A 53,570-nucleotide genomic window follows, 5' to 3' on the forward strand; every position below is an offset into this window, starting at 1 on the left:
GGATGAACGCCATGATGGAGTTCAGCGTCGTCGTCTTCCCCGACGCCGTCTCCCCGACCACGAACACCGTCTGCTCGTTCTCCAGGCAGAGCCAGAGGTACGCCGACAGGCGCGGGGACAGCGTCCCCCACTTGGTAATCTGGAAGATCGACAGGGGCACCTCGTCGCCCTGCCGGATGGTGAGGCTCGGCCCCTTCAGCGAGACGTCGTCCGAATAAATCAGGTTGAGACGCGACCCGTCCGGCAGCGTGGAGTCCACGATGGGGTCGGAGTCTGACACGGGGTCGCCGATGCGTTCGCCCATGTTTCGCAACCACTGGTCGAACTCTTCGGGCGTCCCGAAGTCGACGGTGGTGCCGATCATGCCGTAGACCCCGTGGTCGACGTACGTCTCGTGAGGCCCGATGACGTGAATGTCCTCGTTCGCCGGGTCGCGCATGATCGGTTCGAGCGGGCCGAGTCCGACGATGTCTCGGTTGAGGACGTACCGGATGTTCTCGTAGGTCTCCTGTGAGACCTCGACCTGCCCCATGTCGAACACGGACGGAATACGGTCGAAGAAACTGTCGTTCTCGCTGTCTTTGATCCGGGTCGTCTCCTGGAGGAGTTCTTCGATCCGGTCGTCGTATTCGGCTTCGTTCTGTGGCGCCGGTTTCGTGACGGACTTCTGGAGGAGTCGGTCCCGGACTTTCTCGTAGACGACCTGTTCGGTCTCGTCGAGTTCCGGTTCGACGGTGTAGTACTTCGTCGCCTGCCCGACGTCGCCGTAGATGTGACAGAAGATCGGGCCACCGACCGGATACAGGACGTTCGGCCGATCGGTTTCGTACTCGTCGTCGGCCTCTTCGATGAACATCGGGAACTCGCCAGTGATCTGTTTGATCTTCCGCAGGTGCTCCTGCAGGTGCGGACGCCTCGCTGCGTACTGCCTGAGTTCGTCCGACGGTTTGGCGGTTCCTTGTTCGGTCATGGCTCTCCTGTTATGCGACGCTACGGCTCTCGATGACGATGCCCGTATCAGAGCGGACGGAGTACCCGATCGTGTCACCGACCTGTTCGCCCATCCCCGCGAATCGTTTGACGGAGATCTGACGGCGAACGTCGTTCCCGACCTCGACCATCTCGAGTTCGAGGAACACGTCCGCGATCGAGCGGAACGGACCGATCGCCGACTCGTCCAGCGTCGAGGGGTCGACGGTGAGGACGATGACTTTCCCCTGGGAGATCAGGTCACGGAAGAACCCGATGATCTCCAGGGCGGCTTGGCGCTCCTCGTTCTGGCGAACCAGCGCCTCGAACTTCGGATCGTTGCGCAGGATCGAATCGAACGTGTCGACGATGATGACGTCCGTCGACCACATCACTTCGGCCTCCATCAGCCGCTTGAGCAGGTCCTTCCGTTCGCTCTCGTCGTCGCCACCGGTGAGCGTGTTCGTGTCACCGATGTCGGCGTGGAGGAACAGACAGCGTTCCTGCAGGATGTGGTCGACCATGTCGTACGACAGCGAGTTCATCTGATCGAGGAAGCTGCCGATCGTCAGCTCCGTCGACAGCATCGTGACGGTGTGGCCTTCCTCGCAGAAGCCGTAGGTGAACCGTTGGCTGATCGCGCTCTTGCCGGCCCCGTAGTCGCCCTCGATGAGGACGATACTCCCCGGTGGAATACCGCCACCGAGTTCCTTGTTGAGGCGGTCGTGATCCTCCATGCCCAGCGAATACAGGTCTTTTGTCCCGACGCTCATGTATTGAACCTAAACATTTCTTCGTCTTGATTGATTATAACCTTCACACGAGTATCGCCACTGAGACCGGACTCTTCAATCTCCAGTTTTGCAACTTCGCCAGACCGCCAGGTCGACGCATCACCTTCCAGACTCACGGACATGGCGTCTGCCGATTTGTACCTTCCATTGACAAATACGTCTATCTGGTCAGGCCTGGCGGTCAACGTCTCCGAACCGGTGTTCTTGACGTGAATCGTGATCGTGTCGTCCTCATAGACGGCCGCAGAGCCGCTGTCGCTGATGATCTCGATGTCGGTCCGTATGTCCTCGCTCACTGACACCCCGCGCTGGTCGATCGCTTCGCTCACCTGCGAGATGCTGTCGGTGAACACGCCGACGACGCTCGCCGCCACCAGGATCGAGGCGATGAACAGGATCATGTGTGAAACAGACACACTCGCCATTACAGCATCACCGCCTGGCGGTGGGGCGAACGGGGTCGGTCAGTGAGCGAATCGCCTAACACGAGTCATCACCGTTTGGAAACGCAAACGCCGCGACACCCGAACCAGCCACGACCGCGACGCGTGGTGGTCCAGCCTTGGAACCGTTCCGCAGTTCTACGAACGCGGATTTACACGCGGGCCAAATATCAGTATCGCCGCCAGTATCGTATATAGTAACGAGCGGGTCAGCAGTCGGCCCGTCGGGCCGAGAGCAACTGCTGAACCCGGCTTCCGTTTCGGAAACCGGCGGTTTCGTTACGCTATCTGTGGCGACAGTGATAATGGACCCGAAATCATCTGATCTGAGTCGTTCTGTAGGTGTAACGTTGTTAGCTGTATCTACTAATAATCCCAGCTTTTTGTCAGACGGATGGCAGACGGGCTGTGAACGTTCACGGCTGTTCGGCGTCGCGGATCCACGCCGGGAGCGCCCGTCCGGTGACGGACAGGCGTCACGGTCCGCAGCGACGCTATCGTGGACACGATGCGAAACAGCGGCTGCCACAGCTACAGCACCACCTGGGTCTCTCCGCTCACGATCACTGTGTCAGCGATCCCGTGTTCTGTGACGATCTTGACGCGGTCACTCTCGTACAGGCTGTCGCCTCGAACCGTGATATTGAGCTGCTCGCCCGGTGCCCACAGGTTCGTGTCCGGTTGCGATCCATCAGTTTGGATAACTGTTGTATCATCAGGGACGAGATACTCGTTGTCGACGATAAGGTCGGTTTCCTCGACGTTCACCACCTTCGAGCCCGTGTTGTTGACGAGAATCGTGAGCCGATTCGGCGTCGTATCGCTCCGCTCGTAGTAGACGATCTCGATGTCGACGTTGCGCTGATCGACGACTCGATCAGAGTTGTCGTGTTGCGCCTCGGCGACGCGCTCGAAGCTGTTCGAGGCTGCTCCGTAAAAGATGCTAAACGCGATGAACATCCCGGCGAAGACGATTGCTGCCGATCCGCTAACGCTGAAGCCCATCACCACCACCACGTTGCAGGAGTTGCATCGCCGTCGTGCCTGCGGCGTCGCCGCTGAGCTGGCTGATGTAGCGGAGACTCTTGGTGTGGTGATCGATGGTTAGGGTAGCGTCGGTGTTGCCGGCAGAGTCCTCGAACGCGACCAGGAACGACCGCAGGTCCTCGGCAACGTCCTCGTCGATCCAGTCGATGCGCTCGTAGTAGTTGATCGCCTGCGACGCCTCGTGGACGTTCGACTCCTGGATGAGGAAGTCGAGCCACTCGACGACGGTCAGGTCGGTCGAGTAGCCGCTCGGGAGCGTTTTGAGGTACGGCTTGCCCGGGGAATCGTCGGTCGTCTCCGAGGTGGTGGCCGACTCGTCGAGTTCCTCGGCGGCCTCGAAGTCGTCGTCTGCGTCCGCGGCAGCGTCCGCGGGCACGACGTCGTCCGTGTCCGCCTCGTCGTCGCCGGGGAGCACGTCGTCGACGTCACCGGTGACGACGTCGTCCTCGTCGTCTTCGTCAGCCGAGGGGAGCACGTCGTCGGCGTCGCCGGATTCGAACATCTCGTCGCCCTCGTCGTCCAGGTCGTCGAAGTCGTCGTCCATCTCCATGCCGTCGGCATCGAGATCCTCGGCTTCACCGTCTTCCGCCCAGTCGGCGTCGCCCTCTTCGTACTCTTCTTTGAGGTCCTGGAACGACTTTGCGCCCTCGCCGTCACTGCCGTCGCCGTCGTCGAGCATGTCGTCGCCCGCGTCGTCGAAGTCCTCGTCGAACGCACCGCCGTCGTCCTCGAGGCCACCGTCGTCGTCTATTGCGTCGTCGAATCCAGCGTCCAGATCGTCGACGTCGTCGTCGCCGTCGTCTTCCGTCAGGTCGTCGTCGAAGAACCCTTCGGCGTCCGCGTTGGCGATGTCGTCGTCGATCTGTTCTTCCTCTTCGCCCTCTTCGTCGTCGTCGAAGAGGCCGAACCCGCCCGCGTCCATGCCGCCGCCAGCGCCACCGCCGGCCGCGCCCGGCTGGATGTCGTCGGCGAACGGGTTGACGCCGCGAGTGACCATCTCATAGATGTCGAGCAGCTTCCGAATATTCTCCTCGATGTCGGTCACCTGCTCGCCGATCTGTTCGTTTTCGTTTCGGACGGTGTTGACGGTCGATTGGAGGCTACCGACCTCGTTTTCGAGTTCGTCAAGACGGTTTTCGAGTTCGTCGGTGGCTGCGCCGCCGCCTCCGCCACCCTCGTCGAACATGTCGTCACCGTCGTCATCGAACCCACCGAAGTCGTCGCCACCGAGCCCGCCGAGGTCGTCCAGGTCGTCGTCTCCTTCCTCAGACATGAGGCCACCTCCGTCGCCGCCGCCACCGCCGAGGTCGTCTCCACCAAGATCGTCGCCTCCGTCGCCGTCCTCGTCGGACATGATCGAATCGAAGACGTTCTTGATACTCATTCCCACTGCGCCACTGGCGAACGTCACCAGGACTGGTACCAGACTGTCCGGCACCGGGGAGCTCGTTGCGGTTACGATTTCTAGGACGAGCACGACGACGTGGCTCGCGGCGAGACTGCTCATCACTGTCGGTATACAGACCTCATTAACTTCAACTTAACGCCGATATCATCACAAATGATACTGGCTTAGCGTTTCATGTGGAGATTTTCGCCAGAATTGGCCATAGACGGCCCAGCAATTATCAGGATTAGAAATACTATCTGCAGGTGTAATCCTATTGAGTGTATCACTTGGTTACTGAGATCGTAGGCGTCTATTGTCACCGTCAGACGGGCGGCTGTCGGGCGTTCGTCAGGCGTCAGATGACCTGGCTTCCTTTGTTCGCGCTCTTGACGGTCAGGTCCCCCGAGTTCCCGTCGAGCCTGAGCGACCGGCCGTGATCCCCACCGACGTCTCGACTGACGATCGGGATTCCGAGTTCGGCCAGCGTCGCTTCGACCTGCTCGGTGTTGCGGACGCCGATGCCGGAGCCGTTCTCCGAGAAGTCGAGCATGTCGCTCCCGCCGGCGATCTTCGCCTCGATCCGGCGTTTGGCTGCCCCTTCGCGCTCCATCTCTTCGACCAACAGCTCGATGCCGGTGTCTGCGAATTTCGCTTTGTTGGCGTCGTCGACTTCGGCTGCCGAGGGGAGCATGACGTGGACGAGACCGGCGACGCCGGCGACGTCGTCGTACATCGCGACGCCGAGACACGATCCGAGTCCGCTGGTCGTCAGGTCGGCGCCGGACGTCGTCACTTCGTACTCGGCGATCCCGACCTTGAGACGCTCCTGTTTCGGTTCGGAGCCCGTCTCGGTTGAGCCATCGTAGACCTTCATTGTTCCCTCGTGTCAGAAGATGCGCTCGACGTCCGCCTCGGTCTCGTCCTTGCGGTCGACGTCCAGGTTCTCCAGCGCCGCGCGCAGTTCCTCGTCGTTCGGCAGCGCGTGGATCTCACAGCTGAAATCGAGATCGTCCGTCTGCATTCGCGACTCGATGATGAACGCGTGACTCTGGTGTTGGCCGACCTGCGCTGCCAGGGGGTCCATGATCGCCTGTCCCATGTCGTGGACGACTTTCGGTGGCGTGTGTTCGACGGACGTCTGGAGCACGTTCGCCCAGCCGTCGACGAACCCGCTGGTCATGATGTTCCCCATCTCCTCGATGGCGCTCTCGTGCATCGACGTGAACCCGTCGCCGTCGGGCTCCATCGGCATCAGCGCCTCGGCGACGTTCATCGCCGACTCTTCGTCGAACAGGATCATCAGATACCCCGAGGGCATCCCGTCGAACTCCACGACGGTGCCGACGTAGGCGCTGCTGTCGACCTGCTTCGGCACGTCCTCGATGGGCGCGAAACTGATCTGGGTGACTTCCGCGTCCGTCTCGATGCCGGTCATCGCAGTGACGTTCTCGGCCGCCTTCTGGGTGCCCTCCTTGGTCATCTGGTTGAACACGGAGAGCTTGTCGACGGGGATCGCGTTCGCGCCCGTCTCCGTGCTGGCAGCCATGACGTCGGTCATCTCCGTGTACTCGGGCAGCATGTAGATGTAGAAGTTCAAGTCCTCGCCCGGCCAGTCGATCTGGCTCTTGAACACGAACACCTGTTCGGAGTCGTCGCTGTCAGTCGCGGGCAACACGTCGGCACCCGTCGCTTCGAGGTACTCGGGCGGCGAGTGTTCGATCGTCGTGCCGAGGTAGTCGGCCCAGCCGTCGATGAAGCCGCTCATCATGATGTTGCCGATCTCTTTGACGCTGCTTTCGGCCATCGACTCGTCCCCCGACCCGCCGGGCAGGGCGTCGACGATCGGGTCCCGACACTGTTCTTCGAACACGAGCGTCGTGTCACCGGTCAGCGCGCCCTCCATGGCGAACTGGATCCCGACGAACGCCCGGCCGGCGAGTTCCTCACCGATGTCGGCCCGGTCCATCAGCGTGATCTTGGTCACGTCGACGACGGCCTCGATGCCCGTCATCTGGGCCATCATCGCCGTGGCTTGCTCGGCACCCTCGTAGGCCAGTTGGTTGAACGTCTCCAGCGACTGGATGTCGACTCTCATCGGCTCCCTTACGCTCCGACTGCGTCCTCGATAGCCTCGATAACACTCGGTTTCTGGAACGGTTTCGTGATGTACCCGTCCGCGCCGGCCTTGACGGCCTCTTTCATCTTCTCTTCCTGTCCGACGCTGGTACACATGATGACCGTCGCGTCCGGGTCGGAGCTTTTGATCTCGTCCGTCGCTTCGATGCCGTCCCGGATGGGCATCACGATGTCCATCATCACCAGGTCCGGCGACTCCTCTTTGTACACTTCCACTGCCTCGACTCCGTTCTCGACCTCGCCGACGATCTGGTGGTCCTCCTCCAGGATCTCTCGCAGGAGGTTCCGCATGAACTCCGAATCGTCCGCAATCAGTACCTCTGGCATATTCGCTCGTCACTCTCTTTTCCGAATATCCCAATAAACGCTTCCCACAGATTATCGAGATTGATAGAGATATCCCCGAGATTCCGCCGGCAAGCGTCACGTCTGACGTATCTCAGCACGGTTGCACGTCGAGAGTTTCGTCCGGTAAAATCGAGAGCGTCCCCAATCCGTCAGTCGTCGACCGTCACCGTGACGTTCCGGTGATAGACGACCGTATCCATCTCGAAACTCTGGACGCGCACGACCACCTCGGCCCGATAGGAGTCGTTTTTGATCGATTTCGGGGCGAAGGCCCGATCATCGAGGTGAACTGTGGTTCGGCCGGTCGAATCGACCATTTCGGACGTCGAGTCCGTGTAATCCAGCCCCGGGACCGACACCTTGTACGTGAGTTGCGGTCGGCCCTCGATCGACGACACGTCGACGACTGCCGGCGGCATTCGGAGGTAGTACACGCCGGTTCCGAACCGACCCTCGTCGATTCGGAGGTCCTTCGCCGGGTCCGACGCCATGGTCACGTCGGCCGTTCCGTCGCCGAGGCTGTCCGGACTCGACTGTTCGGGCGTCAGATCGACGACTCCGACTGCCGGGCCAGAGATCAGCAGCACGAACAGTATCACGCCGATCGTCAGAGCGCGGACGCGCCACACGAAGTCCATCTCGTTCGATGTTGACAGGGGAGCTACCTAAAACGCTCGGACGACCACACTGCCCGTCACAGCTGCAGGCCCTGATTCTCCTTGACTTCCCGCATCAGATCGGCGATCGTGTCGTCGGCCGAGAGGCTCGTCGACTTGAGCGCGCGCCGGATTGCTTTCGGTGGATAGCGAACGGGCACGTTCGCTTCCATAAGCAGGATACCGAGCACCTGTTCAACGGGCGTGTTGCGATCGACTTGCTGGGCGTACCACATCACGAGCGTCTCGAAGGTGGTGACGACGTCGTTCGAGACCATCCGTTGCTGGGAGACGTCACCGCCGAAGTTCGCCGTGATGTCGAACGCGTACTCCGAGTTCGCGGCCTGGAGATCGTCCGACAGCCAGTTGTGGACCGATCGGGCGTCGAGAGAATCTGACGGTGCCGGCGGCTCGGGTTCGTCGTTTGGTGGGGCTTCCAGCGGCGTCGGATCGTCGTTCTGTTCGATCGCTGGATTCGGTCCGGTCTTGTACTCGTCTCGCGCCGGCGAGTCGGACGGACCCGACTCTAACTCACCGGCTGGTTCGGACTGTTGATTCGAGACGGGACCACCCGACGAGACGACGTAGCGCCCGTCGTCGATCTCCTTGACGCGCTCGTCGTTCGAGATGTCGAGTTCCTCCGGAGATAGGACAGGCCCCTCTTCGACGTCTGCGTCCTCGTCCAGGCCCGAGGGCATAGTATGGTACTCCGTGACGAATGAATATAATTCCGTTGGTTGTTACTCAGTACCGTACAGGTTGCTGCTAAAAAAGAAAACGTTGCTGCGAGCTTACAGGCGAACTGCCGTCTTGCCGCTCAGCGATTCGGGCACGACCAGCTGGACGGTCGACGCGGTTCCGGAGGCAGTCGTGATTCGGATCGACGCGGTGTCGCCCTCGTCGAGACCGCTGTCACGAACAGTAGCAGGTGCGTCATCACCTTCGTATGCGTCCAAGTTGTCATCTGTACCTATGTCGATGACGAGGTTGATACGGTCGTCCGGACTGTTGATCACCGGCGAGTCGGAGTCCCGAACCGAGTCGTCCTCGTCCTTGACGGCGTCCTGTGCGAACGTACCATCTTGGTCGTTGTATTCATTCTCGTGAACGATGTCGTAGGTGCCCTCGTCGTCGACCCACTGCATCGTGATGCCGCGCATCGCGATGTCTTCTGCACCCGGAGCCTTCGTCACGACCATCGTGACCGCACCGATCGCATTGTCACCAGAGGTCCCTGTTTTCTGTCCACTAGTTTGGAGGATCTGCAGGCGGTTAGTGACTTGCTCACCGGCCTGCTGTCCAGTCGATTCGGACTTGCTCTGCAGGAAGCCTGCCGTGTTGATCAGCACACCAGCCGCGATCGCCGCGACCAGCACCATCGCGATGAACACGATCAGTGTCCCGATCCCGACCTGTGCGCGAAGCCGCTCTTTGAGTTCTTCTTTTTCGTCTTCGTTGATATCGAACATGGGTATCACATGCCCAAGCGACGAATCGACACTCACTCGGGCCGTACCAGTGTCAAAACAGGGGCACTATATAAACCCACCTCGCAAAATATCACGAAAAAAAATAGCCGTAACCGGTGATCAGAAGACTATCGTATGGTAATAATCACGAGATCGAAAGTGGGATTTTTAACCAAATTGATAGGTTTTGTTCGCGTTCACTCCATAAGAGCTTCACGGGGAATCACCGCGTTACTGTAAGCGGAGTAAGCGCCCTCTATTCGACGTAGAAAGAGCTGTAGCTCAGCAGGTGAAAAATACGGAAAGAAGGGTTCGGGTTTAGAGGCGGACTGCCGTCTTGCCGCTCAGCGATTCGGGCACGACCAGCTGGACCGTCGATGCAGTCCCAGACGCGGTCGTGATCCGAATCGAGGCTGTTTCACCTTCTTCGAGACCAGTATGCCCATCCCTAATTATATCTTCTTGGTCAGGATAGGGCGATGAGTAACCATCGAGGTCATCAGTGTCGCCGATATCGATAACGAGATTGATTCGGTCATCAGGACTGTTGATAACAGGGGAATCTGAATCCCGAACCGAGTTGTCCTCGTCTTTGATCGCCTGCTGTGCGAACTGACCGTCTTGGTCAGTGTATTCCTCCTCATGCACGAGATCGTAAGTACCCTCATTGTCGACCCATTGCATTGTGATCCCGCGCATTGCGATGTCCTCTGCCCCGGGCGCTTTCGTCACGACCATCGTCACCGCACCGATCTCATCGTCAGCAGAGCTCTCAGTTTTTTCACCACTGACCTGCAGGACCTGCAGCCGGTTGGTCACCTGCTCGCCAGCCTGCTGTCCAGTCTGTTCGGACTTGCTCTGTAAGAAGCCCGCCGTGTTGATCAGGACACCGGCCGCGATTGCCGCAACCAGCACCATCGCGATGAACACGATCAGTGTACCGATCCCAACCTGTGCACGGAGCCGCTCTTTCAGTTCCTCTCGTTCGTCCTCGTTCATATCGAACATGGGTATCACAAACCCAAGTGATGAACCACCGTTCACTCGGGCCGTGTCACTGTCTAATCATGAATCGTATATAAGCCCACCTCGAAAAATATCACATGTGAAAATGGCAGAGAGTTTCATTTATGATTATGGATTTTACACCGGCACCGCCACATTCAAAGAACAGGTAGTTTGCTAGGCAAAAGCTAATCCATAATCAATGTACCTAGCGGTAGCACGACCAAGAAAATCAGAGAAGAGTACAGGTTTAGAGTCGGACAGCCGTCTTGCCGCTCAGCGACTCGGGCACAACCAGCTGGACCGTCGAGGCAGTCCCGGATGCGGTCGTGATCCGAATCGATGCCGTTTCGCCCTCCTCGAGACCGCTGTCCCGAATCAGGTCCTCGCTATCCGGGTCGTCATTGTACGCACCGAGGTCGTCAGATTCCCCGATGTCGATGACGAGGTTGATGCGGTCGTCCGGACTGTTGATCACCGGCGAATCGGAGTTCCGAACCGAGTTGTCCTCGTCCTTAATGGCCTCCTGTGCGAACTTCCCGTCCTGGTCGTTGTACTCTTCCTCGTGGACGATGTCGTAGGTGCCGTCGTTGTCGACCCACTGCATCGTGATGCCGCGCATCGCGATGTCTTCCGCACCAGGGGCCTTCGTCACGACCATCGTGACGGAACCGATCCTTTCAGGCTCGTCAGGGGGTGTGATTGAAGTGCTTGTCTTCTCCCCACTGACCTGCAGGACCTGCAGTCGGTTGGTGACTTGCTCACCGGCCTGTTGTCCAGTCTGCTCGGACTTGCTCTGCAGGAAGCCTGCAGTGTTGATCAGCACACCAGCCGCGATCGCCGCGACCAGCACCATCGCGATGAACACGATCAGTGTACCGATCCCGACCTGTGCGCGAAGCCGTTCTTTCAGTTCGTCTTTTTGTTCTTCGTTCATGTCGAACATGGGTATCACCTGTGCCCGAGCGATGGTTCCGCTACCGGCCCGGACTATAGGCGATATATCTGGGACTTGGGTGATAAATTTGACCTGCCAATTATCAAAGGTGAAAAACAGATGTTGAAAATCGGGACAGATGTCGATAATCGCCGATGCAGTCCTGCTCGATCGATTTTCTCGAGACGCTCGCAGGCTAATTCCGGGGCAATTTCCTGGGACGGCCACAGATGAGAACCGATTCTCACAGAAAAAGAGCGGGTATCAGGGATGTAAACAGCAGAAACCCAGCTCGCTCGGCCTACTCGTAGGTGACGAGACTGTACATCACGAACAGATAACCGAACGTCGTCAGGCCGCTGTTCACGAGCAGGAGGGATTTGGCCCCGTCGAAGTTCGTCAGAAATGCACTGATCATCGTCGCCGCTGCACCAGCAACTGCGAGCGAGAACCCGATCGACAGGTGAAGCATCGCATCTCTAGATGTTTGTACGTACGCGCGAATAGCCATCCCGACCATGGTCAGCCCAGCGACGACGAAGACCAGGGTGGAGACGGCGTAGAGGAGTTCGACAATCTCAACCATCGTTCAATACGCCATTATACAGACGGGGCCATCTTAAATCCATGCTTGAAAATATCTCTGGTGATAATACGAGGTTACAGAGAGGGCGAAAACCGCATCAGGACGGTCGGGTCCGCTTGAATCGCGCGTGCACCAGAGAAGTTAGCTTTCCGAGAGGGTTCGCCAGGCTTCGTCGAGTTTGTTGGTCACTTCAGAACGCTCTTCGACCGACACCGAGAGGTCGTTCGCGAAGTCGACGGTGATCTCCTCGACGTTCCGCCGGTACACCTTGATCCGGCGGCGGTCGTCAGAGAGAATGTTGTCGTGGAGTTCGAGGAGATCGTGCTCGGTGAGTTCGTCGATGCGCCGATAACAGGTGGCGATCGGAATATCGAGTTCTTCACTCAGCCCCTGCGCCGATTGGGGTTCGTCCGTCGCCTCCAGTATCTCCGCGCTGTACTTGTTCCCGAGCGTCCTGAGTATCTCTGCTGGTGGCATCTATTATCAGATAATGAATTTTCTAAAGTATAAAATTGACGGGTCAGAGAAGCAGAATAACAACTCCATAACAACGAACTGCCGACCGAATTCTCAGACGACGACGTCAGCATATGGGCCCGTTACGCCCGTTATCGAAGGCAATAACGGACGTAGAAAGCTCTTAAATCGGCGATTCCTCTTCGCTCATCATCGAGAACGCGCTGGCGTTCTCGTGGACCGTGATCCCACCGTGTTCGAGTTCCATCGGGAAGATGTCGGTCTCGATGTCCTGTTTGCGCATCTTCGCGACCCAGACGTAACGGTTGACGCCGGACTCGGTCGGTGCCTGAATGAGGTAGATGTTCCCGTCGGTGAGGTAGTTCTCCAGGCCGACGTCGGTGTCGGGGGACATCGAGCCCTGTTCGTTTGTCATCAGCGTCGTCAGTTCGTTCTTCCGGAGGATGTCGGTGAACTTCAGCAGGTACGTTCGCTTCTCCTGTTCGTTCTCGAAGAACAGCTGGAACATCGTCAGCGAGTCGAGGACGAGCCGCTGGTAGTCTTCGTCCTGGATGTCGTCCAGCAGGATGTCCAGCGAGGAGGAGAAGTCGTTCTCGCGCAGCAGGACCTGCTTGTCGTAGACTTTGATGTCACCGCGCTCGACGTAGTCGGCCCAGTCCTCGAACCCGATGGATTCGGCGGCCTCGCGGATGTCCTCCGCGTTTTCCTCGAAGGAGAGATAGATACCCTTCTCGTCGAACATCTTGACGCCGTTGTAGATGTACTGCAGTCCCAGGATACTCTTGCCAGCCCCGGGGTTGCCGCTGACGAGCGTCGTCGAGTTCCGCACGATGCCGCCGTTGAGTATCGAGTCCAGTCCGTCGATACCCGTCTTGGTTAGCTCTACCATTGGTTGGTTGGAAGGTTCTATGGGTCGCGAATTAAAAAAGCATCCGTCATCGGTGTGAAAAAATTCTCCGTCCCGCGCGGCCGGGGTGCGACCTCAGCGGTGGACCGCTTGCGGATCGACCCAGATGACGAAACTGTCGTCGGCCTCGTCGTCGTCGTGTTTGATGACGCCTCGGACCGCTTCCTGGCCGCTTTCCGGAGCGTCTTCGACGGTCTCCTCGTCGAGTTTCACCACCTGGTACACTTCGTCGACGAGCCAGCCGGCGGCCTTCCGGTTGGCGATGATGTCGGGATCGAAGACGATGATCCGTTTGCTGTCGGCGTCCGCCTCGTCGATGTCGAAGATGGTCTTCGGGTCGACGATCGCCGTCGTGCGACCGCGAAGGTCCATCACGCCGTTGACGTACGCCGGCGCGTTCGGGAGATCCGTCAGGTCACCGACGTCGACGATTTCGGTGACGTAGTCGATGTCGACACAGTACGTCTCCGAGCCCAGTTTGAACTCGAGTACCTGCCCTGTCGCGTCGGCGTCGTTCGTGGGTGTAGCCTGTGACATGTCCGTTCACCTCGACCGCGCCCGCGCGCAGCCACGCTTGGTACCAGATTGATGCCACGAACCGGACTTAAGCGTGACTCCTGGGCTATCACATTTGATTACGGAGGCGGTGTCTTTATTGGTAGCTCACGGGTACGCTGACAACAGAACATAAGGATGGCGACAGCCCGGGTACGTGAGAGTTGTAGTCGCCGCTTCGAGCGCCAGTCGGTCGTCCAGCCGGCTTCTGAGTCGCGACGTGAGGGTCGTTCGCCACGTCGCGCCCGCGAGAACGCGGTGGTAGTATGGTAGGAGCGACGGCCGGGACGACGCGAGCCGTCGTCACAGACGATTCGCACTTCATGCGGAGCGTCATCTCGGACATCCTGGAGACGGGTGGCGTCGAAGTCGTTGCGCAGGCGAAAAACGGACTGGAAGCCGTCGAGGCCGTCGACGAACACGACCCCGACGTCGTGACGATGGACGTCGAGATGCCCGAGATGAACGGCATCGAAGCCGTCGAGCAGATCATGTCGGCGCACCCGACGCCAGTGCTCATGCTGTCGGCCCACACCGACGAGAACGCCGACGTGACCTTCCAGGCGCTGGAGAAGGGTGCAGTCGACTTCTTCACCAAACCCGGCGGCGAGGTGTCGATGGAGATGTCCCGACTCGAAGACCAGCTCGTCGACATGGTGACCTCGGTCGCCAGCGTCGACGTCTCCGTCGGGACGAAATCCAGCACGACGACGCCGGACGAAGCCTACGCCCAGGCCGTCGAAACCGTCGAGAAGGAAAGCACCGCGCAGAGCCAAAGGAGCAGTGCAACCGCCGACGCCTCGGCAGGAACGACGGCCGACCCGACCGACGCGACGTACGTCGAGAACGCGACGTTGCTCATCGGGTCGTCGACCGGCGGTCCGACCGTCGTCGAGCAGATCCTCTCGGAGCTGCCGGCGGCGGCGAACCTCCGGATCCTCATCGTCCAGCACATGCCCGACGGGTTCACGGGTCGGTTCGCACAGCGACTTGACAACCGGAGTGCCTACGACGTCACGGAGGCCGCTGACGGCGACCGGATCGGTGGCGGCGAAGCGCTCGTCGCCTGCGGCGGGAAACACATGGTGGTGTCCAACTACGCGAGCGGGCGGCTCCGCGTGAAGCTCACCGAGACCGAGCCGGTCAACAGCGTTCGGCCGGCCGTCGACGTGACGATGGAGTCGGCCGCCGAGACGATCGACGGCCCCATGACGGCGGTCATCCTCACCGGGATGGGCAACGACGGGGCCGACGGCATCCGGGCGCTCAAGCAGGCCGGTGCGAAGACGCTCGCACAGGACGAAGCGACGTCGGCCGTCTACGGGATGCCCAAGCGCGCGGTCGAGACGGGGATGGTCGATACGGTGCTCCCCTTAGACGAGATCGCCGACGGCATTGTCGACACGATTACCAAGGAGAACTAATCATGGTTGACGAACAATATCTCGACGCATTCATCCGCGAAAGCGAGGAAGCGATCACGGAACTGAACAACTCGCTACTCGACCTGGAGTCGGACCCCGACAACCAGGAGGCGATGGACTCGATCTTCCGGACGGCCCACACGCTGAAAGGGAACTTCGGCGCGATGGGGTTCGACGACGCCAGCGACCTCGCCCACGCCGTCGAGGACCTCTTAGACGAGATGCGCGAGGGGAACATGGAGGTCACCCCGGAGATCATGGACATGATCTTCGACGGCGTCGACCAGATCGAAGTCATCGTCGGCGAGATCGAACAGAACGGCGAGTCCTCGACCGATACCAGCGAGATGGTCGACGAGATTCGCGGCGTGCTCGAAGACGGGCCGCCGGCGGGCGACGCCACCACAGACGACACGAGTGACGACACGAGCGACGACGTCGAGACGGCGGCAACGAGTGGCGACGACGATGTCTCCGTCGACGAATCGACGTTCGCTGACGCGGGCGTCGACGCCGACTCGGCCTATCAGGTCCGCATCGAGATGGGCGACAGCGACATGAAGGGCGTCGACGGCATGCTGGTCGTCGAGTCCGTCGCCGGCGCCTTCGAGCTGCTCGCGGCGTCGCCCGACCGCGCGGACATCGAGAACGGCGAGTACGACGACGGGTTCGACCTGCTCGTCGACGCGGACGACGCCGACGCGATCGAGTCCGAACTCGACACCACGAGCAAACTCGACGAGTACGGCGTTGCCGAGATCGACGACATCGGCGAGAGCGAGGAGAGCGACGACAGCGACAGTAGCGGCGGGAGCAGTCGGTCGGCCTCGTCGGCCGACTCCTCCGTCGACGAGATCAAGTCCGTCCGGGTCGACGTCGACCAGCTCGACGAACTCCACGGCCAGGTCGAACAGCTGGTCACGAGCCGAATCAAGCTCCGCCGAGCAGTCGACGAGCGGGACATGGACAGCGCCAGCGAGAACTTGAACGAGCTGGACAAGATCTCGGCGAACCTCCAGAACACGGTGATGGACATGCGGCTCATCCCGCTGAAGAAGGTCGTCGGGAAGTTCCCGCGACTCGTGCGGGACCTCGCCCGGGAACTCGACAAGGAGGTCAACTTCGAGATCGAGGGCGAGGACATCGAACTCGACCGCACCATCCTGACGGAAATCTCCGACCCCCTGATGCACATCCTGCGAAACGCAGTCGACCACGGCATCGAGCCGCCCGCAGAGCGCGAAGAACTCGGCAAACCCCGCGAAGGGAACGTCGAACTGCGCGCGACCCGGGAACGCGACCACGTCATCATCGAAGTCGAAGACGACGGGGCCGGCCTCGCGGTCGAGGACATTCGCGAGCAGGCGATCGAGCACGACTTCAAAACCGAAGAGGAGCTCGACAAGATGGACGAGTCGGACATCTACGACCTCGCGTTCCATCCGGGGCTCTCGACGAAAGAGGAAGTGACCGACACGAGCGGGCGCGGCGTCGGGATGGATGTCGTCCACGACACCGTCACGCAGCTCGACGGGTCGGTCAGCGTCGACAGCGAACCCGGCGAGGGGACGACCGTCTCGCTGCGGTTGCCGGTGACGATGGCCATCGTCAAGGTCCTCTTTGTCCAGGTCGGCGACGAGCAGTACGGCGTCCCGATCAAGAACATCGACGAGATCAGCCAGAAAAACGACGTCAAGATCGTCAACGGCGAGGAAGTCATCGAACACAACGACGAGATCTATCCGATCGTGAAACTCGCCGACGCGTTCGACGTCCCGAACGCCAAGACCAACGGCGACGGGATGCTCGTCCGCATCCGCGAGTCCGAGCGACAGGTCGCACTCCAGTGTGACGCCGTCACCCAGCAGGAGGAAGTCGTCGTCAAGCCCCTCGAAGGGATCCTCAGTGGCACGCCGGGCCTCTCGGGGACCGCCGTGCTCGGCGACGGGAACATCGTCCACATCCTCGACGTGGTGACGCTGTGAAGCGAGCACGCGACCGGTCGCTCCCGGCCGTCACCCACACCCAACACCCTGACACTCCACACAAATGACAGACAGTAGGCAGGAGTCGCCAGAAGCGTTCGACCGATTGCTCGACTACATCGAGGCGGACGTCGGGTTCGAGACCGGGTTCTACAACGACGCCTATCTCGACCGGCGGATCACCGCACGGATGCGCCGCACGGGAGCCGACACCTACGAGGAGTACCTCTCGCAGTTGCAGGGCAACGACGAGGAAGCCGACTCGCTGCTCGACTCGCTGTCGATCAACGTGACGGGCTTTTTCCGGAACCCCGAGGCGTGGGAGGGGATCCGGTCGGTGTTGCAGACCCTGACCGACGAGCGTCGCAAGGTGCGCATCTGGAGCGCGCCCTGTGCCGACGGCCGAGAGCCGTACTCGCTCGCCATGCTGGCGCTCGACGACCCCGACATTCAGGATCGGCGCGTCTCGATCCTGGGAACGGACATCAGCGAGGACTCCCTGGAGATCGGACGCGCGGGCGTCTACGAGACGTCCCAGACGACAGACATCGCCGAGGAGCTCGCGCCGCTGGACGACTACGAGCCGTACGTCGACCAGGACGGCAACCGCTTCGAGATGCGCGAGCAGGTCAAAGACCTCATCACCTTCGAGAAACACGACCTCATCCGCGGTGACCCGAAACGGAACTTCGATCTCGTGTTGTGTCGCAACCTGCTGATCTACATCGACACGGAGTACAAGGTGCCGATCTTCGAGACGATCGAGGGGTCGCTCCGTGACAGCGGGTACCTGGTCATCGGCATGACCGAGACGCTCCCCCACGAGTGTCGCGACACGTTCGAGGCGGAGGACAAACGACATCGGATCTACCGGAAAGCATAATGTCACTGTTCCAGTTCGAGCGAGAGGGCAACGTCGAGAAGCTGTTGAGCGTCACGCGAACCAGTGACAACCCGGAGGTGAAGGCACGGGCCGCGAAGATCCTTGGCGAGTTCGACGAGGAGACACGGGAGGGCCACGACGTGACCGGGCGACTAGTCAAGATGGTCGAGGAAAGCGACAGCCGGAAGGTCACGTCGGCCTCGATCGACGCCCTCAACGAGATCGGCCAGCCCGCGATCGAGGAACTGATCTCCGATCTCGCGGGCATCGAGCTCGGCGACGACCAGCAGGCCGACTGGGCGAAGGCGAAGGCGTTCGCGAAAGCCCTGAACGCCGACATCCCCGAGTTGCGGATGGCCGCCGCGAACGCGATCGGCGAACTCGGGAAGGCCGACGTGCTCCCGCAGTTGCTGGAGACGCTCGACGACCCCGACCCGCGGGTGCGAGCACGCGCCGCCCGCGCCGCCGGCCGGATCGAAGACGCCAGGGCCTGCGACGCGCTCATCGAGCGGCTGAAAGACCCGAAAGCCCAGGTCCGTCAGGAGGCCGCCGAGGCGCTGGGGACCATCAGCAACCGCCAGGCGCTGAACGCCCTGCTCAACATGTTCGACGACGAGCGGGCAGTGATCCGGCGAATCGCCGTCGGGGCGATGGGGAACTTCGGCAACGCCAAACCGGTCGACGGCCTGATCGAGGCGCTCTCCGACGACAACCCCTCGGTGCGCCGGACGGCCGTCTACTCGATCATCGAGTTGCTCTCGAACGTGCCGACCCAGCAGAGCCACCAGATCCGGGAGACCGTCGTCGAGAAGTTGAACGAAACCGACGACAAGAGCGTCATCGTCCCGCTGGTGGACATCCTAGAGGAGAGCACCCAGAACCGCCAGCGGCGAAACACGGCCTGGTTGCTCGGGCGGGTCACCGGCACGGACAGCGAGGGGTACAGCCGCGTCGTCGAAGCGCTCGTCGACACGCTCGACGACGACGACCAGATGACGGCTCAGTTCGCGGCGACGAGCCTCGCGGAGATCGGCGGTACCCAGGTCGAAACGCGACTGCTCGACGTCGTCGACGACAAGAGCTACGACGACGACGTCCGGGCCCAGGCGGTGTTCACCCTGGGGAAAGTCGGCGGCGAGCGCAGTCGCAAACGACTGGACGACCTCATCGACAAGACCGACAACGAGCAGATGCGCAAGAAGGCGTTCGCGGCCATCTCGAAGCTCGGTGGCCGAGGAGTGCAGTAATGTGTCAGCGACCCCGTGTTTCGAACGGGCGAGTGAGACGAAAGTTAATACCATCCGGGAACAAACGATCCGATAATATCGGCTACGACGCATGAGCGAGGGTGAGCACAAGCTCGATGATTCGCAGGGAAAATTCGCCCAGGTAGTCAAGAACGGGCGACGACTCAACGACATCGATTGGCAAAACGGCCGGATTATCCTCACGAACAAGCGGATCGTGCTCGTGAGCAACGAGGGCAAGCGGACGATCGCGCTCTCGGAACTCGACGGCCTGAAAGGCCGCGTCGACGTCAACCAGACCATCGCCCAGGTGTCCGGCTACCTCTCGCTCCAGATGGGCAAGGACGTCATGCTCGTCGCCCCGGACAACACCGAGGAGTTCAAGACGAAGCTGTTCAAGGCCCTGCTCGACCAGAGCATTATCCTGGCGAAACACCCCGCCGTCAAGGGCGGCGTGATCCAGGACTCCGAGTGGCAGAAAGGCCGACTCAAGGTCGACGAGGGCGAGGTCGACCTCGCGCTGTCGAACGGGAAGTTCATCGAGATCGATCTCGACGACATCGGCGGCGTCGAGCAAGGCGAACGGACGGTGATGGACCAGGAGCGGCTCGTCCTCGAAGTCGAACACACCGAAGGCGCGAGCACGAGCGTCCAGACGCATCTGTCGGGCAAACGCCGCGACATGTCCTTTCTCCACAGTCTCCTCCGCGAGGGCGAACAGCGCGCGGAGGTGAACGCCGACCTCAGCGAACGCGAACACGAGGTGCTGATGGCGCTGTATTCCGGCGTGTCGCCGTTCGAGATTCCGAACTTCGTCGACATGGACGTCGACCGCGTCGAGGAAGTGTACGACCGCCTCATCGAACTCGACATTCTGGAGGAAGTCCGCACCCGCAAGGAAGTCACGCTCAAAGCGCGTGGCCGGAACATCGCGAGCGACGCGATCAACGAGCGGTAGCGGACGTGGCGTCGGTGCGCCTCAAACGTTGACGTCTTCGAGCTTGTTGCTGACGATGATCCGACCCTTCGCCGTGAGTTGCGTACTGTCGGTGCCGTCCCGGATCAGATCCTGCTCCGTGAGGTCGTTGAGCATCATCGTCACCTGGCTGGGCTCCTTGTCGAGGATGCCAGCCAGGGAGACGCCGGGGTCGGCAGAGTAAACCGCGACGAGGAGTTCGGTTTCCTCCTCGGACAGCTCGACGTCCTCCAGTTCCTCCGTGATCTCGCTGTACTCCAGGCGGAGATACCGCCCGAGGAGGCTCATCTTGCGCGCGGAGTCGATCGCCGCAAGCGAGGTGACCGCCTGGCCGTTCTGCATGTGCCGGACGGACAGCACTTCCCGCGACGCGCCGGCGATTTCGCGTTTCTTCTGGTCGAAGTTCGTCACCGTCGAGAGGTCGACGGTGAACGACGTGTCGGAACCCTTGAACACGACTTTCCGCCGTTTGAGCAGCAGCTTCGCGGTGTAGAACTCCTCGCCGGTGACCCGGCCACCGATCTGGGCGGGGTGTTTGACCATCATGGTCGTCCCGTTCAACAGGACCTTGAACAGCACCGTCGAGAACTTCTCGATTTTCTCGTCGCTGGCTTCGACGGCCGCGATGTGACGCTGGCTGTTCGTGTTGAACGCGATAGTCACCGTCGAGTCGAAGAAGGCACCGAAATCCGGCGGCACTTTCCCGACGGCTACGTCGAAGATCCTCGAGAGCGGAATCGTCAGTTTGTCCGAATCAGTCGCCAACACCAGTCGCTTCTTGCTGAGAAGGATGCGCCCCCTGATGGGTTCGGCCCCACCGGCAGCGGCGCTCGTGTTGAATTTACCGACGAAATCCGCAATCACTGATTCCGACATGTGTACGATGCTGTCTGATACTCGCTGTTTGGACGGACGAGTATTGAGCGTTACGTGCTCACAGCCGTAGTTGGTGACAGCACTTCGACACCTAAAAGCGTTCGCCGAATATCGAGTCGGGAGCAGTCACCCGTCGAGGTCGCGCGCGATGGAAGCGAGGCTGTCGTTCGGTGGTTCCGTCGCCTCGTAGACCGCCCGCTCGCCGGGTGCGCGCAGTCCGAACTTGAATCCGTCCGTGACGACGTCCAGCAGCACCGAATCGCCGACGGCCACGCTGGTTCCCGCAACCCACTCAGCGAGTCTGTTCTCTCCGTCGCCCGGCGAGCGTGCCAGCGTCGGCGTGTCGTATGCGCCTTTGAACACGGGCACGCCGTCGAGGTCCTGCTCGACGCGAGCGTGATACGTCTGTTCGTCGAACACGACCTGGACGACCTCGTCGGACGGCACGGCGTCGGCCGCAGCGTCGGGGACGACGACCTTGTGGCGGTCGGTCCGCCCCACGCGCTCGACGGTCGCCCGGTGGGTATCGACGGCGTCGTGGTCGCTGGGAACGCGCTCTGGCACTACTCTTCGTCGCCGCCGAGCAGCTCTTCGACGGACTGGGAGCCGCGGTCGACGATCTTGGCGTTGATCTGGCGAGTCTCTTCGCTGATCTCGCCGCCGCGGACGGTCACGCGCTTGCGCTCGCCGTCACGGCTCGGCTCGTAGCCGGTGCCGCCGTCCAGCAGCACTGCCTTCGTGCCGGCGCCGCGCACGTCGCTTCGCATCGGTCGGCCCGCGGTGTCGGAGCCACCGGTCAGTTCCAGCGTGTAGCCGTCGAGACCGACGGCGCTACCCTCGACCTCCTCGCCGAGCGAGCGGCCGATGAATCGGTTCGCGTCCTGTCCCTCTGCGTCCAGCTGGTGACTGTCGCCGTTCTCCGGGTCCGCGACGACGACGGTGAAATCTGCCATTGGTGGCCGAAAACAGTCCGTCCCGAATAAAAACCCTGTCGAACTGCAGTTGCCCGGCGCGACCAGTCATCGACGTGCCAGTCGCCCCACAGGGCTGCCGTGGACGATCGACCGCCTTCGAGAGGGTAAAGTACGTTCGGCCCTCCAGTTAGTACGTGGACAGTAAAGAGCTAGATCGCGCACTGGCCGACGCGTTCGAGGGGAGCGAGGAGGCCCGGCGCGTCGTCGGGAGGCAGGCCCGTGACCTGGCCGACTCCGGGAAGATCGCGGACGAACTCGGGTTCGAGTTGACGCCCGAGGACGTCGTCTCGAACCTCCAGGACGCCCCGGACGACCACGACCTCGTCGAGCGCTGGAACTGGTGGCTCGGCTCCCTAGAACTCTCTCACGGCGGCTACAACCGGTTCCGGGTCCGCCCCGACGCGATCCAGGACGGAGACGGATTGTCGTAACTGTTTCCCGCGACGACCGACCGGTATCGGGCGGTCGATGCGGACATGACTTGCAACAGTCCGTATGACGGCGGAACCACCACGGCCTTCCGTCAGCCCGTCGTAGACCGCCAAACGACGATGTCGGAGCCGTCAGCGGCCACGCCAGGGGGTGACGAAACCACCGACAGCGACGCGGCCGACGCGCGGTCCGACCCCAGCGCTCACACCGACGTGCGCTGGCTCCGACTGCGCGTGGCATGGCGACTGCTCGTCGTCACCTGGCGGTTCCTCCCGCTCGTTCTCACGTACGCGCGCGACAAACGCCGCTTCCTCCTGTTCGGCAGCGGCCGATCGGTCACCCCCGACCAGCAGGTCGCCCGTGCCCAGCGGTTGCTCGACACCCTCGTCGCGCTGGGACCGACGTTCATCAAAGTCGGCCAGATCCTCTCGACGCGTCCCGACGTGCTCCCCGGCCCGTACATCGCGGTGCTCACTCGGCTCCAGGACCGCGTCCCGCCGGCCGACTGGGCGGCGGTGCAGCCGATCCTCGAGGCGGAACTCGGCCCCGTCGACGAGGCGTTCGACGAGTTCGACACGGAGCCGATCAGCGGCGCGAGTCTCGGCCAGGTGTACACCGCGCGCGTCGAGGGCGAGCGCGTGGCCGTGAAGGTGCTGCGGCCGAACATCCGTCGGCGCGTCGAGGCGGACCTCCGGGTGATCGACGCGCTGACGCCACTCCTCGTCCGCGGTGCCGAACCCGGCCAGGCCTTTACCCTGGAGAACCTGGCCGACGAGTTCGCCGCGACCATCCGCGAGGAGATGGACTACCGCCACGAGGCCCGGATGTTACAGACCGTTCGCGAGAACTTCGCGGACGAGCCGAAGATCAGGGTGCCCCGAGCGATCGACTCGCACTCGAGCGACCGCGTCATCACGATGGAGTACGTCGACGGCACGAAGATCACCGACACCGAGACGCTGGACGCGAAAGGCATCGACCGCGAGCAACTGGTCGTTCGCCTGGAAGAAGCCTACATCGAGATGGTGCTCGAACACGGCCTGTTCCACGCCGATCCACACCCCGGCAATCTCGCCGTCCAGGACGACGGCACCATCGTCTTCTACGACTTCGGCATCACCGGCCAGATCAGTCCGGGCCTGCAAGAGGAGATCTTCGAGTTCTACGTCGCCATCGCTCGCAACGACATCGACGGCCTCATCGACGCGTTCGTCGGCATGGGCGCGCTCGACCCGACGGCCGACCGACGGCTCATGCGCGAGATGTTCGAGCTCGTCCTCGAGAGTTTCCGCGGCCGGGACGTCGACCAGTACCGCGTCCAGCAACTCGTCGCCGACTTCCAGAAAGAGCTGTACGAGTTCCCCCTGCGCCTGCCCCAGGAACTGGCGCTCATCGTCCGCGTGACCACGGTGCTAGAGGGCGTCTGCCGGACGCTCGATCCCGAGTTCGACCTCATCGCGCTCATCACCGACTACGTCCGGGAGGAAGGATACGCCCAGCAGGGCGTCGAACAGGCGTTCGGGCAGGCCCGCGAGGAACTCGAAGCGCTCACGCGAGCGCTGGTGACGACCGGCCCGACCCTCGAACGCGTCCTCGAGTCGGCCGACCGCGACGACCTCCGCGTGCAAACCGCCATCCGTGACGAGAGCGACGTGTTCGACCAGTTGGCCAAGCAGGTCGTCCTCGGCTTCACGTTCGTCGGGTCAGTGCTCGCCGCGCTCGTCCTCTTTCTCGGCGGGGACCGGCCGGAAGCGGGCGTCGCCGTCGGCGGTGCGGCCCTCTCGCTCGGTCTCGTCTACTGGTCGCTCCGCGAGCAGTCGGGGATCAGAGCCAAGCCGCAGTTCACGCGCCAGAGCCTCCGCCAGCGCGAGCAACAGCGCACAGAGGAGGACGCGAGCGGCTACGCACAGGCCTACGGAGAGGTCGGCGACGAGGACGGTAGGTAGGTCACTCCACCCACACCTCGCCGAAGGAGTCGAAAAAGTCCGCGCCGGTGTCGACGGCCACGTAGCGAGCGGCCAGCCGATCGGCGATCGCTTCGATCTCGTCGCGGTGCTCCTGGAAGCGGTCGCGATACGTGCGCTCGACGTGCGAGCCGAAGTAGGTCCGCAGCTTCGTGTCACGCTCCGGATCGCGGAAGATCGTATCGCCCCGGGCCGGCGGGTCCAGCTCGTCGGGCGCGATGACGTGGGCCAGAACGAGATCGTTGCGCTGGAGCGCGCTCAGGCCGGCTTCGACCGTCTCGGGGTCTTCGAGGAAGTCGCTGACCACGAGGACGAGCGACTTCGAGTCGATGGTGGCGGCGTAGTCCTCGCAGGCCCGCTGGAAGTACGTCTCCGCCGCGGGTTCGGTCTCGTTGAACACGTCCACGAGTCGCAGGACCTCGCCCTGAGAGGTGCGGCTTCGGTCCAGGCGGTCGAACGTCTCCGAGAGGAGCGACACCCGGAAGTCGTTGTGCTCGGCGGCGGCCAGCGAAGCGAAGCCCAGGCCGAGTTTCGCCGCGTACTCGAACTTGTGGGGCGTGCCGACCTCGGCGCGGTCGCCGCCGAAGTCCATGGACGCGCTGGCGTCGACGAGGACGTGGACGGTCAGGTTGCGCTCGGCCTCGAACTGCTTGATGTACAGCTCTTCGGTGCGGGCGTAGACGCGCCAGTCGATGAGGCGCGTGTCGTCGCCGGGCGCGTAGTTGCGGTGGTCGCTGAACGTCAGCCCTTCGCCCACGTCGGTCGAGCGCTGGTGGCCCTGCTGGACGGTCTCGACGCGCCGCTGGAGCGAGGCGTCGTACCGCGCCAGTTCGTCCAGGAAGGCCGGTTCGATCATAGCAGTTGCTCGATGGCGTCGTCGGGAGTCACGCCGTCGCGTTCGGCCCGGAAGTCCACGACGACGCGGTGGCGCAGGACCGGTTTCGCCATCGCCTCGATGTCCTCGCTGGCGACGTGCGTGCGCCCGATCATGAACGCGCGGGCCTTCGCCAGCACGACCAGGCCCATGCTCGCGCGGGGACTGGCACCGTAGTCGAGCAGATCGGAGTCGCGGGTCGCCCGCACCAGATCGACCACCCGGTCCCGGAGGTCCTCGGCGATGGGGATCTGCCTGACGAGTTCCTGGGCCACGAGCAGATCCTCGGTGGACAGCGCCTGCTCGACGGGGATGTCGTCGTCGACCTGGCCGGTGTAGCGGTCGACGATCTCCCGCTCGGCCTCGGCGTCGGGGTAGTCGACGAGCACTTTCGCCAGGAAGCGGTCCTTCTGGGCTTCCGGCAGGGGGTAGACGCCCTCCTGTTCGACCGGGTTCTGGGTCGCCAGCACGAAGAAGGGGTCCGGGAGCTTGCGGGTCTCCCCGCCGGCGGTGACCTGGCGTTCCTGCATCGCCTCCAGCAGTGCGGCCTGGGTTTTGGGCGTCGCGCGGTTGATCTCGTCGGCGAGCACGACGTTCGCGAAGATGGGGCCGGGCTGGAACGTGAACTCCCGTCCCTCGCGCGTGTCGCGGATGATCTCCGTGCCGGTGATGTCCGAGGGCATCAGGTCCGGCGTGTTCTGGATGCGGGAAAACGAGCAGTCCGTGACTTCCGCGATGGTCCGGACGAGCATCGTCTTCCCCAGCCCGGGCGTGCTTTCGAGCAGGGCGTTCCCGTCGGCCAGCAAGCAGGCGAGCACCTGATCGAGGACGTGCTCCTGGCCGACGAGGCGCCGACGCACCTGGGTGCGAGCGTTCTGAAGTCTGTCCTGCAGTCGGTCGACCTTCTCCTGATCTATCTTCTCAGTCATCTGAATCACGCGCGTTGAGCCGCAGGTTGTACTCGCGGACGAGGTCCGCGTCGCCGAGGTTCTGTTCGGCGTCGTATCCAGCCCGTTGTGCCGCGACGGGGTCGGTGTCGGCCACGAAGCCGGAGTCGTCGTAGGCGTGTTCCTCGTCGCCCTCCTGGCCGCCGCGGCCGGCCGAGATGTTGGTCGACAGGTCGTCGTCTCCGCGGTCGACGTCCTTGGGCTCCCCGAGGACGTCGTCGCCGTCCTGGAGCCGGGAGTCCCCGTTGTCCGTGCTGCTGACGGGACCGCCGGGAGTCCGCTCGTCCGTCTCGTTGGCGGGCGGGCCGGCCGCAGGTCCGAGGGAGATGCCGGCGACTGCGGCCTGGATGGTGAGGACGCTGACCAGCAGGACCACGACGACGCTCCCCCCGAGCCAGCGGGTGTCGACGAAGCCGGCGGCGCTGGTCCCCTTGAGTTTCGCGATGACGTCGTCGTACAGCCGCGCGGCCATCGGCGAGCCGTCCGCGGCCTCGGCGGCGTCGCGGGCCGTCCGCAACGCCTCGGCGACCTCGGGATTGGTCGCCTCGAACCGCTCGACGGTGTAGTAGTGGACGCGAAGCCCGAACTCGACGCCGAACGCGAGGAGGCCCACGACGGCGGCCAGCACCGTCGACCCGTCGATGGGACCGACCGGCGGCAGGGAAACGCCGGCAACGAGCACGCCGAGGTTGACGAGCAGGAACACGGCCACGGCGTCCACGACGGCGTGCATGCCGGCGGCCTTGTACCCCTCGCGGCGGATCTCCCGGATCGCCTCCTGGATCGTCTCACGCTGGTCAGTCATAGCCGTACTCCCTGCAGACGTCACTGTCTGTCACGTTCTCGTTCCTGCACAGCGTCCGGATGTCCATCCGCTGGTCGTCGTTCTCGTTTTCCAGTCCGGAGATCGTCTCGTTTTTCTCGTTGAGCAGCCGCTCCTGCCTGTTCACGGCCGTTTCCAGAGCCGAGTTCTCGTCGAGCAGTTCCTCGTTCCGTTCGTCGAGGTTCTCGTTGCGGGATTCGAGGCGCTCGACGTCGTCCTGCAGGTCCTGGTTCTCGTCACGTAACGACGACACCTGCTCGGAGAGGGTGTTCCTCTCGGTACGGAGATCCGAAATCCGGGTTCGCGCCTGTGAGAGGGCGTCTTTCGTCCGTTTCAGTTCGGTCTCGGTCTCGTTGAGTCGGGTCGTGAGGTTGCGAATGTCGGTCTGTCGGGTCGTCAGGCTGTCGTTGATGCGCTGGAGTTTCGCCTCCGTCCGGTTGAGTTGCGCGCGAGTCGTCGCGAGTCGCTGTTCGAGCCGTTCGTTCTCCGTGCGCAACGTCTGTTCTCGCCCGCTGACGTCCTCGACCGACGACTCGTAGTAGACGGTCGCACCGGCGGTGCCGACGACCGACAGGCCGACGAGGACGACGAGCACGGTGTTGAGTCTGGTTCCGATGAGCGTCATGATTTGATGCGGTGGAGTCTGCGAGCGCTGACTTCGAGGAGGTACAGGAGGAGCGCGCCCAGGAGGACGAGCCACGTCCACTCGCGGGTGACCGTCCGAACCCCGGTCGCGTCCCGGCGAACCTGCTCGGCGATGGCGGCCGCCTCGGTCGGTTCGAAGACCCGGCCCCCGGTCGTCCCGACGGCGTCCCGGAGCGACGCCGACTGCCCGTAGGCAGCGTACTCCCTGGGGTAGTTCACGGCGTACTCCGCGCCGAGGATCGACCCGTACCCCGGTTGCCCGGGTACGAACGTCGCCTCGTACTGCCCGTCGCCGGTCTGGGCGAACTGGACGCCCTTGGCCGCCGGTCGGGTAGCCCCCTCGTAGGTCACCGTGACGGGCGTGCCGACGCGAGCGTCGGTGACGTCGGTGACGCCCGTTTCGAGCCGCTCGGGGTCGCCGATGGCCCAGTTCACCGACTTCGTCACGCCGACGGAGTCCGGGGCCGAGAGCAGCCCCCCGAGCGTGCCGTCGCCGTCGTAGGCGGTGATCGCGACCGTGCGGCCGAGCCCGTACCGCCAGGCCGAGATGACGGGGTTGCCCGTCGGACCGGCGACGAGGAAGTCAGCGCGGTCGGCGGCGGCGACGGCGTGGGTTCGGTCGGGCGTCGCCTCGAACTGGACGCCGCTCGTGATGAAGTGGGAGCCGTCGACGACGGTGAGCCCGCCGCCCCGGTACTCCCGGGTCTCGCCGCCGAAGAGGATGCGCAGCCGGTTGGTCTCGTCGGCCCGGAGGTACGTGCCGTCACCGGCGTCGGCGACCGACGTCAGGTGGTCGTCGGCGACGTTCGTCCCGACGCCGATCGGGATGACCTGCACGCCGTCCTGGGCGGCCTCCGCGGCGGCACCCCTGGCGTCCCCGACCTGTGCGCGACCGTCGGTGAGGAGGATGACCGTCCCGCCGCCACCGCCGAGCATCTCGGTCGCGCCCTCGATCCCGGCGCTGACGTCCGTGCCACCGCTGCTCTGCAGGCGGCGGACCTGCCGGGACAGCGACTCGCGGGAGCTCCCCAGCACCGACAGGTCGGCGATGCGGTAGACGTTCCGATTGAACGCGACGAGGCCCACCTGGTTGCGGTCGCCCAGTTGGTCCAGCACGTCCAGCGCCAGCGACTGCTGGACGGACAGCGACCCCTTCGTACTCCCAGAGATGTCGACGGCGATGACGACGCGCGAGGTGCGACCGCCTTCGCCGATGGTGACCGGCAGCATCTCCGTCAGCAACGACTGGCGGTAGTTACCGTACTCGAAGGCGTTCTCGCCGCCGACCGTGACGAGGCCGGTCCCGTCGATGACCGCGCGCTGGAGCGCGCTCACGTTCCCGAGGTCCCTGGCGGCCACGTCCTGGACGACCACGGCGTAGTACCCCGAGAGATCGTTCGGGATCTGCCGCGCGCGGTCGACCTCGTAGACGTTCTCCAGGAACCCGCCGAGGGGGTACTCGCCGCGGGCGACGTAGAGGATCTTCGGCGGGTCGACGACCCGGACCGTCTTCCGGAACACGTCGTTGCGGTCGTGGACGTCCTCGCCCGTGATCCGCGCCGTGATGCGATGGCTCCCGGTCGACGTGAAGTTGTGCCTGAACTCGACGCCGCCACCGCCGTCGACCCGCTCGCTGATGACCTCCTGGCCGTCCACGGTGACCGTCAGCTGGACGGAGTCGTGCAGTTCGACGCCGCGGACGACGGCGCTGAACGTGTTCGCGACGCCCGTGCTGGTCTTGGCCGGCCCGTGGACGGAGACGGCTCGCTCGGTGGTCGTCGTCGAGAGGTTGACGGTGTGAATCGACGCGTTGACCTGCTCGGCGATGCCGGCCGCCGCTTCCAGCGAGCGCCCGTCGGTGACGCGGCCGTCCGAGACGACCAGAACGCTCCCGTTGGTCGAGAGCGCCCCCGAGACCGCGTCGCCGACCGGCGAGCGCCGCTCCGAGCCGACTCGTCGGGTGCGGACCTCGACGCCGCGGTCCTCGATCGCAGCGGCGAGTTCCCCGGGAGCGGCGTCCGTCGTCGCCATGCTGGCCGAGCGGTCGACGAGCATCGTCACCTGCGGGTCGCCAGACACCGACGCCGTCGCAAGCGTGTACGGCCCGGCCGCGGCCACCACCAGCAGGACGACGACGAGCGCCCGGGAAGCGAACACCAGCAGCCGGGTGCGCCCCGCGAACGTCGTCCCCTCACCGCGGCGGCGAAACAGCCAGCCCACCAGCAGGGCAACGACCGGGAGCGCGACGAGCGCGAGCGGATGCTGGAGTCCCGCGCGAACGCCGGCGACGGTGGTCTCGACGGCCATCAGAGATCACCTCGATAGCGGAGGAAGCCGAGTTCGCCCAGCACCAGCAGGACGGCGACGAGCAAAACCAGCGGCGTCAGGTCCTGTCGAACGGGCTCGGACGCGGCGCCGCTGGTAGTGACGTTGCCGCCGGCCACGTCGGGCGCGGGCGCAGTCAGGTTCGACTCGCTCGCCGACAGCAGGCTGGCGCTCGCCCGCCGGTCGGGCGTCCGGTACGTGCCGACGGCGTCGAGTCGGACCGCGGCCGCCGTCCGGGTGCCCCCGGGCGTCTCGACCGTCGTCCGGTTCGGCAACTGCAGCGTCGTGCCGGTCCGGTAGTTCAACTCGTCAGCGGACGGGCGGTCGGCGGCCCAGTGGATCGCGCCTTTCCAGAACACCGGATAGCGGTAGCTGTACCGGAACGCGGTCTGGTTCGGGAGGTACCCGTAGTAGAGGACGCGCCCGCCCGATCGGCGGGCCGTCGCGAGCAGCGGCGACCCGTCGCCGACGGTCACGAGCGCGTCCGCCCGGGCGGTGCTGGCACCCAGGTGCTCGTCGGGCGTCGGGAAGTCGAAGCCGTTCGTGAGCTCGTGGTCGGTGGCCGCGGTTTCGCCCGTCGTGTTGCGAACCGACTGCGGGTTCACCGGCAGCAGCGACCCGTAGCCGACCCGCCCCACGTCCGCCTGGCCCTGCACGACGAGGCCGCCGCCGTCGGCGACCGTCTTGCGGGCCAGTTCCTTCGTCGAGCCGAGCACGCGGTCGGAATCGACGTCCGCGAACACCACCACGTCGTAGCTGCCGGCAACGGAGGCCGGCGGCCGGCGAACCGTGAGGTCGACTGTGGGAATCACGTCGAGCGCGGTCCGGAGATTGCGGTTGTCGCCGTTGGTTATCAGCAGGGTGTCGACCGTTCGTTGCGCCGGGACGGTCACGTGCGCGACGTCGTCTGTCGGGAACGAGTCGCCCGGCGAGAGCCTCGCCGTCGCGCTCTGGGTCGGCAGCGGGAACGTCACAGACTGGACGTCGCCGGGTTCGAGCGAGAGCGAGCGCGAGCGGCCGGCGAGCGAGAGGGTGCGCTCGGCCGCAGTCTCGCCGGTGTTGGCGACCGAGACGGTGACCCGCTGGGAGCCGAACTGCCGGTCGACGATCCCGACGTTCTCGTCGCCACCGCCGGCGAACTGACGGAGCGAGACGTCCAGTCCCGACGCGCGCGCCGTCTGGACGGCGCCCTGCCAGTCCCCGCCGTCGCCGGCGAAGTCGCTGAACACCACAATGCGACTCTCCGACCCCGCGAGCGCCGTCGCACGGCTGATCGCCCCCCGGAGGTCGCCCGGTGCGTCCGTGACGGCGAGGTCGTCGAGGGACGTTTTCGCGTCGCCCGGACTCACTCTCTCGGCCGGGACGCGCGTGGTCGCCCCGGCGACGACGACGGTCGTCGGCGTGCCGACCGACTGTTTGGCCGCCGCGACCGCTTTGGCGAACCGCGTACCGTCGCCGGTGTCGGTCGCCATGCTGGCGGAGGCGTCGACGACCAGCACCGTCGGCTGTGCGCTGGCAGCCTGCGTGACCGTCACGTACGGGGCGGCCAGCGCGACGGCGAGCAAACTGATCACGAGCAGCTGGAGGAACAGGAGGAGGTTCCGTCGCAGCCGTTCGAACACCGGGTTCGAGCCGCCCTCGTCCGGGTCTGACTGGAGGAACTGGACCGTCGGCAACGCCAGTTCCCGCGGGTCCGGCTGGATGAGGTACAGTAGCAGCAGTGGCACCACACCCACCAGCGCTGCGAGCCCGAGAGGGGACGCGAAGACATCAGCGAGCGGCATATATTGAACAGGGGACCAGTCGGGTCACGTGGCTGTTCGACGGCCGACACCATAATCCCCGGGGAGGCTGCAACCCTCGTTTGAACTTGTGACCGAGTGACAACCCGTCGGTCGAACCGAGCAACGGAAAGGGCCAGCGAGGCTACCGATCGCTAATGGACGTCGAGTTCCTCGGTGGCGCCCGCGAGGTCGGCCGGAGTGCCATCCTCGTCAACGACTCCCTCCTCCTGGATTACGGGATGGCCCCCGAGAACCCGCCGCAGTACCCCGTCGGCGACGTCGACCCCGAGGCCGTCGTCGTCTCCCACGGCCACCTCGACCACGCGGGCGCGCTCCCCACGCTCGTCTCGGGCCAGTCCCGCCCCGAGATCCACTGGACGCCGCCAACCCGGGACCTGACCCGAGTGCTCGCGCGCGACACGCTCAAACTCCACGGCGGCACGCCCCAGTGTCCGTTCACCGAGAACGACCTCATGCGACTCTCGGAGGTCTCGACCACGCACGGCTACCGGGAGACGTTCGCGGCCGCCGGCCACGAGATCACCTTCTACAACGCGGGCCACATTCCGGGCAGTGCGCACGTGCTCGTGGACGACGGGGAGACCCGCCTGTTCTACACCGCGGACTTCCACACCGACGATCAGCGACTGGTTGCGGGAAGCACCGCCCGCCCCGACGCCGACGTCGTCGTCTGCGAGTCGACGTACGCCGACGTGGAGCACGACGACCGCGCGGCCGTCGAGGAGCGGTTCACCCAGAGCGTTCGATCGACGGTCTGGGAGGGCGGCACCGTCGTCGTCCCCGCGTTCGCGATCGGACGGACCCAGGAGATGCTCATGGTGTGTGCCGCCCACGACGTCGACTGCTACGTCGACGGGATGGGGAAGGAGGTCACCCGACTGGTTCGTCAGTATCCGGACTTTCTCCGGGACGCCGACGCGCTCAAGCGGGCGAAATCGAACGCCCGCTTCGTCACCGGCCGCGACGGCCAGCGCAGGCGCATCGCGGCCGACAACACGGTCATCGTCACGACCTCGGGGATGCTCTCGGGCGGCCCCGCGATGACGTACGTTCCCGAGATCAGGACGCTCCCGGTCAACAAGATCGCGTTCACCGGCTACCAGGTCGAGGGGACGCCCGGACGAGAACTCATAGAGACCGGCAGTGCCGAAATCGACGGCCGCGTGATGCCCGTCAGCGCCCAGGTCGAACGCTACGACTTCTCGGCCCACGCCGACCACGACGGCCTGCGCGCGTTCCTGGCGAGTTACGAGGACGCAGAAATTCTGGTGAACCACGGCGACGACTGCGAGGGGTTCGCCACCGAACTCCGAGACGACCGGTACGACGCGCGCGCACCGGACCTGGGTGCCAACGTCGAGTGTTGACCCCGGTGCCGGGGACCGACGTCAGCGCACTCGCGACGGCGGCACCAACAGGACGTTGCTGTCGGCGCGGGCAGTCACCGTCTCAGAGACGCTCCCGAGCAACAGCCGCCGCATCGGGCTCTGTCCGCGCGAACCCATGAGAATCGTCGTCGGGTCGAACTCGTCCTCTGCCGCCAGGATCTCGTCGGCGGCGACGCCCTCGCGGACGCTCGTCTGCGCGTCGATCCCCATCTCGCTCAATTTGGCCGCCAGTTCGTCGAGCCGTTCCTGCGGGTCGGCGGCGCCCTCGGCGTTCGGCCGGCGCTCCGGCGGCGCCACGTGGACCAACAGCGCCTCCTCGGTCGCGGTCTTGAGGTTGTGGAACTGGTCGAACGCGTGGTCTGCGTTCTCGGAAAAGTCCGTCGCGTACAAGATCCGTTTGAACAGGTGTTCGTTCGCGACCTCGTGTTCGTCGTCGGCTTCGACGATTCGCTGGACCAGCAGCGGCCGGACGGCCGTCCGGGCCACGTTCCGCACGGTGCCGCCGATGAACCGCTGCTTGAGCGGGCTCTTCCCCCGGGACCCGACGATGATGAGGTCCGCGTTGACCCGGTCGGCCAGCCCGTTGATCCGACGGTGGGGCGTCCCTCGCATCACGTGGGTCTCGACCGTGAACCCCTCCTCCTCCAGGTGTTCTTTCTGTCGTTCCATCCCTCGTTTCGTCTGTTTCCCGAGGTTGTTCCCCGGAATCCCGGTGGTGACGTTCGGACTGGTGACGGTGATCAGGTCGATCTCGTCGATCCCGTAGCGACCGAGACACTCCAGGCACGGCTGAGAGGTGATCGCCGCCTCGATCGCGTCCGACAAGTCGGTGGCTAAGACTGCGCGCATACCCGATGCTACGGAGCGGAGGGGCATTAGTATTGCCACGATTTCCCAATATCATACAATGGACTGGAGCGTCGAGCTGAGCACGTCAGCGGCGGTCAGACGCCGACGGGTCAGTACCCCGGGGCTCGTGAGACGCCGGGGGTGAGCGAGAAGAGTCGGTGACGAGAACGGCCAGGTGCGGCAGCGAACGGTTCCGATCAGTTGCCGTCGCCGAACGTGAAGCCCCCGTCCTCGTCGGCACTGGCGCCGGCCGACTGGTCGGACGGGCTGGCAGACCCATCGGGAGTGGACGCGACGGGCGTGCTACTGCGGACCGCGAAGGCGAGTCCGATGACGACCAGGAGGGTCGCGAGCAACACGACGTCGCCGTTGTTCGCGACGAGCATCTTCATCTCGAACTCGGTCGGAGCACCGAGGAGCGTGTCCAGCACGTGCGGCTTGAGGAGAGCCAGGTACAGCCCCAGCCCGACGACTTCGAGTCCGACCACGGCGACGACGGCCGTGACGAGTCGGAGCAGCAGCCGGACCGGTAACGATCGGTCAGCAGCCGTCACAGTTCCCACTCCCCCGGACAGACGTGTTCCCCACCATCGTGTACCGGTACAATTCGGTTCGACCGGCTTAATTGTACCCCACAGCGACAGAAAGAAGAACGATCGCGGGCGCAACAGCAATCCAGCGGGAACCCGAACGACCGGCCATGAAGCGAACGCGACTGGCGACCGACCGCTGGTTCGACGTCCTCGCCGAGACAGACACCGCCCAGGCGGCCGCGATGACGCTCTCGCCCGGCCAGTCCACGGGTGGGCCGACGAACGCCCACCGGGACAGCGATCAGTGGCTGTTCGTCGTCTCGGGGTCGGGTCACGCCACCGTGGACGGACGAGACGTGGCACTCGAGCGGGGAGACCTGCTCTGCATCGAAGCCGGCGAAACACACGAGATCGAAAACGACGGCACCGACCCCTTGGAGACGCTGAATCTGTACGTACCGCCCGAGTACTGAGGCGGGCGCTGGGTGAGCCAACCGGTGGGAGTTTACTGCCTGCCCACCGTGCGGGCCCGTATGGCGTTCGACCCCGATCGCGTCACGACAGTCACGTTCGATTCCTACAGCACGCTGGTCGACGTCGATGCCGTCGAACGCGCGCTCGCCGACCGCGTCGACGACCCGGAACCGGTGTCCGCTCACTGGCGGACCCGCTCGCTCGAATACACGATGGTGGCGAACCACCTCGACGAGTACGAGCCGTTCTACGAGGTCAATCGCAAGGCGCTCCAGCACGCGCTCGACGTCGAGGGAATCGACCTCGATCCCGAGACGCGGGACGAGATCCTGGCCGCCTACCACGAACTCGACGTCTTCGAGGACGTCCGGGACGGCATCGACGGACTCACCGAGGCCGGCTACGACTGCTACGTGCTCTCGAACGGGAACCCCGAGATGCTCGAGTCGATGGTCGACCACTGCGGAATCGACGACCTGCTCACCGGCGTCATCAGCGCCGACGAGCTGCAGACGTTCAAACCGAGCGTCGAACTGTACGAGCACGCCGCGGAGCGGACCGGAACGCCGGTCGACGAGATCGCCCACGTGAGCGCCCTCTGGTTCGACGTCCAGGGCGCACAGCACGCCGGTATGCAGGGCGTCCGGCTCGACAGGAAAGGCGACCCCTGGGAGCGATTCGGTCCGGCTCCCGACCTCACCGTCGAGACGATCGACGAGTTGCACGCGGCGCTCGACGGCTGACCGGTCGACTGCGCGACATTGATACTCGTGGCGGTCCGAGTCCCCGCCAATGCCGGCCGTCACAGTCTACTCTCGCGAGAACTGCCACCTCTGCGACGAGGCACTCGAGACGATCCGCGCCGTGGCCGAGGACGTGTCGACACCGGTCGACGTCGAGGTCGTGGACGTCGACGAGGACCCGGCGCTCCGCGAGGAGTACGGCGAGCGCGTCCCGTACGTGCTCGTCGACGACCGACCGAAATTCAAGTACCGCGTCGACGCCGACGAACTCCGAACGGCGCTGACCGAGCGCAACTAACTATTTCTGGCTCGCTGGTCCAACTATGGTATGGACGCACAAACCGAGACCGGTGACGTTTCCTCGACGGCTGGTGTCGGGAGCCTCGCGCGCCGCGGCGGAATCGCACTGGGACTCGCAGTACTGGTCAACGTCGCGATCGTGGTCGCGGCCGACGCTGCAGGCGTCGCGCCGACTCTGGACCCGCTCTCGACCGGGCCGGTCGTCCTGTTCACCGCCCTCGGCGTCGTCGGGGCGACGGTCGTTTACGGCGTGCTGGCGCGGTTCCGGGCCGAGCCCGACCGGCTGTTCACCGGCATCGCGGCGGTCGTCCTCGTGCTGTCGCTGATCCCGGACGTAACCTACGCGCCCACGCTTCCCGGTGCGACCACGCTCGGCGTCACGGTCCTCGCGATCATGCACGTCACGGCCGCGCTCGTGGCAGTCGCGGTGCTGACCGATCTGGTGTCCTGGCCCTAGGCGCTCTCCGGTTCGAACCAGCCCTCGGGGTGTTCGAACTCGAACTCCAGCCAGCCACCGGTGTACGTGATCGCGCCCCGCTCTCGCTCCTCGGGGTCGCGGTCGATGCGGTAGCCGTGGAGTCTGGCCTCCCCCTCGCGCAGTTCAGCCGCAACCTGTTCGAGTTCCGCCGCGAGGTAGTCCGTCCGGTCGCGCTGCATGCCCGCAGGGTACAACGTCCTGCGTGAAAGGTCCCCGTTCGGCTGCGCCGACACTCATACGGTTTGCTGTAACTGTTTACCGCTCCGACCGCCCGCCTTCGGACGGTCGATACGGAAATGACTTACAGCAGTCCGTATCAGTCCAGCGGCGTCGCCGCTTCCTTGAGCCCGAACGAGACCCCAGTCAACTCCTCGGACCGCGTCCAGAGGCGGCGAGCGCGGTCGCGGTCACGCGCCTCGCGACTGGCGGTGTCCGGCGCCGGCGAGCCGCGCATGTTCATGAACCCGCTCGGTCCCACGTACTCGCCGCTGGCGATGTCGGACGCCGTCGCGGCGTACAGCATCGGGAGCGCGCCCTGCTCGGCGTCCTGTGCGAGGAGCGCGTTGGCCGCTTTCATCAGCCAGAGCCGAAGCGTGGACCCGGCCTGTTCGGGACCGCGCCGCTGGAGGTTCGTGTCGGCGTAGCCGGGGTGACAGCCGAGGCTCATGACGTTCTCGACGCCGGCGTGGGTCAGTCGCGTGTCGAGCTCGAAGGCAAAGAGGAGGTTCGCCAGCTTGCTCTGGGCGTAGGCGTCCCACTTGTCGTACTCGTCCTCGTGCTGCAGGTCGCTAAAGTCGACGTCGCCGCGCTCGTGGAGCCCGCTGCTCTGAGTGACGACCCGGGAGTAGCTCGGCGTCTCGATGAGGACGTCGATGAGGTGGCCGGTCAGCGCGAAGTGGCCGAGGTGGTTGACGCCGAACTGCATCTCGAAGCCGTCGGCCGTCTCCTGGCGTGGAATCGCCATCACCCCGGCGTTGTTACAGAGGACGTGCAACTCGTCGTAGTCGGCGAGGAAGTCGTCGGCGAACGATTCGACCGACGAGAGGGCCGCCAGGTCCAGTTCCCGCACGTCGAGTTCGGCGCGGTGGATCGTGCCCCTGATCTCGTCGGCGGCGCTCTCGCCGCGCTCGGTGCTCCGGCAGGCTACCACGACGGTCGCGCCGCTGGCCGCGAACTGTTTGGTGGCCTCGAACCCGAGTCCGCTGTTCGCGCCGGTCACGATCACCGTCTTCCCGGTCAGATCTGGGAGGTCCGCTGCCGTCCACGCGTCGCTCATGCCCCTGTGTTCGTCGTCCCCCCACAGAAAGCCACCGGCGGCTCACCGCCAGCCGACCGTGCCGACCCTGTGGAACCGCTCAGTGGACGCGAACCGGACTACCGGCTCCTGTCAGCCCGGTGCCTCCGTCTCGTTCCCGGCTGGCGCCCCGGTTTCGTTCCCGGCGGCCTGCTCGGACCGCTGGTAGACCATCGCGTCCGCCGAGAGGGTCCCGATCGTGGCGTTCTCGACCGTGATCTGCCCGATAGTGGCCTGGTCGGCCGCGGCCGCGTCACCTGCCGCGGGTGCCATCCCGCCGCCGGTCTCGTTTGCCTCACCGGCCGTCTCGTTGGCAGCCGTCTCGTTGCCGGCCATCTCGCCCGGTTCGACCTCCTCGACCTGCGCGACGTCGAGCTGGTCGACGGTGAGCTGGCTCACGTCGACGCTCCCGACGCGCAGGTCGGGCTGGACGGCAGTTTCGTTGCCGGCCTGCTCATCGCCGCCGAAGAGTCCGCGGATGCGGTCGATGATCCCGCTGATGATCCCGCCGCCGCCGTCGGACACGTTCGACTGCTGGACGACGAGGTGGTCGACGGTCATCTCTCCGATGACCGCACTGCTGACGTTCCCGACGTTCGAGCCGACTTCGGCGTCGCCGGCCGCGCTGATCCCCGTCGCCGACGCATCGTCGAGCGAGAGGTTCCGGAAGTGGACGTTCCGGAGGACGATCGGCCCCTCGCCCTCAGCGCCGAGCGTCTCGTTCAGTTGGCCGTCAGTCTGGTTCTGGACCGTCATCCGGTCGATCCGGAGGACTCTGATCGTCACGTTCTCGACCGTCGAGTCGTTCAACTGGAGCGTCTGTACCTGCGCGTTCCTGACCACGACCGTCTCGGCGTCGGCTGCCCCCGTCTCCGTGCCGTCAGTCGTCGCGCTGGCCGCCATCGCCGGACCCGAGACGGCGACGACCGCGACGACCAGTACCGCAGTTAGTGCGTGCCGTGTCATCAGCCCGTACATCCACAGAGACAGGAATAAATCGGGGAAACCGTTTACCGGGCTCACACTATCCTACCCGTGACCAGCCGACTCGTAACGGTGGCCTTCCTGCCACCACGCGAGACTGTCGTCGGAAGCGTTTCGAATACGCCGCGATGAACAGCCCGAAAGTCGGGCGTACGCCGTCGGCCTCACTCCTCGGGGTACGGCCAGTTGGGGTCTCGATCCTCGTCGTCGGCTGGCTCGCGCGTGTCCGGGACGGCGTCGGGCGTGCAGGCCCCGTGCGCTTCGAAGTTGGCGCGGGCGTCGCTGAGCGAGACGTGGTTGGTGTCGCCGACGTAGGACAGGTTGTGGAACTGGACCGGGTCGTCGATCCAGTCACACACCGGGCAGACCTCGTAGGACCCCGGTTGATCCTCCGGCAGCGTCTGATAGCCACAGCAGGGACAAAATCCCAGTTCACGTGACGCCGGATTCCCTGCGGGCTCCATCGATAGCACGGGGTTCGATGCCGACCCACATAGTTGGTAGGGGTATTTCCCCGGCTCGTCACTCGGACTGTGCGCCCTCGACTTGCTGGGCGTACTCCTCCAGTTCCGAGGCGAGTTCGCGCGCCTCTGTTGCCGACAGCGTGACGTGATCGGCGTGGGGTCGAAGCTCCGAGAGTTGCGTGTTGTCCATCTCCAGTTGGAGTTCCACGTGGTCGGGGTTCTTCCTCGGCGCGGTGACGTTCAGCACTGCGGGTGCCTCCTCCTCGAAGTCGTGGCCCTCGACGCGGCCGTCGAGCAGGTCGAAGGTGGTGTACGCGGTGACGCGCAGGATGCGATCGGCCATATCGACGGTTGGTCCGACCGGATCATAAATCACGAGCCTGTGACGGCGACGCCGCCGCGAAAGGACGGTTCGTATATACTGCGGCGCTCGTATCGGGGATATGGTATTTCTCGTTCCGTACGACGGCTCGGAACTGTCGAAAGCCGCGCTCGAACGGGCTACCGATTTCGCGAGCGACGAGGAGATCATCGCACTGACGGTCATTCCGTCGGGGCGACACTACGCCGAGATGAAGGGGTGGACCGACGAGACGGTCGCGGCCGACGACGTGCAGTCCCGACTCGAAGCGGAGGTCGCCGACATCGCGCCCCAGGCGACGTTCGAGGTCGTCCGCACGGAGTCACGGCCGCCGTCGGCGAAGATCGCCAAGATCATCCGCCGGAAAGCGATCGCACACGACGCCTCCGTCGTGTTCCTCGGCAGTGCGCACGCGGGCCGGCGCACGTCGCCGGTGTCGAGCATCGGCCCCGGCGTCGTCTCGGACGAGAGCTACGACGTCTATCTGGCGCGCACGCGGAACTGACGATCGGACCGTTACGGTCGAGCCGCGGCTCAGTCGTCGGAGGAAGCCAGCGACTGGCCCTGGCCGTCGGTCGGTGCGGGCGAGGCGCCCATGTCGTCGTCGTCAGCGTAGGGGTACCACGTCGTCTTCGTGTTGTGCATATACGGGTCCTCGTAGTCGGTCTCTTCCGGTTCGACCAGTTCGGCCAGCGTCTCCTCGTCGCGCGCCTCGACGAACTGCCGGAACGTCTCGTCGTCGGCTCTCCTGTCCGTGAACTGCTCGACGAGGTTCCTGATGGCGCCGGGCACCTCGTCGGCAGGGACGCGCATCTCGACCCAGTCGGCAAAGCGCGGGTCCTCGCCGAGGCCGCCGCCGAGCCCGATGTCGAGCGCCTCGACCGGTTCGCCGTCCTTGCGGGTCTTCATGCCTCGCAGGGAGACGTCGGCGATCTGGGGCTGGGCACAGGAGGCGGTACAGCCCGAGAGGTGGATGTGGAAGTCCTCGTGGTCCTCGGGGAGGTCGACGTTCGCTTCGAGCCAGCGGGCGTAGCGCACCTGCCGGTTCTTCGTCTCGACGATCGAGAGCGAACAGAACTCCGTCCCGGTGCAGGCGATGGAGCCGCGTTTGAACGGGCTCGGGTCCGGAGAGTACTCGTCGAGGAGCGGTTCGTCCAGCAGGGCGTCGAGGTCCGCCTCGGGGACGTCCGTGACGATGACGTTCTGGCGCTGGGTCAGGCGCACCTCGCCGGAGCCGTACTCGTCGGCGAGGTCGGCCAGTTCCAGCACGTCGTCGGCACCCATCCGCCCGACGAGGACGTTGAGGCCGACGTAGTAGTTGCCGTCGACCTGCTCGTGGACGCCGACGTGGTCGTCGTGGCCGACCTGCTTGCCCGTGTTGTAGGTGTACTGGTCGCGCATGTCCTCGCCCGCAGTGGGGAGTTCGAAGTCGACGAACTCCGCCTGGAGGACCTCGCGCAGCTTCTCGGGCCCCCACTCGTCGACGAGGAACTTGATTCGGGCGTTAAAGCGGTCCTCGCGGTCGCCGTACTCGCGGAACAGGGCGGACAGGCCGGCGGCGACGTCGGTCGTCTGCTCCGGGGGCACCCAGACGTCGACGTCGCGGGCGAAGCGTTCCTCCTTGCGGGAGAGGCCGCCGCCGACGCGGACGTTGAAGCCGAGTTCGCCGTCCTTCTCGGCGGGCTCGAAGGCCAGGTCGTTGATGTCGCCCTGGCCACAGCCCTCGTCACACCCGGTGACCGAGACCTTCCACTTCCGGGGGAGGTTCGCGTAGTCGTCGTTGCCTTTGAACGTCTCGTTGAGTTCCTGGGCGACGGGCCAGGCGTCGACGTGTTCGTGTTTGTCCTTGCCGGCGACGGGACAGCCGACGATGTTGCGCCAGGAGTCACCGCAGGCCTGCTGGGTAGAGAGACCGACAGATTCCAGCCGCTCGAAGATCTCCGGGATGTCCTCCAGTTTGATCCAGTGGAGCTGGATCGACTGGCGGGTCGTCCAGTCACAGTAGGCGTCGCCGAACTCGGGGTTCTCGGCGGGGCCGGTCGCGTACTCCTTTGCGACCTCGCCGATGACCTCCAGCTGGCCCGGCTCGATGACCCCGTTTGGCGTCCCGATGCGCATCATGAAGTACGATTCCTGGCCCGAGCGCTGGTGGTACAGGCCCCACCATTTGAACCGCTCGAACCACGCGTCGTGCTCGTCTTCTGGGATCGAGTCCCAGCCCTCCTCCGCGAACCGCATGAGGTGCTCACGGATCTCGTTTCCGTACACCTCCGATTTCCACTTCTCGACCTTGGTCGGCATATCCACTGCCTAGGCGGACACACATATACCACCGCGCTCACCGTCAATGCTCCCCACCTCTGCAGGATAGCGGACGACATTGCCGCTATTCGGGCGTGGCCAGCCTGGTGCGTTTCCGTGGAACGTGAACGCTCTCGGGAACGACGCCGTAGAACTGGCCGTCTTCGGGGTCGATGACGCGGCCGACGGGCAGCCAGTCGGTGACGCCGTCGGTGCCACACTGGATGCACTGCCCGGCGAACCTGGCCTCGACGTCCGGCCAGTCGACGCCGACCTCGACGACGCCCTCGGCGAGGAAGTCCGCCAACTCGCAGTCACAGAACTCGTGGCGCGCCAACAGCCACAGGTCACTGACGTTGACCTCCCGGGAGTCGTTGACGCTAATCCAGGCACCGTCGTCGAGTTGGTGAACGTCAGTGGACATTCGCTTTTGGTACGGAGCCAGCGCACCTGAGTGATTCGACCCGGACAAAACTCGCCGGGGACGTCTGTCGTTGCCCGCACGCACCGACCTGACGGGCCACGACACCCGTTCAGCCGAGCGCTCCACAGCGTCAGAGATAGGTCGCACTCGTTGCCGGTAAACGGGAGTACGGGTAGGGATTGTAGTCGAACGCGGCCTTATGATAGTGGGGTGGATACAGAGGAGTGATGAGTGAAAGAGACGGTGCCTCCGACGGTTTCCGCCAGCAGTTCACGGCGGACGGTGCACCGGCACTTTCAAAACCAGACACGGAGCTGGGAAATCGATGAGTGAGCAACTATCAGACCACGACGACACGGACGCGACGACAGACCATCCCGCCGACGAACCCGAGGTTTCGACGGACCACCTCGACGACATGGACGACGGGTGTGGCTGTGCCGAGGTGTGGGAACACCTGTCGGAGAACCGGGATGGCAACGCCAGTGGCGACGACTGAGTCGGACGCCACCGACAGGAATCTTTTAGGTGCCGTCCACGTAGCACTCAGCAATGACTGACCGGCCGGACGAGGGGCTGCCCACCGACCGCGAGTCACCAGTGGGCCGACCGGTCATCCGCGGCGACCCGACGCTGACTGGCGAGCACGCGGAGCGAGCCGTCGCCTTCGACCCCGACGATCCCGAGAGCCTCGAACAGGCCGCCCAGACCGTCGCGAAGTTCTCGCAGAACACCGCCGGCGCCGACGACAACGTCTACATGCTCCGGGGTGCCGCCGCCTGTGCCGCGCTCGTTCGGGGCGAAGGCTCCTACAAAGCCGCGGCCGAACGCGCCGGCGGTGACGCCACCGTCGCATTCATCCGGAAGTGGTCCCGCGTTCACGACCTCCCGCGGTCGATCCGCCGCCACGTCGCCATGGGCGAGATCGCCCCGACGGCCGCAAAGCACGTCGCTCGCGTCAGCGGCGAGGCCAGGCTCCTTCTCGCGTGGGCCATCCTCGACCACGACATGACCGTCCGGCAGGTCCGATCGGTCGCCAGCGCGATCAACGACGGCACCGACGTCGAGCGCGCGCTCGCCGCCGAAGGCATCCCCCTGGGCGAGATCACGCTCAGGATCGACCGGCGCGTCTACTGCGAACTCCGCAGACAAGCCGCACTCGACGGGAAAGACCCCGGCGAGATGGTCGCCGAAGCGCTGTCGGGGTATCTCGATAGCCGACAGCAATCGTAACTGTTTACCTTCCCACTCCCGCAGGATTTGGTGAGGGCCGGTAGCTCAGTTAGGGAGAGCGTCTGGCTTTTAACCAGACGGTCGGGGGTTCAACTCCCTCCCGGCCCGTGCAACTAATCGCCGAGCGACAGCGAGGCGATTCGTGAACCGACAGGAAGGAGTTGAACCACGCGAGACGAGTGAAACGAGTCTCGCAATCGGGTTCAACTCCCTCCCGGCCCGCGATTTTGATTACTCCGTCTCTTCCTCTCGATCCCGACGGCACTCGCTGTCCTCGGTGGCGTACTCCATCACGGCGTCGTAGTCGCGTCGTTCTCTGGCCATCCGGCGTTCGTGTTCCCGCTGGGCCTCGCGCTCGAAATACAGGTACGTGAAGTACGAGGCCGCGACGATGACGGCGGCGATGGCGACCAGGAGCAGCGTCAGTTTCACGACCATCGTGGATGCTACGGGGCCGACGCGTTGACCGCGGAGCCGTTCGTGGTGTTGACCGAGAAGTCGCCGCCGCCGATACCGCTCGGAATGTCGCTCTCGTCGATGTCGGAGGCGTTGGCGTTCACGTTCAGGTACGTCGGGAGGCCGCCCTCGCCCATCGGGATGTAGACCGTGTTCGAGCTGTCGAGCGACTGGGTGTAGAGGTACGCGAGGACCTCCGAGGAGAGCGACTGGGAGACGATGTAGTTCGACCGCGCGGTCGCGTTGGCTTTGATGAGTCGCTCGCGGGCGTTCGCCCGAGCGCGGATGATCTGGCGCTGAGCCTGGAGTTCCTGCTGGCGGACCCGCTGTTGTTCGCGCTGGACCTCCTGTTTGGCGATTTCTTTCTGGTTGAGCGATTCCTGGTAGGCGTCCGGAATCGCGACGTTCCTGATGAAGACGTCCTGGAGGACGATCGGTTCGTCGTCGACTCGTTTTCGCAGCGACTCCGTGGCCGCTTGTTCGAGTTGCTGGCGGCCGCTAGACGTGAAAATGTTGCTCGACTGGATCGAGCCGCCGACGTCTCGAACCGAACTCCGGACGGTCTGGCGGATCAATCGCTGTTCGACCTGCTCGACGTTGTTCCACTCCTCGACGAACTGGGAGGCGTTCTCGGCTTCGATGTTGTACTGGACCGCGACGTCGACGCGGAACGTCGTCCCGTTGATCGACTGGACCTCGATCGCGTCCCGTTTGTTCGCCTTGTTCCCTTCGCCCGTCGAGTCGACCATGGTGTAGGTTCGGGGCCGCACCTCGACGTTCTGGACCGACTGCTGGACCGGCATGATGAGGTGAGCGCCTGGGCTGGCCTGCGCACCGCTGACCGCGCCCCAGTTCTTGTACACCCCGACGTGACCTTCGGGGACCTGGTGATACCCACCGGCCACGATCCCGAGGCCGACGAGGACGATCAATACGCCTGCGACGCCTTTCGCAATGACTGCTGGATCTTGTTGCATAGTTCTCTCGTACTCGCGTCAGTCGTGCGTGAAACTCCCGGCGGAAGCCCGCGACGCTCCGCGTCCGCGGTGGAGGGCGCTGACACGATAGCGGTATGACACGCTCGTCGGCACGTTCAGGTAACTGTTTCGTCACGTCGTCGCCGGACAGTCGACGGGGCGTCAGGAGCGCGCTCGCTTCGAACCGGACGATTTACCACTCAGAATGCAAAGATGGGGAACATGGACCTACTCGGGTTTACAGACAAACTGGAGGTGCTGGGGCTCCTCGTCGGCGCGTTCCTGGTGCTGGTGGGACTGGGGACGCTGTCGGGGCTCCCCTGGGAGACAGCAGCGAGTACGATGGCGGGCGTCACGCAGGTGATCGGCGCGATCGTCGTGATCGGCATCGGCGCCGCCCTGGCGTGGATCGCCCGGAGTGGCGGCAACCCAGCCTGACTGACACGGTAGTTTTCTCGCGGTGAATTAGAGGACACGTTCGACAGCCGCAGGACTCGAATCCATGGGTGATCGACGGCTGTCACTCGACGAGCAGCGGACGATTGATCGCGAAAAGCGGTGCGCGATTAGTCCTTGACAGGGAGGTACGCCGTGGCGAGCAGGATGATGGCCGCCAGGAAGCTGATGACGCTAACGCCCCAGAGACCCTTTTTGCGCTCGTCGAAGTAGTCCTGCTTTTCGACCTGTTCCTGGTACGCCCCGTAGTTCGTCGAGAGCTGGACCGTCTCGCCGTCCGGGAAGTGGACGACGCGCGTCTGGCCGTCCGCGAGCGTGACGTTCGCTCCTTCGGCGAGTTGGACGGTGTTCTCCTGGGTGGTCTCCCACACGAGGGTGGCCGACGGCGTCGAGACGTTCCCGGTGACCGTGTCGATGGTCGCCGGCTGGACGGTGCCGTCCTCGGTCGTGTAGTTGTACGTCTGGCCCTCGGAGAACGTCACCGTCTGCGGTTCGCGCAGGTACTCGTTGAGCGGCACCAGCGTGTCGTTGGACGTGAAGACGACCTGCTCCTGTCCGTTCCGGGTGACGGTCTGGTTGTCGACGCGGTCGTCGCTCGCGAGGATGGCGCTGACGTTCAGGTTCTCCTGGAGCGCGAACTGCGACACGTCGGACGTGTTGGCGATCTGGACCTGCCAGGTCTCGTTCTGGTAGGTCGTCTCAGACCCGTTTTCCAGCGTCGCGCTCTCCTGTGCGGACTGGTTCGTCCATGTGAGCGTCCCCTCGGCATCAGAGGCGTTCTCTGCGCTGATCTCCGAGACGATGTACGTCCGTCCGTCGACGGTGATGGGGTCGTTCTGTGAGTACTCCTGTGCGTTGAGTGTTATAGTGGGTTGCTGGGCATTGGCCCCACTGTCCATAGTGACATACGCGTACGATCCCGCCCCGATGACGAGGAAAAGGGCGAAGTATAACGCCGCGGCTCGTCGTTGCATACTCGGAGCGATGGCAGCGCGGCCTTTAACCGTTACTTTTTACGAGAGCAGAAAGACACCGCCCGCAAAGCCGCTCGCAGGCCGTCACAGCGGCCGTTCAGGACGTGAGTGAGCGCTGTGTGTTCTGATTGGCGGTGTCGGCGTCGCCAGCAGCCGACTCGGCCAGCGTCGACGCCAGCGCGGCGACTGCGCGTTCGTGTTCGTTCTTCTGTTCGTACGCGGCAACAGGCGAAACCGCCAGCTCCTCGTACGCCGCGAACGCGTCCGCCGGCACGTCGCCCCGACCCTCGCATTCGGTTCGGACCGCTGTCAGCAACTGGTGGAGGTACAGGAGTTCGTCTTTCCGCATCGGTAGCCAGGCTAAGGGGCCGAACATCCTAAACCGCACGACAGCAGTGGTACCGAAGCGCACGGCCACCGGTGTATCGGCGACGAGCGAGTGGTTACTCGGGCCGGGGCGTCGGCAGCGCGCGATGCCGGACCGGCGGGACGAGGAAGTTCCCCCGACGTTCCGTGAAAATGTACTCCAGGATGCCGTTGTTGACCCGCTGGCGAATGGCCGGGTTGTCGGTGAGGTCGACGCCGTTCATGGCCTGGCGGACCTCCTCGAACGTCGAGATGCGGCGCTGGAGCGAGGGGAAGTGCAGGCTGGCGACGTCGTCGTCGGTCGACTCGAAGTGTCGCCGGAGGGTGCGGACGTTGCCCTCGGCGTCGCGGTTGGCGCGGGCCGCCTTCTGGGCGTGGCCGACGCGGCCGTACTCGCTGGCCTGCTCGCGGACGTCGTCGACGAACTGATCGACGTTGCTGTCGGCACCAAGGTTCGCGCCCACGCCGTCGACGAGGTTCTGCTCGGCGTGGCCGGGGCTGAACATCTCCATGACGCGCTCCTCGAAGTCCTGTTCGACGTACCAGTCGTCGAGGCGCTGGCGGATGTTCGCGACGTGTTTGGTCGTACCGCCCGCGAACGGACCGGAATCGAGCGTCACGTACTCCTCGGTCGCCTGGTTGCCGGCGAAGCCGGCCTTGAACCCCATGAACAGCGGCGACTCCTCGGGAACCGGGTTTGAATCGGGAACCCCGTTCAGGCCGTCCTGGCGTTCGGCCGGCATCCCGGTGCCGACGAAGCCCGTCCGGCGGTCGTCGACGGTCATCGCGTCGGTCAGTTTCGTCTCGACGGCGACGCCGTTGGCCTTCGAGCGCTCGCCCGTGAGGGCTTCTTCGGCTTCGAGCACCACGTCAGCGCGGTCGCTGGCGAGGTGCAACAGGGCGTCCTGCGTGTCGAGCGTCGGTTCCTCGAACGGCGAGAGTCGCTTGGGTTGTGGCAGATCGATGCTCTCGGGGAGGTCGGCGTCGAACCGCTCGAAGTACGACGGAGAGTAGGCGATCGAGTAGACGAGGCCGTCGTTCGAGCGCTCGTAGGCGCGGTCGAGCGTCCACAGGGCGTCCTCGACGGTCTCGCGATCGGCCGCCGTCGGTGTCCCGTCGCGGTTCACGTTCAGGTAGAGCAGCGTCTGGTGACGCGGGAGTTCGACGTTGCCGTGCTCGTCGTGGCGCACGCGGTCGTTCCAGGTGTGCTGACTGTCGGGCAACGCCGAGCGCTTCGAGACGCCCGACGGAACGGGGTCGTTCGCACGGGGCGCCCACCCGAGACAGGCGCTCAGGGCGCTCGCACCCCCGACGGCGACGGCGGTCTTCATGAACTCGCGACGCGGGAGGTCGTCGGACAGATCCATCAGAGCGTCACCTCCACGTCGGGCATCTCCAGGAACGCCGTCTCGTAGCCCTCGTGGCGGGCGACCTGTGGCGGAGTCTGCACCTGCAGCGAGAGCGTATCGCCCGACTCCACCGAGTCGACGACGGCCCCGTAGTGGTAGTTCAGATTGGGATCGAGCGTCCGCGTGAGCGTGTCCGAGAACACCTCCGTGCTGCCCCGAGAGAGCGTCCCGGCGAGAGACATCGCCGGGACGATCATCCGGTTGTAGGGCGTGCGGGCCGAGACGGCGAGGTACTGTCCGGACTGCTCGATGCCCGCCGGCGGCGACTCCAGGACGGACACCACGAGTTCTGCGTCGCCGGTGGTGGCGGTGCCGCGGACCTCACCCGGCAGTTCGGATTTCGTCGGCGCCGTGGAGTTAGGCACCATCTTCATCTCGTGGGGGTCTACGGCTCCCTCGTCACCGGCGTTGTCGAGCGTCCGGTACGCGATTTCGTTGCGCGCTTTCTCGCTGTACTCGAACTCGAGGGTCGCACTCGAGGGTTCGGTAAAGCGGTCCTGGAAGCTCCCGGTCGTCCGCACGCCGTTGTTCGGGATCGCGCCGACGTCGACCTCGACGGCGTACGTCCCGTCGCCCTCGCCCTCGAAGTTCGCCCCGTAGTGAAAGCCCATCGGCTGGGAGAGCATCGGATAGATCGCCTCTTCGGAGACCAGACTGCCGCCCTTGGAGAGAACGACCGAGAGCCCGGTCTCGGGGAGGACGATCCCCGTCTCGGGGTCCCAGACCGTCGCCATCAGGTGGACCATGTCCTCGCTCTGAATCTTCGTGATGTTCGCCTCGGTGACGTCGACGTTCCAGAAGCGGTGGGGGTAGCTGTACATCGCTGCCACCTTGTAGTCACCAGCCGTTCCCATGCCGATCATTTCCATCCCCTCGACGTGGGTCGGGTAGTAGACCGCACTCGGCCGGTTCTCGACGAGCGGTGGCGACCGCACGGACCGCTGTTCGGTCTCCAGCAGCCCGCAGCCAGCCAGCCCCGCCGTTCCAACCAGTCCAGCACCCGCACGAAGTAGACTCCGCCGATTCATTACCCCGGGCTAGACCGTGGAGCAAAAAGCGCGTTCTGGTACGACTCTCGAACCGCCCAGATGATCGTGCAAACGTATAACACACGCTACGTCCGTCCTCGAGCGGTGAATCGGCCACCGGCGAAGGCGAGTTCGACCGTTTCGGGAACGCCTGGGAGGCCTCACTCGTAGGATTCCTCCGGTGGGGACGCACTCGCCGTGCGGGCGGTGTAGACGGCCGCGACGACGAGCGCGGCCATCGCGACGTCGAGTCCGTGTTCGAGCAGATGGTGGGTCTCGTCGGCGATGACGGCGTTCATCGTGAGCACGGCCACGGCCGTGCGGACGAGCAGCGTCGCCAGCGCGAGGGTGACCAACAGGTACGACCACGACTGGCGCCGGACGAGCGCGGCCAGTGCCAGGCCGATGAGGACGCTCGACCCGAGCCCAGCGAGCGCGAGGACGACGGGCAAGAGACCGACCGTAAACGCGGGCGGCACCGCGTGGAGTGTCGACCAGGACAGTGCCATTGGACTCGTACATGAGCGCGAACGGCTTGGGCGTTCGGTTCTATCGTCGGCGGCCGACGATCAGCGCGAGCGCCCCCGCCACGACCGCCGTCAGGACGCCGAAGCCAGCGCCCCCGGCACTCGTGGTCGGCGTGGCCGAGCCAGGTTGGGTCCGAGTCGGAGCGTCCCGACCGCCGTCGCCGGCCGGCGTGTTGACGGCCACACTGGACGTGGTGACGGCTCCGCTCGTCCCGACGGGGCTCGCGACCGGTTCGCCCGCGACGCGGACGACCGGGTCGTCGGCGTCGAAGGTTCCGTCGCCGTCGTCGACGTGGACGGCGACCGACAGGGACGGCCACGTGGACCGGTTCCCGCTGAGATCGACCGGGATGGACACGTTCGCGTGCGTCCCCGCGCGCAGTGCGCGCGACCCGTGGGCGGCCCCCAGGGTTCCGTTGGTTCGCTCGTGGACGACGAGGTGCCCCTGTGCCGGGAGTGCGACGCGCTCGACGAGGAGCGCGCCGTCGGCCCCCGAACCGCCGGCCGTGAGGACGTACCCGGCCCCGTCTCGCTTCCCGACCTGCACTCGTTCACCGGCGGGGCGATCGAACCACCGGAGGAGTTCGTCGTCTGCGGGATCGAACTCGCCGTCGCCGTCGTCGGCGTGCAGGACCGTCCAGACCGTCGCGTTCCCCGAGACGGCGCGCCAGTACGACGCGTCGATCTGGACGGACGTTCCTGTATGGAGGCCCCGGTCGAGCGGCCGAGCGCCGAGCACTCGACCGGGCGTCCCGTCGTCGTCGGCGCGGACGACGAGGTAACCGCGTTCAGTGAGAAAGGCCTGCTCGACGACGACGGTCCCGTTCGCCGACACCTGCGGGTGTGCCGTCGCATGATTCCCGTGTGCGACGGCCAGGCCCGCCATCGTCGCGACCGCGAGCGCGAGCAGACAGCCGACGGCGAGGAGGCGTCTCGTCATAGCGTGAGGTCCATGGCCGGCATCTGCAGGAACGCGCGCTCGTACCCCTCGTGACGGGCGACCTGCGGCGGCGTCTCGACCTGCAACCGGACGGTGTCACCCGACTCGGTCGCCGGAAGCGTGGTCCCGTAGTGGAAGTCCAGTTCCGGATCGAGCGTCCGCGAGAGCGACGTGGCAGTGAGCGTTCGATTCCCACGCGCGTGCGTGATCGACAGCCGCATCCCGGGGACGACGAGCCGGTTGTACGGCGTCCGCGGCGAAACGGCGAGGTACGGGCCGCTCGCCTCGACGCCCGCTGGCGGCGCATCGAGCAGCGTCACGACGAACCGTGCGTCACCGCTCTGGACCGTGCCGACGACCTCGCCCGGCAGTGCCGAACGCTCGGGGGCGCGACCGACGGGCACGCGCATGTCCATCGGTGCGAGCGCACCCGGGTCGCCGCCCTGTTCGACGTCTCGGGAGCTGACGTTCGCTCTGGTCTCGGGCGTGTACGCGAGGTCGATAATCCCGGTGGCCGGCTCGGAGAACCGCCCCCGGAAGGCACCGGTCGTTCGCACGCCGTTCGTCGGGAGCGCGCCCACGCTGACGTCGACGGCGTAGGTCCCGTCGGCCGGGAGCGAGAAGTTCCCGCCGTAGTGAAACCCCATCCGCTGGGAGAGCATCGGGTAGATGACCTCCTCGGAGACCAGCCGGCCGTTCCGCGACAGTTCGACCGACAGGCCGGTCCCCGGGAGCACCGTTCGCGTCTCCGGGTCCCAGACGACGGCCATCAGGTGGACGGAGTCGTCGTCCGCGATCGGGACGGGGCTGCGCTCGGCGTTCGTCACCGTCCAGAACCGATGCGGGATCGTAAACAGGAGGGCCACGGCGTACTCGCCCGCCTCGGTTCGGCCGGCCATCGCCATCCGCTCGACGAACGTCTGCACGTACACCCCGCCGCTAGCGCTGGTATCGGTCGGTGCGGTCGTCGTCGCGGGAGTCGAACTCGTCGTCCCACCGTCGGGACGACTGCACCCGGCCACCAGTGTGGCCGACAGACCGATGCCACGGCGAAGGTATCGCCGTCTGTCCATTCTGCCCGTGTTTCGACGGGAACGGAGTTAGTGATTGTGCTGTCGGCTACCGAGACGTGTCACTACGAAAGAGAGAACATTTATTATAATCCATGACATTGGTAATCACACACATGGCACTCAGTGAGGTCCAGCATTCAGGATGGAGCGTTCGACGCGTCGATTCGGTCGGGGGCGACGACACCGTCCGGCACGTCGACGAACTCTCGGAGGACGAACTGTCCGCGTTTCTCGCAGGCGTAAACGGGGGGTCGATGGGGACTGTGCCGCTCGACGACGGGGACGTGATCGTCTTTACTGACTACTTCCGCGTCGAACGCGACTAGCGACGTCGGGGCCTCTCCTTTCGCGTCGTCAAACCGGTAGTTGCGAGCGGCTGCGCCGGGTCGGAGACCGTCGTTCAGACGAGGGTGTCCGGCCGATCGGCGAGGTAATCGAAGACGGCGCCGAGCGTGAAGCCGTAGGCGAAGTGACTCAGCAGCGTGAGTACGGCGTACAGCGCCAGGATGCCCGTGCTCGTCCCGATGTCGCCGGCAAACGCCAGCACGAATCCGGTCCAGAGGACGAACCCGTAGGGGATGCCCTTGGTCGCGAACTTCGATCCGGGGAGATACTCGGCGGTCGCGGCGAACAGGAGCGGCCAGGTGATCATCCCGCCGGCGAGGAAGATGAGATAGCCCACGGCGAGGGCGTTCCCCGGGAAGATCACGGCCAGGCCGGTCAGTTCCGACAGGATCGCGAACGATTGCATGTCGAAGGCGTTGAGCGTCGAGGCGACGAAGAGCCCGATCGTCATCGCCGCCGTCCCGACTAATCCACCGACGGCACCGATGAGACCGTCCGTCACGATCCCAGCGAGGTGATCGAAGTCGGGTTGGGCGACCTCCCCCTGGACTTCCGGACTCCCGAACTCTTCCGTCCGTTTGTCACTGTCTACCATAGCAAGGTAGTAACGGGCCAGACGAGCAAAAGCATTCCCGAACGAGTCCGGTGAAAGAAACCATTTCCAGATCTACGATTTCCCTACCTCAGCTGGTGTGTTGGTAGGGTACGACTAGTGACGCATGCTAGCATTGCTCTGTTCCCCCAACCCATATAGTCCATGGTGTAGGAGAGCAAGTAGCACACTGCAATGACCCTGGCAGGCACACGCCCTGTCGTTCCGCTGCAACTCGAGCAGATACTGCCACGGGGGACACGTGTCGACGTGTTCACGCAGATCTACTGGGTGTTCCTGGCGCTGGGCACCCTCGTCGGCGTCGTCGTCATCGGCTACATGTTGTACAACGCCTGGAAGTACCGGGACGACGGGCCACGGGACGAATCGACAGTCGACAGACCACAGCTCGGCGAGCTCCCGGAGGGCGGCGGGAAAGGGAGGAAGTTGTTCATCTCGTTTTCGCTGAGCGCCATCATCGTCGTCTCGCTGATCGTCTGGACCTACGCCATGCTGTTGTACGTCGAGCAGGGCACGAGCGCACCCACAGTCGAGGACGGCGGGAGCCAGAACATCAGCGCCGCCGAAGCCGCCCACGGCGACGAGCCGTTCGTCGTCGAGGTGACCGGTATCCGCTTTAGCTGGCAGTACACCTACCCCAACGGCCACACCAACAGCACGTTGACGGTCCCGAGAGACAGG

General features: G+C 64.6%; 63 protein-coding genes and 1 tRNA gene (1 of these 64 cut by a window edge). 19 read left to right on the forward strand and 45 right to left on the reverse strand.

Annotated features, from left to right (window positions below):
- The 17 genes from ACFR9U_RS13365 to ACFR9U_RS13445 form a co-directional block, all read right to left on the reverse strand.
- Window positions 1–970: type II/IV secretion system ATPase subunit (locus ACFR9U_RS13365; RefSeq protein WP_379814486.1), on the reverse strand; the 970-nt coding region annotated here is incomplete at its 3' end.
- Window positions 971–980: 10 nt separating this feature from the next.
- A complete protein-coding gene (arlH, locus tag ACFR9U_RS13370) occupies window positions 981–1,742 on the reverse strand; it encodes an archaellum protein ArlH (RefSeq protein WP_247380323.1) in 762 nt (253 codons plus the stop codon).
- Complete coding sequence (gene arlG / locus ACFR9U_RS13375; protein WP_247380322.1) at window positions 1,739–2,188, reverse strand: archaellum stator protein ArlG; 450 nt, start codon at window positions 2,186–2,188, stop codon at window positions 1,739–1,741. The genes arlH and arlG overlap by 4 nt, the downstream gene beginning before the upstream one ends.
- Before the next feature lie 549 nt (window positions 2,189–2,737).
- Window positions 2,738–3,211 carry an archaellum stator protein ArlF gene (arlF, locus tag ACFR9U_RS13380; RefSeq protein ID WP_247380321.1) on the reverse strand — a complete coding sequence of 158 codons (474 nt, stop codon included), beginning with the start codon at window positions 3,209–3,211 and terminating at the stop codon, window positions 2,738–2,740.
- Window positions 3,195–4,760 carry a FlaD/FlaE family flagellar protein gene (locus ACFR9U_RS13385; RefSeq protein WP_247380320.1) on the reverse strand — a complete coding sequence of 522 codons (1,566 nt, stop codon included), beginning with the start codon at window positions 4,758–4,760 and terminating at the stop codon, window positions 3,195–3,197. Before ACFR9U_RS13385 ends, arlF begins: the two co-directional genes overlap by 17 nt.
- Before the next feature lie 238 nt (window positions 4,761–4,998).
- A complete protein-coding gene (locus ACFR9U_RS13390; RefSeq protein ID WP_247380318.1) occupies window positions 4,999–5,517 on the reverse strand; it encodes a chemotaxis protein CheD in 519 nt (172 codons plus the stop codon).
- 12 nt (window positions 5,518–5,529) lie between these two features.
- Window positions 5,530–6,738: a chemotaxis protein CheC gene (locus ACFR9U_RS13395; RefSeq protein ID WP_247380316.1), complete on the reverse strand. Its 1,209-nt coding sequence runs from the start codon at window positions 6,736–6,738 to the stop codon at window positions 5,530–5,532.
- 8 nt (window positions 6,739–6,746) lie between these two features.
- Window positions 6,747–7,106, reverse strand: a complete 360-nt coding sequence (gene cheY / locus ACFR9U_RS13400) for a chemotaxis protein CheY (RefSeq protein ID WP_247380313.1) — start codon at window positions 7,104–7,106, stop codon at window positions 6,747–6,749.
- Between the two features lie 170 nt (window positions 7,107–7,276).
- Window positions 7,277–7,765 carry a hypothetical protein gene (locus ACFR9U_RS13405; protein ID WP_247380310.1) on the reverse strand — a complete coding sequence of 163 codons (489 nt, stop codon included), beginning with the start codon at window positions 7,763–7,765 and terminating at the stop codon, window positions 7,277–7,279.
- 56 nt (window positions 7,766–7,821) lie between these two features.
- On the reverse strand, window positions 7,822–8,481 hold the full coding sequence (locus ACFR9U_RS13410; protein ID WP_247380308.1) for a DUF7500 family protein: 660 nt from the start codon (window positions 8,479–8,481) through the stop codon (window positions 7,822–7,824).
- Window positions 8,482–8,574: 93 nt separating this feature from the next.
- Window positions 8,575–9,252: an archaellin/type IV pilin N-terminal domain-containing protein gene (locus tag ACFR9U_RS13415; RefSeq protein WP_247380305.1), complete on the reverse strand. Its 678-nt coding sequence runs from the start codon at window positions 9,250–9,252 to the stop codon at window positions 8,575–8,577.
- A 318-nt stretch (window positions 9,253–9,570) separates the two neighbouring features.
- Window positions 9,571–10,251 carry an archaellin/type IV pilin N-terminal domain-containing protein gene (locus ACFR9U_RS13420; RefSeq protein ID WP_247380302.1) on the reverse strand — a complete coding sequence of 227 codons (681 nt, stop codon included), beginning with the start codon at window positions 10,249–10,251 and terminating at the stop codon, window positions 9,571–9,573.
- 256 nt (window positions 10,252–10,507) lie between these two features.
- Window positions 10,508–11,194 (reverse strand): archaellin/type IV pilin N-terminal domain-containing protein, encoded by a 687-nt coding sequence (locus ACFR9U_RS13425; protein WP_247380299.1) that lies wholly within the window; start codon window positions 11,192–11,194, stop codon window positions 10,508–10,510.
- Between the two features lie 301 nt (window positions 11,195–11,495).
- Window positions 11,496–11,771 carry a DUF7521 family protein gene (locus ACFR9U_RS13430; RefSeq protein WP_247380905.1) on the reverse strand — a complete coding sequence of 92 codons (276 nt, stop codon included), beginning with the start codon at window positions 11,769–11,771 and terminating at the stop codon, window positions 11,496–11,498.
- Between the two features lie 150 nt (window positions 11,772–11,921).
- The gene (locus ACFR9U_RS13435; RefSeq protein WP_247380296.1) at window positions 11,922–12,257 is read right to left on the reverse strand and encodes an ArsR/SmtB family transcription factor; all 336 of its coding nucleotides are present in this window, start codon (window positions 12,255–12,257) and stop codon (window positions 11,922–11,924) included.
- A 163-nt stretch (window positions 12,258–12,420) separates the two neighbouring features.
- On the reverse strand, window positions 12,421–13,146 hold the full coding sequence (locus ACFR9U_RS13440) for an RAD55 family ATPase (RefSeq protein ID WP_247380293.1): 726 nt from the start codon (window positions 13,144–13,146) through the stop codon (window positions 12,421–12,423).
- A 93-nt stretch (window positions 13,147–13,239) separates the two neighbouring features.
- Entirely contained in the window at window positions 13,240–13,701 is a 462-nt protein-coding gene (locus tag ACFR9U_RS13445; RefSeq protein WP_247380290.1) for a chemotaxis protein CheW, read from the reverse strand.
- Between the two features lie 341 nt (window positions 13,702–14,042).
- Here ACFR9U_RS13445 and ACFR9U_RS13450 point away from each other — a divergent pair, with 341 nt between their 5' ends.
- The 5 genes from ACFR9U_RS13450 (at window position 14,043) to ACFR9U_RS13470 (ending at window position 20,216) form a co-directional block, all read left to right on the forward strand.
- Entirely contained in the window at window positions 14,043–15,143 is a 1,101-nt protein-coding gene (locus tag ACFR9U_RS13450; protein ID WP_379814515.1) for a protein-glutamate methylesterase/protein-glutamine glutaminase, read from the forward strand.
- Window positions 15,144–15,145: 2 nt separating this feature from the next.
- Complete coding sequence (gene cheA / locus ACFR9U_RS13455) at window positions 15,146–17,128, forward strand: chemotaxis protein CheA (RefSeq protein ID WP_247380282.1); 1,983 nt, start codon at window positions 15,146–15,148, stop codon at window positions 17,126–17,128.
- A gap of 64 nt (window positions 17,129–17,192) precedes the next feature.
- On the forward strand, window positions 17,193–18,011 hold the full coding sequence (locus ACFR9U_RS13460) for a CheR family methyltransferase (RefSeq protein ID WP_247380279.1): 819 nt from the start codon (window positions 17,193–17,195) through the stop codon (window positions 18,009–18,011).
- Complete coding sequence (locus ACFR9U_RS13465; protein ID WP_247380276.1) at window positions 18,011–19,258, forward strand: HEAT repeat domain-containing protein; 1,248 nt, start codon at window positions 18,011–18,013, stop codon at window positions 19,256–19,258. The genes ACFR9U_RS13460 and ACFR9U_RS13465 overlap by 1 nt, the downstream gene beginning before the upstream one ends.
- A gap of 91 nt (window positions 19,259–19,349) precedes the next feature.
- The gene (locus ACFR9U_RS13470) at window positions 19,350–20,216 is read left to right on the forward strand and encodes a CheF family chemotaxis protein (protein WP_247380273.1); all 867 of its coding nucleotides are present in this window, start codon (window positions 19,350–19,352) and stop codon (window positions 20,214–20,216) included.
- Between the two features lie 21 nt (window positions 20,217–20,237).
- Here the strand turns inward: ACFR9U_RS13470 and ACFR9U_RS13475 are convergent, their stop codons facing one another.
- The 3 genes from ACFR9U_RS13475 to ACFR9U_RS13485 form a co-directional block, all read right to left on the reverse strand.
- On the reverse strand, window positions 20,238–21,110 hold the full coding sequence (locus tag ACFR9U_RS13475) for a CheF family chemotaxis protein (protein WP_247380270.1): 873 nt from the start codon (window positions 21,108–21,110) through the stop codon (window positions 20,238–20,240).
- Window positions 21,111–21,236: 126 nt separating this feature from the next.
- Window positions 21,237–21,674, reverse strand: a complete 438-nt coding sequence (locus tag ACFR9U_RS13480) for a DUF7112 family protein (protein ID WP_247380267.1) — start codon at window positions 21,672–21,674, stop codon at window positions 21,237–21,239.
- Window positions 21,674–22,063: a 30S ribosomal protein S6e gene (locus ACFR9U_RS13485; protein WP_247380265.1), complete on the reverse strand. Its 390-nt coding sequence runs from the start codon at window positions 22,061–22,063 to the stop codon at window positions 21,674–21,676. Before ACFR9U_RS13485 ends, ACFR9U_RS13480 begins: the two co-directional genes overlap by 1 nt.
- Window positions 22,064–22,218: 155 nt before the next feature.
- On the opposite strand from ACFR9U_RS13485, the gene ACFR9U_RS13490 reads away from it, so the two are divergent.
- Together ACFR9U_RS13490 and ACFR9U_RS13495 are read left to right on the forward strand one after the other, a co-directional pair.
- On the forward strand, window positions 22,219–22,515 hold the full coding sequence (locus ACFR9U_RS13490) for a hypothetical protein (RefSeq protein WP_247380262.1): 297 nt from the start codon (window positions 22,219–22,221) through the stop codon (window positions 22,513–22,515).
- 120 nt (window positions 22,516–22,635) lie between these two features.
- Window positions 22,636–24,462, forward strand: coding sequence for an ABC1 kinase family protein (locus ACFR9U_RS13495; protein WP_247380259.1), 1,827 nt, complete (start codon window positions 22,636–22,638; stop codon window positions 24,460–24,462).
- A 1-nt stretch (window position 24,463) separates the two neighbouring features.
- Here ACFR9U_RS13495 and ACFR9U_RS13500 read toward each other — a convergent pair whose 3' ends face one another.
- From ACFR9U_RS13500 to ACFR9U_RS13525, 6 genes are read right to left on the reverse strand one after another with little or no spacing between them, the layout of a single operon-like run.
- Complete coding sequence (locus tag ACFR9U_RS13500; protein ID WP_247380255.1) at window positions 24,464–25,336, reverse strand: DUF58 domain-containing protein; 873 nt, start codon at window positions 25,334–25,336, stop codon at window positions 24,464–24,466.
- Window positions 25,333–26,283 carry an AAA family ATPase gene (locus tag ACFR9U_RS13505; protein WP_247380252.1) on the reverse strand — a complete coding sequence of 317 codons (951 nt, stop codon included), beginning with the start codon at window positions 26,281–26,283 and terminating at the stop codon, window positions 25,333–25,335. The genes ACFR9U_RS13500 and ACFR9U_RS13505 overlap by 4 nt, the downstream gene beginning before the upstream one ends.
- Window positions 26,276–27,106 carry a DUF7502 family protein gene (locus ACFR9U_RS13510; RefSeq protein ID WP_247380249.1) on the reverse strand — a complete coding sequence of 277 codons (831 nt, stop codon included), beginning with the start codon at window positions 27,104–27,106 and terminating at the stop codon, window positions 26,276–26,278. The genes ACFR9U_RS13505 and ACFR9U_RS13510 overlap by 8 nt, the downstream gene beginning before the upstream one ends.
- Window positions 27,099–27,749 (reverse strand): hypothetical protein, encoded by a 651-nt coding sequence (locus ACFR9U_RS13515; RefSeq protein ID WP_247380245.1) that lies wholly within the window; start codon window positions 27,747–27,749, stop codon window positions 27,099–27,101. The genes ACFR9U_RS13510 and ACFR9U_RS13515 overlap by 8 nt, the downstream gene beginning before the upstream one ends.
- Window positions 27,746–30,076 (reverse strand): vWA domain-containing protein, encoded by a 2,331-nt coding sequence (locus tag ACFR9U_RS13520; protein ID WP_247380243.1) that lies wholly within the window; start codon window positions 30,074–30,076, stop codon window positions 27,746–27,748. The genes ACFR9U_RS13515 and ACFR9U_RS13520 overlap by 4 nt, the downstream gene beginning before the upstream one ends.
- On the reverse strand, window positions 30,076–31,878 hold the full coding sequence (locus tag ACFR9U_RS13525) for a DUF7408 domain-containing protein (RefSeq protein WP_247380240.1): 1,803 nt from the start codon (window positions 31,876–31,878) through the stop codon (window positions 30,076–30,078). The genes ACFR9U_RS13520 and ACFR9U_RS13525 overlap by 1 nt, the downstream gene beginning before the upstream one ends.
- Window positions 31,879–32,033: 155 nt before the next feature.
- Between ACFR9U_RS13525 and ACFR9U_RS13530 the strand changes: the two genes are divergently transcribed.
- Entirely contained in the window at window positions 32,034–33,266 is a 1,233-nt protein-coding gene (locus ACFR9U_RS13530; RefSeq protein WP_247380238.1) for an MBL fold metallo-hydrolase, read from the forward strand.
- 21 nt (window positions 33,267–33,287) lie between these two features.
- Here the strand turns inward: ACFR9U_RS13530 and ACFR9U_RS13535 are convergent, their stop codons facing one another.
- Both ACFR9U_RS13535 and ACFR9U_RS13540 read right to left on the reverse strand, forming a co-directional pair.
- A complete protein-coding gene (locus tag ACFR9U_RS13535; RefSeq protein WP_247380236.1) occupies window positions 33,288–34,136 on the reverse strand; it encodes a universal stress protein in 849 nt (282 codons plus the stop codon).
- Between the two features lie 197 nt (window positions 34,137–34,333).
- The gene (locus ACFR9U_RS13540; RefSeq protein ID WP_247380234.1) at window positions 34,334–34,690 is read right to left on the reverse strand and encodes a hypothetical protein; all 357 of its coding nucleotides are present in this window, start codon (window positions 34,688–34,690) and stop codon (window positions 34,334–34,336) included.
- A gap of 146 nt (window positions 34,691–34,836) precedes the next feature.
- Here ACFR9U_RS13540 and ACFR9U_RS13545 point away from each other — a divergent pair, with 146 nt between their 5' ends.
- Genes ACFR9U_RS13545 through ACFR9U_RS13560 form a run of 4 tightly spaced genes read left to right on the forward strand, consistent with a single transcriptional unit; the run spans window position 34,837 to window position 36,643 of the window.
- Entirely contained in the window at window positions 34,837–35,142 is a 306-nt protein-coding gene (locus ACFR9U_RS13545; RefSeq protein WP_247380231.1) for a cupin domain-containing protein, read from the forward strand.
- Window positions 35,143–35,202: 60 nt separating this feature from the next.
- Window positions 35,203–35,886 (forward strand): haloacid dehalogenase type II, encoded by a 684-nt coding sequence (locus tag ACFR9U_RS13550; RefSeq protein WP_247380229.1) that lies wholly within the window; start codon window positions 35,203–35,205, stop codon window positions 35,884–35,886.
- Between the two features lie 49 nt (window positions 35,887–35,935).
- Entirely contained in the window at window positions 35,936–36,184 is a 249-nt protein-coding gene (locus ACFR9U_RS13555) for a glutaredoxin family protein (protein WP_247380224.1), read from the forward strand.
- Between the two features lie 30 nt (window positions 36,185–36,214).
- A complete protein-coding gene (locus tag ACFR9U_RS13560; RefSeq protein ID WP_247380221.1) occupies window positions 36,215–36,643 on the forward strand; it encodes a DUF6069 family protein in 429 nt (142 codons plus the stop codon).
- Here the strand turns inward: ACFR9U_RS13560 and ACFR9U_RS13565 are convergent.
- The 5 genes from ACFR9U_RS13565 to ACFR9U_RS13585 all read right to left on the reverse strand — a co-directional run bounded on the left by ACFR9U_RS13565 (window position 36,640) and on the right by ACFR9U_RS13585 (window position 39,749).
- A complete protein-coding gene (locus ACFR9U_RS13565) occupies window positions 36,640–36,843 on the reverse strand; it encodes a hypothetical protein (RefSeq protein WP_247380219.1) in 204 nt (67 codons plus the stop codon). The two genes, ACFR9U_RS13560 and ACFR9U_RS13565, sit on opposite strands and share 4 nt — an antisense overlap.
- Before the next feature lie 137 nt (window positions 36,844–36,980).
- Window positions 36,981–37,940, reverse strand: a complete 960-nt coding sequence (locus ACFR9U_RS13570; protein ID WP_247380216.1) for an oxidoreductase — start codon at window positions 37,938–37,940, stop codon at window positions 36,981–36,983.
- Window positions 37,941–38,051: 111 nt separating this feature from the next.
- A complete protein-coding gene (locus tag ACFR9U_RS13575) occupies window positions 38,052–38,924 on the reverse strand; it encodes a hypothetical protein (protein WP_247380213.1) in 873 nt (290 codons plus the stop codon).
- A gap of 182 nt (window positions 38,925–39,106) precedes the next feature.
- Entirely contained in the window at window positions 39,107–39,406 is a 300-nt protein-coding gene (locus ACFR9U_RS13580) for a CPCC family cysteine-rich protein (RefSeq protein WP_247380210.1), read from the reverse strand.
- A 58-nt stretch (window positions 39,407–39,464) separates the two neighbouring features.
- A complete protein-coding gene (locus tag ACFR9U_RS13585; RefSeq protein ID WP_247380207.1) occupies window positions 39,465–39,749 on the reverse strand; it encodes a DUF6360 family protein in 285 nt (94 codons plus the stop codon).
- Between the two features lie 100 nt (window positions 39,750–39,849).
- Between ACFR9U_RS13585 and ACFR9U_RS13590 the strand changes: the two genes are divergently transcribed.
- Window positions 39,850–40,272, forward strand: a complete 423-nt coding sequence (locus tag ACFR9U_RS13590; RefSeq protein WP_247380204.1) for a universal stress protein — start codon at window positions 39,850–39,852, stop codon at window positions 40,270–40,272.
- A gap of 29 nt (window positions 40,273–40,301) precedes the next feature.
- Here the strand turns inward: ACFR9U_RS13590 and ACFR9U_RS13595 are convergent, their stop codons facing one another.
- Together ACFR9U_RS13595 and ACFR9U_RS13600 are read right to left on the reverse strand one after the other, a co-directional pair.
- Entirely contained in the window at window positions 40,302–42,068 is a 1,767-nt protein-coding gene (locus tag ACFR9U_RS13595) for a nitrite/sulfite reductase (RefSeq protein ID WP_247380201.1), read from the reverse strand.
- An 85-nt stretch (window positions 42,069–42,153) separates the two neighbouring features.
- Complete coding sequence (locus ACFR9U_RS13600; protein ID WP_247380198.1) at window positions 42,154–42,492, reverse strand: DUF8134 family protein; 339 nt, start codon at window positions 42,490–42,492, stop codon at window positions 42,154–42,156.
- A 325-nt stretch (window positions 42,493–42,817) separates the two neighbouring features.
- Here ACFR9U_RS13600 and ACFR9U_RS13605 point away from each other — a divergent pair, with 325 nt between their 5' ends.
- From ACFR9U_RS13605 to ACFR9U_RS13615, 3 genes are all read left to right on the forward strand, one after another.
- Window positions 42,818–42,991 carry a hypothetical protein gene (locus ACFR9U_RS13605; protein WP_247380195.1) on the forward strand — a complete coding sequence of 58 codons (174 nt, stop codon included), beginning with the start codon at window positions 42,818–42,820 and terminating at the stop codon, window positions 42,989–42,991.
- Between the two features lie 53 nt (window positions 42,992–43,044).
- Window positions 43,045–43,725 carry a DUF7119 family protein gene (locus ACFR9U_RS13610; protein WP_247380193.1) on the forward strand — a complete coding sequence of 227 codons (681 nt, stop codon included), beginning with the start codon at window positions 43,045–43,047 and terminating at the stop codon, window positions 43,723–43,725.
- A 34-nt stretch (window positions 43,726–43,759) separates the two neighbouring features.
- Window positions 43,760–43,833 (forward strand) — tRNA-Lys (locus tag ACFR9U_RS13615).
- A gap of 123 nt (window positions 43,834–43,956) precedes the next feature.
- On the opposite strand, the gene ACFR9U_RS13620 is transcribed toward ACFR9U_RS13615, so the two are convergent.
- Together ACFR9U_RS13620 and ACFR9U_RS13625 are read right to left on the reverse strand one after the other, a co-directional pair.
- A complete protein-coding gene (locus ACFR9U_RS13620; RefSeq protein WP_247380191.1) occupies window positions 43,957–44,163 on the reverse strand; it encodes a hypothetical protein in 207 nt (68 codons plus the stop codon).
- 8 nt (window positions 44,164–44,171) lie between these two features.
- Window positions 44,172–45,158 carry a prohibitin family protein gene (locus ACFR9U_RS13625; protein ID WP_247380189.1) on the reverse strand — a complete coding sequence of 329 codons (987 nt, stop codon included), beginning with the start codon at window positions 45,156–45,158 and terminating at the stop codon, window positions 44,172–44,174.
- A gap of 222 nt (window positions 45,159–45,380) precedes the next feature.
- On the opposite strand from ACFR9U_RS13625, the gene ACFR9U_RS13630 reads away from it, so the two are divergent.
- A complete protein-coding gene (locus ACFR9U_RS13630; protein WP_247380187.1) occupies window positions 45,381–45,596 on the forward strand; it encodes a hypothetical protein in 216 nt (71 codons plus the stop codon).
- A gap of 128 nt (window positions 45,597–45,724) precedes the next feature.
- Here ACFR9U_RS13630 and ACFR9U_RS13635 read toward each other — a convergent pair whose 3' ends face one another.
- The 7 genes from ACFR9U_RS13635 to ACFR9U_RS13665 form a co-directional block, all read right to left on the reverse strand.
- Window positions 45,725–46,588 (reverse strand): hypothetical protein, encoded by an 864-nt coding sequence (locus tag ACFR9U_RS13635; RefSeq protein WP_247380185.1) that lies wholly within the window; start codon window positions 46,586–46,588, stop codon window positions 45,725–45,727.
- Window positions 46,589–46,685: 97 nt separating this feature from the next.
- The gene (locus tag ACFR9U_RS13640) at window positions 46,686–46,937 is read right to left on the reverse strand and encodes a UPF0058 family protein (protein WP_247380183.1); all 252 of its coding nucleotides are present in this window, start codon (window positions 46,935–46,937) and stop codon (window positions 46,686–46,688) included.
- A 94-nt stretch (window positions 46,938–47,031) separates the two neighbouring features.
- The gene (locus tag ACFR9U_RS13645; RefSeq protein WP_247380181.1) at window positions 47,032–48,321 is read right to left on the reverse strand and encodes a DUF7405 family protein; all 1,290 of its coding nucleotides are present in this window, start codon (window positions 48,319–48,321) and stop codon (window positions 47,032–47,034) included.
- Window positions 48,321–49,391: a twin-arginine translocation signal domain-containing protein gene (locus tag ACFR9U_RS13650; RefSeq protein ID WP_247380179.1), complete on the reverse strand. Its 1,071-nt coding sequence runs from the start codon at window positions 49,389–49,391 to the stop codon at window positions 48,321–48,323. Before ACFR9U_RS13650 ends, ACFR9U_RS13645 begins: the two co-directional genes overlap by 1 nt.
- A 161-nt stretch (window positions 49,392–49,552) precedes the next feature.
- Window positions 49,553–49,900: a DUF7471 family protein gene (locus ACFR9U_RS13655; RefSeq protein ID WP_247380176.1), complete on the reverse strand. Its 348-nt coding sequence runs from the start codon at window positions 49,898–49,900 to the stop codon at window positions 49,553–49,555.
- 40 nt (window positions 49,901–49,940) lie between these two features.
- Window positions 49,941–50,858 (reverse strand): DUF7282 domain-containing protein, encoded by a 918-nt coding sequence (locus ACFR9U_RS13660; protein WP_247380174.1) that lies wholly within the window; start codon window positions 50,856–50,858, stop codon window positions 49,941–49,943.
- On the reverse strand, window positions 50,855–51,931 hold the full coding sequence (locus tag ACFR9U_RS13665; RefSeq protein ID WP_247380171.1) for a DUF7350 domain-containing protein: 1,077 nt from the start codon (window positions 51,929–51,931) through the stop codon (window positions 50,855–50,857). Before ACFR9U_RS13665 ends, ACFR9U_RS13660 begins: the two co-directional genes overlap by 4 nt.
- Before the next feature lie 113 nt (window positions 51,932–52,044).
- On the opposite strand from ACFR9U_RS13665, the gene ACFR9U_RS13670 reads away from it, so the two are divergent.
- Window positions 52,045–52,257: a DUF7979 domain-containing protein gene (locus ACFR9U_RS13670; protein ID WP_247380168.1), complete on the forward strand. Its 213-nt coding sequence runs from the start codon at window positions 52,045–52,047 to the stop codon at window positions 52,255–52,257.
- Between the two features lie 74 nt (window positions 52,258–52,331).
- Here the strand turns inward: ACFR9U_RS13670 and ACFR9U_RS13675 are convergent, their stop codons facing one another.
- A complete protein-coding gene (locus ACFR9U_RS13675; RefSeq protein WP_247380166.1) occupies window positions 52,332–52,871 on the reverse strand; it encodes a DUF6789 family protein in 540 nt (179 codons plus the stop codon).
- A 192-nt stretch (window positions 52,872–53,063) separates the two neighbouring features.
- Here ACFR9U_RS13675 and coxB point away from each other — a divergent pair, with 192 nt between their 5' ends.
- Window positions 53,064–53,570, forward strand: the 5' portion of a protein-coding gene (coxB, locus tag ACFR9U_RS13680) for a cytochrome c oxidase subunit II (protein ID WP_282594364.1). It continues 369 nt past the right edge of the window; only the first 507 of its 876 coding nucleotides appear in the window; it begins with the start codon at window positions 53,064–53,066; its stop codon lies beyond the right edge, outside the window.

Source organism: Halorientalis brevis (assembly GCF_042678165.1).
Lineage (GTDB): Archaea > Halobacteriota > Halobacteria > Halobacteriales > Haloarculaceae > Halorientalis > Halorientalis brevis.

Bases quoted from the DNA above. Each gene is read 5' to 3' on its own strand.
- arlH (WP_247380323.1), bottom strand. From the start codon at position 1,742: ATGAGCGTCGGGACAAAAGACCTGTATTCGCTGGGCATGGAGGATCAC.
- arlG (WP_247380322.1), bottom strand. From the start codon at position 2,188: ATGGCGAGTGTGTCTGTTTCACACATGATCCTGTTCATCGCCTCGATC.
- arlF (WP_247380321.1), bottom strand. From the start codon at position 3,211: ATGGGCTTCAGCGTTAGCGGATCGGCAGCAATCGTCTTCGCCGGGATG.
- ACFR9U_RS13385 (WP_247380320.1), bottom strand. From the start codon at position 4,760: ATGAGCAGTCTCGCCGCGAGCCACGTCGTCGTGCTCGTCCTAGAAATC.
- ACFR9U_RS13390 (WP_247380318.1), bottom strand. From the start codon at position 5,517: ATGAAGGTCTACGATGGCTCAACCGAGACGGGCTCCGAACCGAAACAG.
- ACFR9U_RS13395 (WP_247380316.1), bottom strand. From the start codon at position 6,738: ATGAGAGTCGACATCCAGTCGCTGGAGACGTTCAACCAACTGGCCTAC.
- cheY (WP_247380313.1), bottom strand. From the start codon at position 7,106: ATGCCAGAGGTACTGATTGCGGACGATTCGGAGTTCATGCGGAACCTC.
- ACFR9U_RS13405 (WP_247380310.1), bottom strand. From the start codon at position 7,765: ATGGACTTCGTGTGGCGCGTCCGCGCTCTGACGATCGGCGTGATACTG.
- ACFR9U_RS13410 (WP_247380308.1), bottom strand. From the start codon at position 8,481: ATGCCCTCGGGCCTGGACGAGGACGCAGACGTCGAAGAGGGGCCTGTC.
- ACFR9U_RS13415 (WP_247380305.1), bottom strand. From the start codon at position 9,252: ATGTTCGATATCAACGAAGACGAAAAAGAAGAACTCAAAGAGCGGCTT.
- ACFR9U_RS13420 (WP_247380302.1), bottom strand. From the start codon at position 10,251: ATGAACGAGGACGAACGAGAGGAACTGAAAGAGCGGCTCCGTGCACAG.
- ACFR9U_RS13425 (WP_247380299.1), bottom strand. From the start codon at position 11,194: ATGAACGAAGAACAAAAAGACGAACTGAAAGAACGGCTTCGCGCACAG.
- ACFR9U_RS13435 (WP_247380296.1), bottom strand. From the start codon at position 12,257: ATGCCACCAGCAGAGATACTCAGGACGCTCGGGAACAAGTACAGCGCG.
- ACFR9U_RS13440 (WP_247380293.1), bottom strand. From the start codon at position 13,146: ATGGTAGAGCTAACCAAGACGGGTATCGACGGACTGGACTCGATACTC.
- ACFR9U_RS13445 (WP_247380290.1), bottom strand. From the start codon at position 13,701: ATGTCACAGGCTACACCCACGAACGACGCCGACGCGACAGGGCAGGTA.
- ACFR9U_RS13450 (WP_379814515.1), top strand. From the start codon at position 14,043: ATGCGGAGCGTCATCTCGGACATCCTGGAGACGGGTGGCGTCGAAGTC.
- cheA (WP_247380282.1), top strand. From the start codon at position 15,146: ATGGTTGACGAACAATATCTCGACGCATTCATCCGCGAAAGCGAGGAA.
- ACFR9U_RS13460 (WP_247380279.1), top strand. From the start codon at position 17,193: ATGACAGACAGTAGGCAGGAGTCGCCAGAAGCGTTCGACCGATTGCTC.
- ACFR9U_RS13465 (WP_247380276.1), top strand. From the start codon at position 18,011: ATGTCACTGTTCCAGTTCGAGCGAGAGGGCAACGTCGAGAAGCTGTTG.
- ACFR9U_RS13470 (WP_247380273.1), top strand. From the start codon at position 19,350: ATGAGCGAGGGTGAGCACAAGCTCGATGATTCGCAGGGAAAATTCGCC.
- ACFR9U_RS13475 (WP_247380270.1), bottom strand. From the start codon at position 21,110: ATGTCGGAATCAGTGATTGCGGATTTCGTCGGTAAATTCAACACGAGC.
- ACFR9U_RS13485 (WP_247380265.1), bottom strand. From the start codon at position 22,063: ATGGCAGATTTCACCGTCGTCGTCGCGGACCCGGAGAACGGCGACAGT.
- ACFR9U_RS13495 (WP_247380259.1), top strand. From the start codon at position 22,636: ATGTCGGAGCCGTCAGCGGCCACGCCAGGGGGTGACGAAACCACCGAC.
- ACFR9U_RS13500 (WP_247380255.1), bottom strand. From the start codon at position 25,336: ATGATCGAACCGGCCTTCCTGGACGAACTGGCGCGGTACGACGCCTCG.
- ACFR9U_RS13505 (WP_247380252.1), bottom strand. From the start codon at position 26,283: ATGACTGAGAAGATAGATCAGGAGAAGGTCGACCGACTGCAGGACAGA.
- ACFR9U_RS13510 (WP_247380249.1), bottom strand. From the start codon at position 27,106: ATGACTGACCAGCGTGAGACGATCCAGGAGGCGATCCGGGAGATCCGC.
- ACFR9U_RS13515 (WP_247380245.1), bottom strand. From the start codon at position 27,749: ATGACGCTCATCGGAACCAGACTCAACACCGTGCTCGTCGTCCTCGTC.
- ACFR9U_RS13520 (WP_247380243.1), bottom strand. From the start codon at position 30,076: ATGGCCGTCGAGACCACCGTCGCCGGCGTTCGCGCGGGACTCCAGCAT.
- ACFR9U_RS13525 (WP_247380240.1), bottom strand. From the start codon at position 31,878: ATGCCGCTCGCTGATGTCTTCGCGTCCCCTCTCGGGCTCGCAGCGCTG.
- ACFR9U_RS13530 (WP_247380238.1), top strand. From the start codon at position 32,034: ATGGACGTCGAGTTCCTCGGTGGCGCCCGCGAGGTCGGCCGGAGTGCC.
- ACFR9U_RS13535 (WP_247380236.1), bottom strand. From the start codon at position 34,136: ATGCGCGCAGTCTTAGCCACCGACTTGTCGGACGCGATCGAGGCGGCG.
- ACFR9U_RS13545 (WP_247380231.1), top strand. From the start codon at position 34,837: ATGAAGCGAACGCGACTGGCGACCGACCGCTGGTTCGACGTCCTCGCC.
- ACFR9U_RS13550 (WP_247380229.1), top strand. From the start codon at position 35,203: ATGGCGTTCGACCCCGATCGCGTCACGACAGTCACGTTCGATTCCTAC.
- ACFR9U_RS13555 (WP_247380224.1), top strand. From the start codon at position 35,936: ATGCCGGCCGTCACAGTCTACTCTCGCGAGAACTGCCACCTCTGCGAC.
- ACFR9U_RS13560 (WP_247380221.1), top strand. From the start codon at position 36,215: ATGGACGCACAAACCGAGACCGGTGACGTTTCCTCGACGGCTGGTGTC.
- ACFR9U_RS13565 (WP_247380219.1), bottom strand. From the start codon at position 36,843: ATGCAGCGCGACCGGACGGACTACCTCGCGGCGGAACTCGAACAGGTT.
- ACFR9U_RS13570 (WP_247380216.1), bottom strand. From the start codon at position 37,940: ATGAGCGACGCGTGGACGGCAGCGGACCTCCCAGATCTGACCGGGAAG.
- ACFR9U_RS13575 (WP_247380213.1), bottom strand. From the start codon at position 38,924: ATGACACGGCACGCACTAACTGCGGTACTGGTCGTCGCGGTCGTCGCC.
- ACFR9U_RS13580 (WP_247380210.1), bottom strand. From the start codon at position 39,406: ATGGAGCCCGCAGGGAATCCGGCGTCACGTGAACTGGGATTTTGTCCC.
- ACFR9U_RS13585 (WP_247380207.1), bottom strand. From the start codon at position 39,749: ATGGCCGATCGCATCCTGCGCGTCACCGCGTACACCACCTTCGACCTG.
- ACFR9U_RS13590 (WP_247380204.1), top strand. From the start codon at position 39,850: ATGGTATTTCTCGTTCCGTACGACGGCTCGGAACTGTCGAAAGCCGCG.
- ACFR9U_RS13595 (WP_247380201.1), bottom strand. From the start codon at position 42,068: ATGCCGACCAAGGTCGAGAAGTGGAAATCGGAGGTGTACGGAAACGAG.
- ACFR9U_RS13600 (WP_247380198.1), bottom strand. From the start codon at position 42,492: ATGTCCACTGACGTTCACCAACTCGACGACGGTGCCTGGATTAGCGTC.
- ACFR9U_RS13605 (WP_247380195.1), top strand. From the start codon at position 42,818: ATGAGTGAGCAACTATCAGACCACGACGACACGGACGCGACGACAGAC.
- ACFR9U_RS13610 (WP_247380193.1), top strand. From the start codon at position 43,045: ATGACTGACCGGCCGGACGAGGGGCTGCCCACCGACCGCGAGTCACCA.
- ACFR9U_RS13620 (WP_247380191.1), bottom strand. From the start codon at position 44,163: ATGGTCGTGAAACTGACGCTGCTCCTGGTCGCCATCGCCGCCGTCATC.
- ACFR9U_RS13625 (WP_247380189.1), bottom strand. From the start codon at position 45,158: ATGCAACAAGATCCAGCAGTCATTGCGAAAGGCGTCGCAGGCGTATTG.
- ACFR9U_RS13630 (WP_247380187.1), top strand. From the start codon at position 45,381: ATGGACCTACTCGGGTTTACAGACAAACTGGAGGTGCTGGGGCTCCTC.
- ACFR9U_RS13635 (WP_247380185.1), bottom strand. From the start codon at position 46,588: ATGCAACGACGAGCCGCGGCGTTATACTTCGCCCTTTTCCTCGTCATC.
- ACFR9U_RS13640 (WP_247380183.1), bottom strand. From the start codon at position 46,937: ATGCGGAAAGACGAACTCCTGTACCTCCACCAGTTGCTGACAGCGGTC.
- ACFR9U_RS13645 (WP_247380181.1), bottom strand. From the start codon at position 48,321: ATGGATCTGTCCGACGACCTCCCGCGTCGCGAGTTCATGAAGACCGCC.
- ACFR9U_RS13650 (WP_247380179.1), bottom strand. From the start codon at position 49,391: ATGAATCGGCGGAGTCTACTTCGTGCGGGTGCTGGACTGGTTGGAACG.
- ACFR9U_RS13655 (WP_247380176.1), bottom strand. From the start codon at position 49,900: ATGGCACTGTCCTGGTCGACACTCCACGCGGTGCCGCCCGCGTTTACG.
- ACFR9U_RS13660 (WP_247380174.1), bottom strand. From the start codon at position 50,858: ATGACGAGACGCCTCCTCGCCGTCGGCTGTCTGCTCGCGCTCGCGGTC.
- ACFR9U_RS13665 (WP_247380171.1), bottom strand. From the start codon at position 51,931: ATGGACAGACGGCGATACCTTCGCCGTGGCATCGGTCTGTCGGCCACA.
- ACFR9U_RS13670 (WP_247380168.1), top strand. From the start codon at position 52,045: ATGGCACTCAGTGAGGTCCAGCATTCAGGATGGAGCGTTCGACGCGTC.
- ACFR9U_RS13675 (WP_247380166.1), bottom strand. From the start codon at position 52,871: ATGGTAGACAGTGACAAACGGACGGAAGAGTTCGGGAGTCCGGAAGTC.